The sequence below is a fragment of the Coleofasciculus sp. E1-EBD-02 genome, assembly GCF_040218245.1.
GTDB lineage: Bacteria > Cyanobacteriota > Cyanobacteriia > Cyanobacteriales > Coleofasciculaceae > Coleofasciculus.
Genome location: NZ_JAVJQN010000008.1, coordinates 57672 through 115342 on the forward strand (window position 1 = coordinate 57672; position 57671 = coordinate 115342).

Annotated in this window: 54 protein-coding genes, 1 tRNA gene and 1 pseudogene (2 of these 56 cut by a window edge); 24 read left to right on the forward strand and 32 right to left on the reverse strand. The window is 46.7% G+C overall.

Features of this window, described 5'->3' with window-relative positions; genetic code table 11:
- From RIC07_RS01225 to RIC07_RS01255, 7 genes are all read right to left on the reverse strand, one after another.
- On the reverse strand, positions 1-766 hold the 5' portion of the coding sequence (locus tag RIC07_RS01225) for an NB-ARC domain-containing protein (protein WP_446392918.1). It extends 554 nt beyond the left edge of the window; the window shows 766 of its 1320 coding nt (coding positions 1-766); it begins with the start codon at positions 764-766; its stop codon lies off the left edge, out of view.
- A 237-nt stretch (positions 767-1003) separates the two neighbouring features.
- A complete protein-coding gene (locus tag RIC07_RS01230) occupies positions 1004-2347 on the reverse strand; it encodes a TIGR03279 family radical SAM protein (protein ID WP_446392919.1) in 1344 nt (447 codons plus the stop codon).
- A 33-nt stretch (positions 2348-2380) separates the two neighbouring features.
- Positions 2381-2929: a hypothetical protein gene (locus tag RIC07_RS01235; RefSeq protein ID WP_446392920.1), complete on the reverse strand. Its 549-nt coding sequence runs from the start codon at positions 2927-2929 to the stop codon at positions 2381-2383.
- Positions 2930-3030: 101 nt separating this feature from the next.
- A complete protein-coding gene (locus RIC07_RS01240; RefSeq protein WP_446392921.1) occupies positions 3031-4125 on the reverse strand; it encodes an ABC transporter ATP-binding protein in 1095 nt (364 codons plus the stop codon).
- A gap of 146 nt (positions 4126-4271) precedes the next feature.
- Positions 4272-5147: a carbohydrate ABC transporter permease gene (locus RIC07_RS01245; protein WP_446392922.1), complete on the reverse strand. Its 876-nt coding sequence runs from the start codon at positions 5145-5147 to the stop codon at positions 4272-4274.
- 7 nt (positions 5148-5154) lie between these two features.
- Complete coding sequence (locus RIC07_RS01250; RefSeq protein ID WP_446392923.1) at positions 5155-6060, reverse strand: carbohydrate ABC transporter permease; 906 nt, start codon at positions 6058-6060, stop codon at positions 5155-5157.
- A gap of 47 nt (positions 6061-6107) precedes the next feature.
- Entirely contained in the window at positions 6108-7412 is a 1305-nt protein-coding gene (locus tag RIC07_RS01255) for an ABC transporter substrate-binding protein (RefSeq protein ID WP_446392924.1), read from the reverse strand.
- A 958-nt stretch (positions 7413-8370) separates the two neighbouring features.
- Between RIC07_RS01255 and RIC07_RS01260 the strand changes: the two genes are divergently transcribed.
- Complete coding sequence (locus RIC07_RS01260; RefSeq protein WP_446392925.1) at positions 8371-8784, forward strand: tetratricopeptide repeat protein; 414 nt, start codon at positions 8371-8373, stop codon at positions 8782-8784.
- Here RIC07_RS01260 and nadE read toward each other — a convergent pair.
- The 8 genes from nadE to RIC07_RS01300 form a co-directional block, all read right to left on the reverse strand.
- The gene (gene nadE, locus RIC07_RS01265) at positions 8781-9830 is read right to left on the reverse strand and encodes an NAD(+) synthase (protein ID WP_446392926.1); all 1050 of its coding nucleotides are present in this window, start codon (positions 9828-9830) and stop codon (positions 8781-8783) included. The two genes, RIC07_RS01260 and nadE, sit on opposite strands and share 4 nt — an antisense overlap.
- Before the next feature lie 40 nt (positions 9831-9870).
- Complete coding sequence (locus RIC07_RS01270; RefSeq protein WP_446392927.1) at positions 9871-11496, reverse strand: hypothetical protein; 1626 nt, start codon at positions 11494-11496, stop codon at positions 9871-9873.
- Between the two features lie 265 nt (positions 11497-11761).
- The gene (locus RIC07_RS01275) at positions 11762-11938 is read right to left on the reverse strand and encodes a hypothetical protein (protein ID WP_446392928.1); all 177 of its coding nucleotides are present in this window, start codon (positions 11936-11938) and stop codon (positions 11762-11764) included.
- A 201-nt stretch (positions 11939-12139) separates the two neighbouring features.
- A complete protein-coding gene (gene asnB / locus RIC07_RS01280) occupies positions 12140-14119 on the reverse strand; it encodes an asparagine synthase (glutamine-hydrolyzing) (protein WP_446392929.1) in 1980 nt (659 codons plus the stop codon).
- Between the two features lie 151 nt (positions 14120-14270).
- Positions 14271-15794 (reverse strand): class I adenylate-forming enzyme family protein, encoded by a 1524-nt coding sequence (locus RIC07_RS01285; RefSeq protein ID WP_446392930.1) that lies wholly within the window; start codon positions 15792-15794, stop codon positions 14271-14273.
- Between the two features lie 14 nt (positions 15795-15808).
- Positions 15809-16072 carry an acyl carrier protein gene (locus RIC07_RS01290; protein WP_446392931.1) on the reverse strand — a complete coding sequence of 88 codons (264 nt, stop codon included), beginning with the start codon at positions 16070-16072 and terminating at the stop codon, positions 15809-15811.
- 48 nt (positions 16073-16120) lie between these two features.
- Positions 16121-18805 carry a condensation domain-containing protein gene (locus RIC07_RS01295; protein ID WP_446392932.1) on the reverse strand — a complete coding sequence of 895 codons (2685 nt, stop codon included), beginning with the start codon at positions 18803-18805 and terminating at the stop codon, positions 16121-16123.
- A 564-nt stretch (positions 18806-19369) separates the two neighbouring features.
- On the reverse strand, positions 19370-19588 hold the full coding sequence (locus RIC07_RS01300) for an AbrB/MazE/SpoVT family DNA-binding domain-containing protein (protein WP_446392976.1): 219 nt from the start codon (positions 19586-19588) through the stop codon (positions 19370-19372).
- Positions 19589-19680: 92 nt separating this feature from the next.
- On the opposite strand from RIC07_RS01300, the gene RIC07_RS01305 reads away from it, so the two are divergent.
- The 12 genes from RIC07_RS01305 (at position 19681) to RIC07_RS01360 (ending at position 27871) form a co-directional block, all read left to right on the forward strand.
- Entirely contained in the window at positions 19681-19911 is a 231-nt protein-coding gene (locus RIC07_RS01305) for a hypothetical protein (protein ID WP_446392933.1), read from the forward strand.
- 71 nt (positions 19912-19982) lie between these two features.
- Positions 19983-20411, forward strand: a complete 429-nt coding sequence (locus RIC07_RS01310; protein ID WP_446392934.1) for a CHAT domain-containing protein — start codon at positions 19983-19985, stop codon at positions 20409-20411.
- A 77-nt stretch (positions 20412-20488) separates the two neighbouring features.
- Complete coding sequence (locus RIC07_RS01315; protein WP_446392935.1) at positions 20489-20695, forward strand: hypothetical protein; 207 nt, start codon at positions 20489-20491, stop codon at positions 20693-20695.
- A gap of 8 nt (positions 20696-20703) precedes the next feature.
- Positions 20704-20868 carry a hypothetical protein gene (locus RIC07_RS01320; RefSeq protein ID WP_446392936.1) on the forward strand — a complete coding sequence of 55 codons (165 nt, stop codon included), beginning with the start codon at positions 20704-20706 and terminating at the stop codon, positions 20866-20868.
- A gap of 77 nt (positions 20869-20945) precedes the next feature.
- Complete coding sequence (locus RIC07_RS01325) at positions 20946-21176, forward strand: hypothetical protein (RefSeq protein ID WP_446392937.1); 231 nt, start codon at positions 20946-20948, stop codon at positions 21174-21176.
- Positions 21173-21436 carry a type II toxin-antitoxin system RelE family toxin gene (locus RIC07_RS01330; RefSeq protein ID WP_446392938.1) on the forward strand — a complete coding sequence of 88 codons (264 nt, stop codon included), beginning with the start codon at positions 21173-21175 and terminating at the stop codon, positions 21434-21436. The genes RIC07_RS01325 and RIC07_RS01330 overlap by 4 nt, the downstream gene beginning before the upstream one ends.
- Before the next feature lie 37 nt (positions 21437-21473).
- Positions 21474-21923 carry a hypothetical protein gene (locus RIC07_RS01335; RefSeq protein ID WP_446392939.1) on the forward strand — a complete coding sequence of 150 codons (450 nt, stop codon included), beginning with the start codon at positions 21474-21476 and terminating at the stop codon, positions 21921-21923.
- 796 nt (positions 21924-22719) lie between these two features.
- On the forward strand, positions 22720-22920 hold the full coding sequence (locus tag RIC07_RS01340; protein ID WP_446392940.1) for a hypothetical protein: 201 nt from the start codon (positions 22720-22722) through the stop codon (positions 22918-22920).
- A gap of 164 nt (positions 22921-23084) precedes the next feature.
- Complete coding sequence (locus RIC07_RS01345; RefSeq protein ID WP_446392941.1) at positions 23085-24353, forward strand: acyl-CoA dehydrogenase family protein; 1269 nt, start codon at positions 23085-23087, stop codon at positions 24351-24353.
- A gap of 250 nt (positions 24354-24603) precedes the next feature.
- Positions 24604-24879 carry a hypothetical protein gene (locus RIC07_RS01350; protein WP_446392942.1) on the forward strand — a complete coding sequence of 92 codons (276 nt, stop codon included), beginning with the start codon at positions 24604-24606 and terminating at the stop codon, positions 24877-24879.
- A 39-nt stretch (positions 24880-24918) separates the two neighbouring features.
- Positions 24919-26430, forward strand: coding sequence for an ATP-dependent DNA helicase (locus tag RIC07_RS01355; RefSeq protein WP_446392943.1), 1512 nt, complete (start codon positions 24919-24921; stop codon positions 26428-26430).
- A gap of 127 nt (positions 26431-26557) precedes the next feature.
- Complete coding sequence (locus RIC07_RS01360; protein ID WP_446380972.1) at positions 26558-27871, forward strand: homoserine dehydrogenase; 1314 nt, start codon at positions 26558-26560, stop codon at positions 27869-27871.
- Positions 27872-28265: 394 nt separating this feature from the next.
- Here RIC07_RS01360 and RIC07_RS01365 read toward each other — a convergent pair whose 3' ends face one another.
- The gene (locus RIC07_RS01365; protein ID WP_446392944.1) at positions 28266-28502 is read right to left on the reverse strand and encodes a hypothetical protein; all 237 of its coding nucleotides are present in this window, start codon (positions 28500-28502) and stop codon (positions 28266-28268) included.
- Between the two features lie 32 nt (positions 28503-28534).
- On the opposite strand from RIC07_RS01365, the gene RIC07_RS01370 reads away from it, so the two are divergent.
- Positions 28535-29089: an NUDIX hydrolase gene (locus RIC07_RS01370; protein WP_446392945.1), complete on the forward strand. Its 555-nt coding sequence runs from the start codon at positions 28535-28537 to the stop codon at positions 29087-29089.
- Between the two features lie 46 nt (positions 29090-29135).
- On the forward strand, positions 29136-30437 hold the full coding sequence (gene stpA / locus RIC07_RS01375) for a glucosylglycerol 3-phosphatase (protein WP_446392946.1): 1302 nt from the start codon (positions 29136-29138) through the stop codon (positions 30435-30437).
- A gap of 130 nt (positions 30438-30567) precedes the next feature.
- On the opposite strand, the gene RIC07_RS01380 is transcribed toward stpA, so the two are convergent.
- From RIC07_RS01380 to RIC07_RS01405, 6 genes and pseudogenes are all read right to left on the reverse strand, one after another.
- Positions 30568-30888 carry a M48 metallopeptidase family protein gene (locus RIC07_RS01380; protein ID WP_446380968.1) on the reverse strand — a complete coding sequence of 107 codons (321 nt, stop codon included), beginning with the start codon at positions 30886-30888 and terminating at the stop codon, positions 30568-30570.
- Positions 30878-33808 carry a type I restriction endonuclease subunit R gene (locus tag RIC07_RS01385; RefSeq protein ID WP_446392947.1) on the reverse strand — a complete coding sequence of 977 codons (2931 nt, stop codon included), beginning with the start codon at positions 33806-33808 and terminating at the stop codon, positions 30878-30880. The genes RIC07_RS01380 and RIC07_RS01385 overlap by 11 nt, the downstream gene beginning before the upstream one ends.
- 20 nt (positions 33809-33828) lie before the next feature.
- A complete protein-coding gene (locus RIC07_RS01390) occupies positions 33829-35814 on the reverse strand; it encodes an ATP-binding protein (RefSeq protein ID WP_446392948.1) in 1986 nt (661 codons plus the stop codon).
- Positions 35801-36913 carry a restriction endonuclease subunit S gene (locus RIC07_RS01395; protein ID WP_446392977.1) on the reverse strand — a complete coding sequence of 371 codons (1113 nt, stop codon included), beginning with the start codon at positions 36911-36913 and terminating at the stop codon, positions 35801-35803. The genes RIC07_RS01390 and RIC07_RS01395 overlap by 14 nt, the downstream gene beginning before the upstream one ends.
- Positions 36914-36937: 24 nt before the next feature.
- A pseudogene (locus tag RIC07_RS01400) lies at positions 36938-38260 on the reverse strand (type I restriction-modification system subunit M); the annotation flags it as partial.
- Positions 38261-38469: 209 nt separating this feature from the next.
- Positions 38470-38541 (reverse strand) — tRNA-Thr (locus tag RIC07_RS01405).
- A gap of 186 nt (positions 38542-38727) precedes the next feature.
- Between RIC07_RS01405 and RIC07_RS01410 the strand changes: the two genes are divergently transcribed.
- Complete coding sequence (locus RIC07_RS01410; RefSeq protein WP_446381518.1) at positions 38728-39027, forward strand: DUF3493 domain-containing protein; 300 nt, start codon at positions 38728-38730, stop codon at positions 39025-39027.
- A 176-nt stretch (positions 39028-39203) separates the two neighbouring features.
- Complete coding sequence (locus RIC07_RS01415) at positions 39204-39956, forward strand: FHA domain-containing protein (RefSeq protein ID WP_006099158.1); 753 nt, start codon at positions 39204-39206, stop codon at positions 39954-39956.
- Positions 39957-40136: 180 nt separating this feature from the next.
- Here the strand turns inward: RIC07_RS01415 and recA are convergent, their stop codons facing one another.
- Positions 40137-41222, reverse strand: coding sequence for a recombinase RecA (gene recA / locus RIC07_RS01420; RefSeq protein WP_446392949.1), 1086 nt, complete (start codon positions 41220-41222; stop codon positions 40137-40139).
- A gap of 320 nt (positions 41223-41542) precedes the next feature.
- Between recA and RIC07_RS01425 the strand changes: the two genes are divergently transcribed.
- Together RIC07_RS01425 and xseA are read left to right on the forward strand one after the other, a co-directional pair.
- Entirely contained in the window at positions 41543-41758 is a 216-nt protein-coding gene (locus RIC07_RS01425; protein WP_446392950.1) for a hypothetical protein, read from the forward strand.
- A gap of 117 nt (positions 41759-41875) precedes the next feature.
- Positions 41876-43102 (forward strand): exodeoxyribonuclease VII large subunit, encoded by a 1227-nt coding sequence (xseA, locus tag RIC07_RS01430; RefSeq protein ID WP_446392951.1) that lies wholly within the window; start codon positions 41876-41878, stop codon positions 43100-43102.
- A gap of 245 nt (positions 43103-43347) precedes the next feature.
- Here xseA and RIC07_RS01435 read toward each other — a convergent pair whose 3' ends face one another.
- From RIC07_RS01435 to murC, 4 genes are all read right to left on the reverse strand, one after another.
- Positions 43348-43626, reverse strand: a complete 279-nt coding sequence (locus RIC07_RS01435; protein WP_446392952.1) for a hypothetical protein — start codon at positions 43624-43626, stop codon at positions 43348-43350.
- A gap of 29 nt (positions 43627-43655) precedes the next feature.
- The gene (locus tag RIC07_RS01440; RefSeq protein ID WP_006099386.1) at positions 43656-44000 is read right to left on the reverse strand and encodes a YbaB/EbfC family nucleoid-associated protein; all 345 of its coding nucleotides are present in this window, start codon (positions 43998-44000) and stop codon (positions 43656-43658) included.
- Between the two features lie 83 nt (positions 44001-44083).
- Positions 44084-45058, reverse strand: coding sequence for a UDP-N-acetylmuramate dehydrogenase (murB, locus tag RIC07_RS01445; protein WP_446392953.1), 975 nt, complete (start codon positions 45056-45058; stop codon positions 44084-44086).
- A gap of 85 nt (positions 45059-45143) precedes the next feature.
- Positions 45144-46685 (reverse strand): UDP-N-acetylmuramate--L-alanine ligase, encoded by a 1542-nt coding sequence (gene murC, locus RIC07_RS01450; protein WP_446392954.1) that lies wholly within the window; start codon positions 46683-46685, stop codon positions 45144-45146.
- A 563-nt stretch (positions 46686-47248) separates the two neighbouring features.
- Here murC and RIC07_RS01455 point away from each other — a divergent pair.
- The gene (locus tag RIC07_RS01455; protein WP_446392955.1) at positions 47249-48265 is read left to right on the forward strand and encodes a type I glyceraldehyde-3-phosphate dehydrogenase; all 1017 of its coding nucleotides are present in this window, start codon (positions 47249-47251) and stop codon (positions 48263-48265) included.
- 437 nt (positions 48266-48702) lie between these two features.
- On the forward strand, positions 48703-49011 hold the full coding sequence (locus RIC07_RS01460; protein WP_446344327.1) for a hypothetical protein: 309 nt from the start codon (positions 48703-48705) through the stop codon (positions 49009-49011).
- An 80-nt stretch (positions 49012-49091) separates the two neighbouring features.
- Here RIC07_RS01460 and RIC07_RS01465 read toward each other — a convergent pair whose 3' ends face one another.
- Entirely contained in the window at positions 49092-49778 is a 687-nt protein-coding gene (locus RIC07_RS01465; protein ID WP_446392956.1) for a hypothetical protein, read from the reverse strand.
- 182 nt (positions 49779-49960) lie between these two features.
- Complete coding sequence (locus RIC07_RS01470; RefSeq protein WP_446392957.1) at positions 49961-51181, reverse strand: RNA-guided endonuclease InsQ/TnpB family protein; 1221 nt, start codon at positions 51179-51181, stop codon at positions 49961-49963.
- Positions 51182-51618: 437 nt separating this feature from the next.
- Here RIC07_RS01470 and RIC07_RS01475 point away from each other — a divergent pair, with 437 nt between their 5' ends.
- The 3 genes from RIC07_RS01475 (at position 51619) to RIC07_RS01485 (ending at position 54505) form a co-directional block, all read left to right on the forward strand.
- Complete coding sequence (locus RIC07_RS01475) at positions 51619-52533, forward strand: metallophosphoesterase (protein ID WP_446392978.1); 915 nt, start codon at positions 51619-51621, stop codon at positions 52531-52533.
- A 62-nt stretch (positions 52534-52595) separates the two neighbouring features.
- Complete coding sequence (locus RIC07_RS01480; protein WP_446392958.1) at positions 52596-53114, forward strand: hypothetical protein; 519 nt, start codon at positions 52596-52598, stop codon at positions 53112-53114.
- 233 nt (positions 53115-53347) lie between these two features.
- Positions 53348-54505, forward strand: a complete 1158-nt coding sequence (locus RIC07_RS01485; RefSeq protein WP_446392959.1) for an AAA family ATPase — start codon at positions 53348-53350, stop codon at positions 54503-54505.
- 161 nt (positions 54506-54666) lie between these two features.
- Here the strand turns inward: RIC07_RS01485 and RIC07_RS01490 are convergent, their stop codons facing one another.
- The 3 genes from RIC07_RS01490 to RIC07_RS01500 form a co-directional block, all read right to left on the reverse strand.
- Positions 54667-55374, reverse strand: a complete 708-nt coding sequence (locus tag RIC07_RS01490; protein ID WP_446392960.1) for an MIP/aquaporin family protein — start codon at positions 55372-55374, stop codon at positions 54667-54669.
- A 136-nt stretch (positions 55375-55510) separates the two neighbouring features.
- On the reverse strand, positions 55511-56779 hold the full coding sequence (locus RIC07_RS01495) for a sensor histidine kinase (RefSeq protein ID WP_446392961.1): 1269 nt from the start codon (positions 56777-56779) through the stop codon (positions 55511-55513).
- 267 nt (positions 56780-57046) lie between these two features.
- Positions 57047-57671, reverse strand: partial view of a response regulator transcription factor gene (locus RIC07_RS01500; RefSeq protein WP_446392962.1) — the 3' portion only. 50 nt of this gene lie beyond the right edge of the window; the window shows 625 of its 675 coding nt (coding positions 51-675); the start codon falls outside the window, past its right edge; its stop codon occupies positions 57047-57049.

Below are 57671 nucleotides of genomic sequence, written 5' to 3' on the forward strand. Positions count from 1 at the left end.
CTAAACGTCGGAAAAAATCACCATATTCTTCATAGCCTTCTCGGTAAATCCCAGCTAGTTTCCCACTTTGTAAAATCGACTCCACACCATCCAAAATGACCAAACAACGGTGCTGTCGGAAATAGTCAATCAACCAGGAAATGCGCTGATCAGGGGTTGTGGGTATTACCGTTTCCGGTTGCTGAGACAAGTCTGGAATTAAAGCGGCGAGAAGATCAGACACAGAAGGGGCTTGACGCAGCGATCGCCACAGGACAACCTCAAATTTATCCTGTACCTGTTTCGCCAACTTCACCGATAACGCCGTTTTACCAATACCACTCATCCCCAACAGCGCCACTAAGCGACAGTGTTCCTGAATAATCCACTGTTCCAGGGTTTTCAGTTCATCGCCACGCCCGTAGAATACAGAAACATCGGGTGCTTCACCCCAATCCCGGCGATTTTGCGGCTGGGGTGAGGTAGAGGGGGGACTCGACGAAACAGGGGAACGGTTTGGGGTATCCTTTTGCTGTTGGAGATACTCTTGATAGCGGTTAACCAAGATTTGTTGCAATTTGGTCAGCTTAACCGGACCTCGACCCGGAATTTTAAACTTTTGGTAGACTTCGCTAAGCCGCTTACGCACAGCATCTCCACTAATCTGAAGGCGAGACGCGATCGCAGCCGTTCCCTGACCCTCCATCGCCAAGGACAACACCTCTAATTCCGATTTGGACAGATTGCGTTCAGTCGCAATGGTTTTGAGAAAATCCTGAGAAATCACCGTCTGATGCTCACACTTATAACCTATTTCCGTCTTTAGCTTAACTCATATTCATGAGGAAAAATAGATTTTGCTCACATCAGTCACTTGAGTACGCACCAACCGGGGTAGTGGCGTGACACAGCTAAAAGGGTTGTATAGATTGTAGGTTGGGTTGACGCCAGGAAACCCAACGGAGTCTAGGGCTGAAGCCCTTACTACAAGCCAAAGATGACAAAATTTAGGTCAGTCCTGAAATTAACTTAATTTTTTTGTCACACAACGTTCAAGCAATTCCTCAATACCACGAACCACCCAAATTTTAGTTCCTAACTGATGACTCACCTCTGCCACCGTCATATCATCTAAAAATCGCGTATCATCATGTTTAAGCATGACTGAAGGCAGTAAAATCCCATCGCCGAAATCTTTTCCTGACAATGACCCAAGCAAATCTTGTCCAGTTAATAACCCCGTAACCGTAATCTCTTGTCCCCAATACTCACTCCGTAGCGCTGCTAGTTTAACTTGCAATCCCTCAACTTTATTTAACTGCTGCACGAGTGGAACAAACGCTGTTTCCACTGCATTACCGACCACCCAGGTTAATTCTCGCGCAGGTTCTACACGAGTGGGTAATATCCGCGTAGCCGTGTCTTGAAATTGTTTAATAAACTGGCGAATTGAACCCACACCATTACCAATTTGCGGATAATCTTCGTAATGAGATTCTGGCGGTAATTCTTGTTGGGCAATTAAAAACCATTCATCGGCTAACCAAGCAAAGGTAGACCTGAATTGTTGGCGAAATTTTGTTTGTAGCGATTGAACTTGCGAGATAACCTCTGCGGCTTTTCCTCGACTAACAGGGATTAATTCATCCTCTGCGGGACGAAAGCGAGTTAATCCCACAGGAACGACAGCAACTGACGCAACAGCCGGGACTTCATGCTGTTGAAATTGGGCTAAATCGTTGAGGGTTTGTTCTAAGTGGACGCCATCATTAATACCGGGACAAACCACAACTTGAGCATGGATTTGTAATCGTCGTTCCTGAAACCATTGCAACTGATCTAAAATCTGTCCAGCACGCGGATTTTTGAGGAGTCGGCTGCGAACCTCCGGTTCCGTGGCGTGGATGGATACATACAACGGAGATAGACGTAGGCGTTCGATGCGATTCCATTCGCTTTGAGTGAGGTTGGTCAGAGTTAAGTATGAGCCATAGAGGAAACTGAGGCGATAGTCATCATCTTTGAGATATAAACTCTGTCGTTTTCCGGGAGGTTGTTGGTCAATGAAGCAAAAAGGACAGCGATTATTACACTGAATTAAGCCATCAAATAAGGCGGTGGCAAATTCTAAGCCTAAATCCTCGTCGTAGTCTTTCTCAATTTCTACAGAATGGATGTTTCCCGCCGCATCTCGAACTTCTAATTCTAGGAGTTCATCGGCACAGAGAAATTGATAGTCAATTAAGTCACGAGGAGGTGTACCATTAATCGAGATAATGGCGTCACCGGGTTCAAACCCCACCTCAGCCGCGATGGATTTGGGGATGACGTTGTTAATTAAAGCTGGACGAATAGAAGTTTCACTCATTGGAAAGGGAACAGGGAACAGGGAACAGGGAATTCAAAATTCTAGTTCTTTAACGCCATTGGGTGTAATTTCATACCCCCACTCTGGATGCTGGGAAATTGCCCGTTCTATTTCGGGTCTGAGAATCGGATCTGCCATGAATTGGGCAATGGTTGTGAGATCGGGGCGTTGATCATAGAGACGCAGACGACGCAAGGGTTTAAATCGCGGTGATGGTTTAGAGGGATGACAAGAACGTTTCACCAAATCACACAATCGGCGGTAATTCTCTTGTCGTTCTTCTAGAGTCTGTCCCGTATCAAAATCAGCCGCCGTGAATACAGGTAAGTCGGGGGGATTGGCAATGTTTCGCGGTTTCCAATTGTAGCGTAGGGCTTTGATGAGAAACTCATTCGGCTGTTCTAGTTGTCCCTTGGCGCAATATTCCATAAAGGCTTGAATCGACGGTTCTAAATTGTGGGCATAGTTGTAGATCGTTTCTTTTAGATGTTCATCATCGAATTTAACACCTAACTTTTCTAACTTGATTTTGTATTGCAGAATGATATTGATGTGACCGGGATCAAGTTCCAGAAAGTCCATCTGATGATTTTTCGCCTAGACACCCACTTCTGATCATAAAGGTAATTAAGCCTAGATCCCCGATTTCTTCAAGAAGTCGGGGATCTGCTAGATTGGATCGGTTAGGAATGATGAGTTAAGCGATCGCCTGATTCGACATCAAACCAGTGCATCGTTTTCTCCGGTAGGGTGAGAGTCACCGTATCTTCTTCACCATCCCAGTAGTTATCAGCGGCTAACAATGCCCGAATCGTCTTGCCTTCTGACCCGTCTGATCCCTGCACCCGCACGCTAATCAGCTTTTCTTTGCCCATATCTTCGACCAAAAACACGTTACCCTTGATCGTCTGTTCGTCTCCTTGCTTGGCAATCCGCACATTTTCGGGACGAACACCCATGACAATTTGGCGTGGTTTTTGCCGCAGGTCGGGCAGTTTCAGTTTAAAGTTACCCAGGAGGGCATAGTTCTCCTGACAGCTAAGGGTTAGCAGGTTCATTTGGGGACTGCCCATAAAACTGGCGACAAAACTATTCGCTGGGTAGGTATAAATCTGATAGGGGGTGTCAAGCTGTTGCAAGACGCCTTCATAAAGCAAAGCAATGCGAGTCGAGAGAGTCATTGCCTCGGTTTGGTCGTGGGTAACATAGACGACGGGCTTGTTTTGGGATTTAAATAGTTGCTTGAGTTCTGCCCGAACTTGTTCTCGCAGTAAGGCATCTAAGTTACTCAAGGGTTCATCTAATAAAAAGACTTCCGGTTCCCGAACTAAAGCGCGGGCAACCGCCACCCGTTGCCGTTGTCCACCGGAGAGTTGACCGGGTTTGCGTTCGAGTAAGGCGCGGTCTAAATCCAGCTTGATAATCACATCATCAATGCGTTTGCGGATTTCATCGCTAGGAGTGTTCCGGATTCTCAGCGAGGCGCTGATATTTTCCTCAACGGTCATGTGAGGATAGAGGGCGTAACTCTGGAAGACCATGGCAATATTGCGATCGCCTGGGGGAACACCATTAACCGTTTGTCCACTGATCACCACTCTACCCTTGGTTGGTGTCTCCAATCCAGCAATTAATCGCAGCAATGTGGATTTACCACAGCCAGAGGGTCCAATAAATGTCATGAACTCGCCATCTTCGACATCTAAGCTAATGTCTTTAATCGGTACCGTTTTGGGATTGTATTCTTTGCGTAGATTCTGGAGTTCGAGTTTTGCCATGATTTTTACCTGTTGAATTTTGAATGTTCTCGACGCGAGATGTCATACTAAATCCGGGTTTACTACCCCCTTTATAGTCCAGTCCGCGCAGGCGGACTTTGTTTGTGTAGCCGTGACTTCTAGTCGCCAGGGCAAAAAGGGGTTACTCATCCTTTAACTGCCCCAGCCGTAATTCCCTGCACAATACGACGCTGGAAGAACAGCACTAACACAATTAGGGGGATTGTTCCCGCGACTGTCGCTGCGGCGATCGGCCCGTAAGGAATTTCAAAGACAGAGGTTCCGCCGATTTGAGCCACTGCCACTGGAATAGTTTTCATTTCATCTCGCGTAATAAAGGTTAAGGCAAAGATAAATTCATTCCAAGCAAAGATAAACGTAAGAATTCCCGTCGTTACCAGGGCAGGAATTGTCATCGGTAGAACAATTCGCAGCAGCATTTGCACGATATTGTATCCATCAACCTGGGCGGAATCTTCTAAATCTTTGGGAAGCTGTTGAAAGAAACTCCGCAGTACCAAGATAGTCAGCGGTAAGTTGATCCCGGTATAGGGAACAATTAGCGCAATATAGTTATTCCCCAAGCCTAAAAGTTTCACCACCTCTAGCAGTCCCAGAAACAGTAGCACGTAGGGAAAGAGACTGACAATAAGAACGCAGCCTAAAACAATCCGCTCTCCCGGAATTCTTAACCGTGCTAAGGCATAAGCAGCGGGCGCTCCAGCGATTAAACACAAGAAGGTGGAGGTTAATGAAACAATGGCACTATTCAGGATATAACGTAAAAAGGGATACCGCTCGAATAGCTGTGTGTAGTGTGTCCAAGTCAGTTGATCAGGCGAAGGAAAATAGACATTCGGAATTGTCGAAATCGCCTCATTGATCTTGAACGAGGTCAGCACTTGCCAAAGGGCTGGTGCGAGACAAAAGATTAGTGTTAATACCACACCAACCCAGAGCAGAATTTGCTTGGTATTGATTTTTGATTTGTTTTTGGATGATGATTGTTGAGCGATTGCCATGATTAATCTATTGGTCTCCTAAAACATTAACCCGGGTTTTTGAGAGCAAAAAGCCAACAATCGCCACGGCGATAATTAGCAAGAGAAAGGTGACGACAACCAACGCTGCACCGTAACCAAAGTCCAGATAGCGTCTCACGGTGTCGTAAATGTAGAGTGAAATCATTTCCGTCGCATTCGCTGGACCGCCCCCTGTCATCACCAGCACGAGGTCAAAAATCCCGAACGCTTGAGCAAAGCGGAACAGAAGAGCAATTAAGATTTGGGGGGTCAGTAGGGGTAATGTAATTTGTACAAAACTCTGTACTGGAGACGCCCCATCAATTGCATGGGCTTCATAAAGATCCTTGGAAATTGATTGCAATCCTGCCAACAAAATAATCGCAAAAAAGGGCGTTGTTTTCCAAACATCAGCCGCAATTAATGCGATCATTGCCGGAATCGGTTCACCTAACCAGGTTATGGGATCAACGACGGGCAACAATCGCAAAATATCATTAGCAACACCAAACTGGTCATTAAAAATCCACGCCCAGGCTAACCCCATGACAGCGGTGGGTAATGCCCAGGGAATTAGGGCGGCAGTGCGAACTAAACCTCGCCCAAAAAAGGCTTGATTTAGCACCAAAGCAATTGCCATTCCCAACACTAATTCCAGGGCAATCGAGGACACAGTAAACACCGTTGTGTGCCACATACTTTGCCAAAAGCGTCCATCACCTACTAGCCGTGCATAATTGTCTAAGCCAGTAAACTCTGCCTGTAACTCAGTCCCTAGATTTTGACTGAATAAACTTAACCAAAATGCTCGTCCAATGGGATAGGCAAACACCATGAGCAAGATCAGGATGGCAAGTAGGGTGAGTAACCAACCCGTTCGTATCTCTCGTTGCCGAATTGAAGCTTGTTTCATCGTAATTTTATCGACTTACAACGTGCCGTTCAACTAACGGCTGAACCTTAATCTCCTAAAAGTCTTCGCGTTTCCTGGGCGGCTCGATTCATCGCTTGTTCTGGCGTCATTGTTTGTGTAATCGCCGCACTGAGATAACGCTGTAAAATATCTGAGGCTTGAGCGTATTGGGCGATAGGAGGGCGTAGAACCGCTTTTTCCAGGACTTCTAACATTTGGGGAAAGTAACTATATTTAGCCACCAGTTCAGAATCGGTATAGAGTGATTTGAGAGCCGGAGCATAGCCTGTTGCCAGACTAAATCGTTTTTGGACATCCGGACGGTTAAAGAATTCAATTACTTTCCAGGCTTCATCGGGGTGTTGCGTGGATTGAGAAATACCTAATCCCCATCCGCCTTGGCAAGCACCACTACTATCCGCTGGTTGGTGTACCATCGGCTTAATCGCAAATTGACCCGCAATTTCTGAGTCTGCTGCTAACGGGTAAACGTAGGGCCAATTCCGTAAGAAAATAGCTTCACCTTCTTGGAATAGGCGGCGGGTTTCTTCTTCAGCGTAAGTGGTAACACCGGGAGGAGAAACCTCTTTTTCAATGGTATTCAGTAAAAATTCGACCGCTTGGATAGCTTCTGGCTGATCAAGTCCAACTTCTAGTGTGTCTGGATTTACCCAAAAGGCACCAAATCCTTCCAGGATTTCCACAAACATGGCAGATAAACCTTCGTATTGCTTTCCTTGCCATAAATATCCCCATTCAACTCCTGTTTGTTGTTGCAACGCTTGAGAAATTTGCATGAGTTCGGCAAAGGTTTCGGGGGGTTCGTATCCACCCTGCTTTAATAAATCAGTACGGTAATAGAGCATACCCCCATCGGAACGCAAGGGCATCCGATACAGTTCACCGTTATAGCGTCCTCCCTCTACATCCCCTTGCAGAAACTTCGATAATTGGTCTTGGGAAACTCGGTCAGATAGAGGCATTAACCATCCGGCGGCGGCAAATTTTGGCACCCAAACAATGTCTAGATAAACGAGATCGTAAGGTGAATCACCGAGTAAGAACGCCGAGGTATAAAGGTCTTCTACCAGGTTAGTTTCGTTGGGTCCTTCCAGGATTTCTAGATTGATATTGGGATTTTTTTCTTCAAATTCATCGACAAATTCTTGCCACTGAGAGGCTTCTAGGGCGCTCATCAATACTTGAACCGTGACGGGTTGTTGCGTCAAGGCGGGGAGAATGAGAAATTGAATCGTGGCAATTGTGGCAATCAGTAAGATGAAAAAACGAGGAACTTTTTTGATTCTGAAGATGCCTCGTTTTAGTTTGCCCAATTGCTGACTAATGTTCATTGGATGCTCTGACAATTCAATAAAGTTCAATTCACTACTGTGCGATGAGGATGCTAAACTGTCTCTGACAGGATTGCTCTTGGCGCTGGTATTGGAGTCAACACACCATAGTGTATAAGCTTCAGCCTAATTGTAACCAACGCTTATGAAATACTTTACCTCATCGCTCGATTTGACGAGATCTCAATTAAGGTCAGGGCTGAATGTAAAGAAATGAAACTTAAGTTTATTAAAGTTAACATTTCTGAGACAACAACGCAGCAGAATCGGCTAGGTTAGTCGATTCGCGGGTGCAAAAGAATACTTGTAGCATGTTGAGCTAACATAATTCATACCTCCATAGTTAGTTGACATTTTACAGGAAAGGCAATATCGCTCAAGTCAACGTGAGGCGAACACATTCTGGCAACTCTCTGGCACCGCTTTTTCATTTGTATGCCACTTGCCCACCCCACATCAAATAGGTTACGTGAAAACAGTGCAAATTTTGTGTCTAGAGTTACGAGTAATACAAATTGAATTAACTCGACTATTTTACCCTAAATAACGGAGTTTTTGGGATTGATTCCTATGCACCATTTTATTGTGCAGATGCACCATGCGATGGTGCATAAAACTGATGGTTGTAAATCAGCCTTAAGTATATGTGTCATTTCTAAATAAAACCCATAAATTGCTGTACTTTTTTAGGATTGTAGCAAATTTATTAATATCGGCAATAGCTTTGCTTAAATGACTGATTTTTTCCTATTTTTTTCTAAGCTGACCTTAATTAATCCGATTTCTGGCATTAACGGTCTAGCCGTCCTAAATCATCGTGTAAGTATTCAACTGGATATGATATCAATTCCCAACCGGCGATCGCATCAGACAGGATTGACTCAACTCTGATGATCCAACGCTATACACTGGGACAATAACCCCTTTCCGACAAGCAGATGATCAAGCGGTTTTGGCAATGGCTAGTGCGGCTGATTCAGAGAATCCTACCGCCTTTCCTCAAACCCAAACAACACAGGCGACGGCGAAACCGCCAGGGAAAGGGGAAGCCTATGGGGAAGAAACGGGAGACGCCGATCACGGTGAAACTGCGGAGAGTAATGCCGCCGAAACCTGGTTAAATCAAGGGAAACAGCAACTCGCCGACCAAGATTTTCTCGGTGCGATCGCGTCTTTTGATGCAGCGATTCAACACCAACCCTCCTTAGCCGAAGCCTGGAATAATCGAGGGTTAGCCTGGGGGAAGTTAGGAGATTATCAACGTGCGATCGCCTCTTATGAGAAAGCGATTCAATTTAAACCCGATTATCAATTAGCCTGGTACAACTGGGGTGTGGCGATGGATAAATTAGGAGACTATGAAAGTTTTTAATCAACCTTTCCCATACTAATAACAGGCATTCTTAGATAGGACGTTGTACGCTGTTTTCGGACAATATCGGCAACAACTCGCTCGACTTGTTCTACTGTCAAATCAAGTACCTGGGCGATTTCATCGTTCTTAACACCCTGTTCATACCCGAACCAGATGGTATCCAGAATATCAAAGGGTAGGCGGAAGAAAAACTCTTCCTGTGAACTTCCACCTGGATACGTATCTGAAGTCGGCGTGCGTTGTTGAATGTCTTCTGGCACATCTAAGTAACGAGCAAGCTGGTAAACTTGTGTCTTGAACAAATGGGCAATCGGACTAACATCAATTCCGCCATCTCCGTACTTGACAAAAAAGCCTAATAAATGCTCATTCTTATTTGCTGTACCGATAACCGCATAATTATTTAATTCAGCGTGATAGTAGAGCATAGCCATGCGCGATCGCTGCTTAAAATTAGACGCGGCGACAATCTGATAATATTCCCGGGGCGGTAAGCGTTTGGTAAACTCCTCACCCTCTGGATTGGTTACAGTTAGGGAAAAGATATTCAGCATTTCTTTTTCCAGTAAGTTTCCCGGTAAGGCGATTTTAGCTTGCCAACCCTCTCCGAATTCCGGAAACAACCGTTTTATTGCGTCGTTGCGGCGGCGGTAACAGCTAAACCCATCTAATACCCCGGAAATGTCTTCGGTAATGGTTTGAACGCCGTAGTGATCAGCGACTAACTGTGCCAGTGTAGCGCTTTCTGGGCTGGATTCACCCTCCGGTAACAACAAGGCGACGATATGTTCTGCACCAAAAGCTTTAGCACATAAACCCAGCACCACCGATGAGTCAATCCCCCCACTGATACCCAAAACCGCCCCGCGACGGCGTAGCGTTTGATGGACACTCTGGCGTAACTGTTCGACAATGCGTTCCGTCTCTTTGGCTGCATCTAGGTTAAGGGAGTGCTTATTAAAGCCAATTGCATCCGTTTTGACTGAATTGTTCATGATAGAATCTCCTGAATAAGTCGGTGGGTGAGGGTGGTCATTTGTCATTTGTCATTTGTCAGTTACAACTTGCATCTTGCACCATTATTTAATCAGTTTGCTCGTCGAAATCCTCTTTCTTTACCTCCTCTATCGCCGCCCAAAGCGCCTCAGCTACCTGATCCTGATTGTTCTTAGCCACTCGGCGGATATCGTCGCGAGTAATATAGCCTTGACGTTGCTTGTGGCGATGTTTTAGATCTTGCATGCGATGCTGTAGTTCGATCACATCTTGATAGGTGTAGAAATAAACAGGTTGTTTTTGGCCTGTCAAGCGATCAAGTGCCTTCTTATGTGCCGCAATTAAATTATCGACAGTTGTATGATGCGAATATTGCTGATGTTGGATTCCTGGTATATCGTCGCTTACATTTAAGTCTTTCAAGTTACTGGTTACCAAAAATGTACCGTCATCAAATTCTGATTCGAGTTCGATCGCGTTGTCGCCTTTAGAAATTAAATTGATTGCCTGAAATACTTTGACGAAAAAGGGTCGCGGCATAGCATAAATACCAGCCAAAGTGTTCCGATTTCGATGGAGCATCACCCGAATAAATGTGCGAGTTTTCCCGCCACTCGCTTGGGTCACTGTCACATCTTCAATATCATCTAATTTATGAAATCCTCGTTTTTCCAATAAAGTTTGAGTGCGATCGTAGAAGCGGATATCGACCAGGGGAAAATCACCCGGATCGACTCGGATAAATTCGTGGCGTTGAGAGTAACTTGCCTTGCAAAGGTCTAGTAATTGTCGAGCGCTATCGCGTGCTTTTGGATTGCTTACTCCACTGGCAGAAGGTGAACTTGGTGACGCGCGATCGCTGATATCTTCCAACTTGACACCGACAAACGTGGCGATTTGGTTGGCTTTCGCTAATACGTCTGATTTAGATGATGAATAGCCCAAATCGAAACCAGGTTCTCCTGACTTCAAAAGGATTTCTGCCCGATAGACTCTCAAGTCTCCATCTCCATGGGTTTCTGCCTTCAGTCGCACAGATGAAATAGCGGAAAATGGATAGGAACGAGTGTTAATTGTACACAGTTTTGTCCGTCCCCAAAATAGCTGGCGCGTCGATTTATCGAGATGTAATGAAATTGGCAGTAGCGAGGAGATTACACGTCCCAATCCAATGACAATAAAAACGCCCAAAAACAGGATTATGCCAATACTGGAAGGCGCAAATCTATTATCGCGCACGATCTCGATTGTCCCGGTTTCCTCCGCGATAAACTGATTGATTTTTGCGACTTGAGTTTGAATCCAAGCTGGATTCCCCTTACGGCAATTGACTCGTACTAAATTTTCAAAAATTGTTTGCTGACTTCCATCACTAAAAATTAGGTTAAAATCGTGGTTATGCCAGACATTGCAATCCTCATTTCCCAGCATTTCCGTATAGTTGTATTCGGCTTTAGCCACTAAGGGGAGGGGTTGAGGTGTAAGCTGCTTCATGCCGAAAAAGATACTTTTTTCTTGAGTGCAGTCTACGCGATCGCTATCGCTGGTGACTCGCTGACATTTGAGGGATTCAACACCCCAATCTGCGGCAAAAAGAAACAGCATGCTCAGTGGTATTCCCCAAAATAGCAACCCCCACACCAACACAATCGGGAAACAGCCGATGCTTTGTTGCAGAATCAGCCGATTTTCCGTTTTCTTAACAATTTCCATCCCGACCTCCACAGATGAATTGATAAATTTTAGAACTGGCTTAACTTAAACTGAAAGACTACTGATGATCAGGATTATTTTAACAATTTTATCCTGGACTTGAATAATTTTAATCACACTGGCTGCAAATCTAAAAAAATACTTAATGATTTCTGCTCTTGATTTCACGAGATTCCGTGGTTTCAGAAGTTGAACAAACGGTCAAAAAATGATAGAAAGTAATAAATTGGGGATTTAATGACGAATTTTTCCCTAATCCGGCGATTCAATGGCTAAAACCCAGATGATGGCGTGGGATAAGTGGGGGAATGTTTATCCAGGAAACCTGGCTCGATGACCCAAAAATTGGCAGGGTTGATCCGGTGGGGTTGACATTGACTCGACTATCTGATCCGAAACCCGAATAGGGGATGCGATCGCACCAGAGTCCTAGTCCAGTCATTACACTTAGCGGTCACAAGAGGTCATGAAAAATAATCCTGATTTGAGCTATTGACAGTTCAGGAGTTTCATTTTAAACTTACTTCATAATGGTAAAATGTACCCGCATGTAGGGTCGGATTAGCTCCTTATAAAACAGAAACCCCCGGTTAAATCTCTAGTCTGTGCTTATCCCTCCAGTAACAGCCGACCTAATTGTTTGTCATTGAATCGGCTCTAATGTGCGATCAATAACCTTAACTCGGTCTAAAGGGGTCAAAGTCGATAACCGAGAATTGAAGTCTTTAACGAACTGTTGATCAACTAACTGCGTGGATAAAACGCCGGCGATCGCCATATCGTCCACTTCACCCAAGGGTGATCCACTTTGGGCTTTGCGAACCAGTTGATTAACCGCTAAGGGATTAAATAAACCACTAGCGCGTACAGCATCTTCCGACAACAACTCCCAGACGTAATCTGGTGTATCCTGGTGAAAGAAACTGCGGTGAATCGGGGCGCGGTAGGGACGCTTACGGCGCTGCCAAATATCGGGGGGTAGTAATTTGCGGCTCAATTGTCGCAGCAGCCATTTTTCGGTTAAGCCGCGCAGCTTCACATTGGATGGCAGGCGATCGCAAAATTCCACAACTCGATAATCTAGAAAGGGGAAACGCCCTTCGACGGAATTCGCCATCGCCATGCGATCGCCTTGAGAGGAGAGCAAATAGGGTGACATAAAGCTAACAATTTCCAGATATTGCGCTTGGGCTAAAGGGGACCAACTGGAAAAATTGCTCTGCAGGGGAACCAATTGTTCTGCCCACTCTAGTAGTCCAACCTCTGGTTTAGACACCAGCAACCGCTGGAGACGAGCCGTATTTGACCAACGGATGATATGGGAATAAAATGGCGATTCGGTATCGGTGAGATTCTTTTTAAAGAACGCCTGGACAAAGGCTTCGCTAGTACGACTCAAACGGGAAATTTCCGGGTACAGTCGTTTCAATAATAACGGTCGCCATTGGGAATCCGGCTGTTTTGCCCAAAATCGACGTATCGCCATTTCTTTGAAAATGTCATAGCCACCGAGGAATTCATCTGCCCCTTCCCCTGTCAGCACCACCTTTAATTTAGAATCCCGTACCAACCGAGACAGCATAAACATGGGTGCAGGTGCGGTGCGTAATGTGGGAGTTTCCGTGTGCCAGATTACCTCTGGAAACAGGCGGCTAATATCGGTATGGGTACAATAAACAACCCGATGATTAGTCCCCAAAATATCTGCCATGCGCCGTTGGAACTCACTCTCATCAAACTCTGGATCTGAGAAGGCGATAGAGAAGGTTTCTAAGGCGTTCTGGGCATATTGACGGATAATCGCCGTTGTTGTCGAAGAATCCAACCCCCCACTCAGGTAAGCGCCAACAGGGACATCAGCCCGTAGGCGGATTAAGGTGGAGTCAATCAGCAGTTGCTCAAACTCATCCAGATAATCTTGGGGAGTACGCGGGGATGCTTCTGGGGTAAAGTCTAGTTCCCAGTATGCTTGAATGTTTAACTGTCCATCCTGAACCTGTAGATAATGACCAGGGGAGAGGCTATAAATGTCCTGGAAAATGGTGTGCGGTGTCAAGACACTCCAAAACGTAAACACCTGCGTCAGTGCGGCGGGATCAATTGTCGCAGAAACCGTAGGATGCGCCAGAATAGTCTTGATTTCAGAACCAAAGATGAACTGACCCTGGCACAGAGTATAAAACAACGGGCGAATCCCCAAGCGATCGCGTGCCAAAAATAGGCGACGCTGACGAGTATCCCAGATCGCGATCGCAAACTGACCATTGAGATAATTCAGGCAATCGGCACCATATTCTTCATACAGATGCAGGATCACCTCCGTGTCACAATTGGTCGTAAAGCGATGACCAAGCGCTTCTAATTGGGGGCGCAGTTCCACATAGTTAAAGATTTCACCGTTGAAGACAATCCACAATGTTTCATCTTCGTTACAAATCGGTTGCTGTCCACCACTTAAATCAATAATACTGAGACGGGCATTCCCCAAATTAACCCATTCATCCCGATAAATCCCAAACTCATCAGGACCCCGATGACGAATCATGGCTAACATCTGCGGCACAACCATCTCCGGAATCGGCTGAGGTTCCTGCAAATTGAGAACACCGACAATACCACACATAACTTACTCCTTTTGTTTGAAAAGGTTTGTAGTCAGCGCTTTAGCGCTGTTGGCAAGCTTCGTACCAACTACGAACCCAATGTAAGTTCTGTAAATAGTCCTCAAACCCTGACAAAGGACAAAGGACAAATGACCAATGACAAAGGACTTATCACTTCAAATCAGTCTTTTTAATTTTGCCAGACGAAGTTTTAGGCAATTGAACACAAAACTCGACCAACTTCGGCACCATGAAATCTTCCAAATGGACGCGGCAATGCCGTAAGATATGGGCTGGGGTCAGTTCATCGCCCTCCTGTACGACAAACGCCTTAACCACCTGCCCCAATACCGGGTCAGTCACGCCAATCACCGCCGCTTCCCGAACGCCTGAAAGCCCATACAGCACATTCTCCACCTCTTTCGGTGCCACCTTCTCACCCCGGCTTTTAATCATGTCATCTTGCCGCGAGACAAAATACAGAAACCCCTCTTCATCCATGCGAAACAGGTCTCCCGTATAGCACAGCCGCTCCCCTGGAATCAATCCTGGGCGGAAACGGGCAGCACTTGCCTCGGGATTACCCCAATAACCGCGCATGACATGGCGTCCCCGCACCACCAACTCACCCACTTGACCTGAACCCAGCCGCTGACCCTGTTCATCTTCAATCCACACTTCGGTGCCAGGAATGGCGATACCCACGGAATCGGGACGTTTATCCAGTTGATCTGCGGGCAGATAGAGGGTGCGCTTAGTTTCGGTTAAACCGTACATCGAGAACAGCGTCGCCCAGGGAAACTTAGCCCGAATTTGGAGAATGTGGGAGGGAGGTAAGGTAGCGGCGGTGTTGGTCAAATAACGTAAACTGGATAAATTGTAGGCACTCAGATCCATTTTCAGTAGCATGGCGTAGATTGTCGGGACGCCAGGGAAGCCAGTAACCCGCTCTTGTTCCATGCGCTTGAGAATGGCGGCTGGATAGGTGAATCCTTTTTCCAGTACCAGAGTGCCGCCGAACTTAAACACCATCAAAAGTTGGTACAGTCCGTAATCGAAGGACAAGGGCAACAAGCCGATGACACTATCACTCTCGACATTGCCCAGATATTCGATAATCGAACTGGCAGCAAAGACAACATTGCTGTGGTCTGACATGACGCCTTTGGGGTCGCCTGTGCTACCGGAGGTATAAATTAGGCAGGCTAGGTCGAGATCAATATTGACTTTTTCGGGTCTTTGTGCTATGCATTCGGACTGGATGGCGGTAAAGCTCAGAACCTTGCCTGTACTCGTCTCCGGGGTTGGCGAAGTGAGGATGATGGTGGTGAGGGAGGGTACTTCTTGGGTGAGTTGTTGAGCTAAATCAGCTTGTCGCCCGCTGGTGACTAAAACTCTGGCTTGACAATTGTTTAAGATATAGGCGCACTTATCAGACTTCGTGCTGGGGTTAAGTGGGACAAAAACGCCACCCGCTTTGAGAACGGCAAAAATCGCGATCGCCAACTCTAGGCAGTTCGGTAGAAATAATACGACGCGATCGCCCCGTTGTAAACCCTGTGCCAAGAGCGCATTTGCCAAAAGGTTTGCCTGTGCCTCGACTTCGGTATAGGTTAGGCGTTGCCCATCGCCAATCAACGCCACCTTATCCGGCAATCGGTCAGCGCTAGACTCCAGAAATTCCTGTACCAACATGACAATTACTTCCCTCAATTGTTAACAAACCGGGACTGTTTTTGTCGGGCAAATTCAGCTAGATTCCTAACGGAATCAAAGTTTTCCGGGACAATCTCGACATCTTCCACCTCAATGCCCAAGTTTTCTTCCAGAAACAGCACTAATTCCATCACGTTCATCGAATCAATGATACCGTTTTCCAGTAAGGAAGCGTCATCGGGATAAGGATAGCCGTTGCTACTGAACAGGATATTTTCGGAAATATGTTGGCGTAGCATTTCTTCAATAGGTTGCATAATTAAACCTCACTTTTTGGGTCTAGTCAATAAAAAAGTTGTGCAGAATTAACGGGAGTCTGTTGAACCAACCATCCTTTCCACTTCCGCCTGTGCTTCATCCAAACAAGCCCGCAATTTTTCTGCCAAAACCTGTACGTTAGGTTCTGACTTCAATGTGCCATGATTACCAGGAACACCGTGGAGCCTCAATCCTCCTCCAGCCACTCTGTCCCAACCTGAACGGTTATGGTAAGTTTGTTGCGGATGTCCATTTCCCATAGCCCAGAATACAGTCACCTGACCAGGATAGAGTGGCAGTTGATACGCTTTTCTTGCTTTTATCTTCTCCTCTAACAAATGAAATCCTCGGAGAGGGTAAGGCAATTCCCGTCCATTCCTCAAGTAAAAATCACAGGTCATTTTCTTGATTTTATGCTCAAGGTCTTTCCGGAATTTAGTCAGTTCTTTCTGTTTCTTCCAAACTTCGCGTCCACAACGCTCTTGGGCATAGGCATAGATGTAAGTTAGCTTCTCGCTAAATCCGAGTTGTGAAATTTGCTCCAGATGTTGAGAAGCATGGGAACGCGATGGTGAAGGCGATGGTGAAGGCGATGGCTGACTATTAATCGGCGACCCATTATAGATGGTATCTAATAGGGCTAGCAGAGCGACCTTCTTCCCTTGCGCCTGTAGCTGTTGAGCCATTTCAAAGGCAACTACACCACCAAAGGAGTGACCGCCTAAAAAATAAGGACCATCAGGCTGAACCGTACAAATTTCTTCGATATAATGAGCGGCTAAGTCCTCAATCCGCAATTTGGGAGCCTGTTTTCCATCCATTTTTTCTTCCAAACCATAAAAAGGTTGGTCGGGTCCGAGATGACGCGCCAGAGTGGTCAAACCCAGAGCGGTGCAGCCAGCTGCAGCAACACAAAATAATGGTGGTTTAGAACCCTGTGGTTGAACCGCCACCAATGAAGACCAAGGTGCTGACCATCCTGACTGGCGCAGAAGGTTGGCGAGTTGCTCGACGGTTGGTGCTTGGAAAAGGGTAGCTACGGGCAGATTCCGGTTCCATTTCTTCTCGATTTGTCCGAACAGTTGTACTGCTAACAGGGAATGTCCCCCGAGTTCAAAGAAGTTATCCCTCACGCCGATGGGTTGAATACCTAGAACGTTTTCCCAAATTTGGGTGAGTTGGTGTTCCAGCTTATCTCGCGGAGCGATATAGGTTGTCTGTTGCTGTCGGGTTAAGCGAGCTGCATCCAGATTGTCGTCAGACCGTTGATGGAGTTTTCCATCAGCAAAACGTGGCAAGTCTTCTAGGCACAGTTCGGGATTGGCAACTAAGCGTTCTAGCCAGGTCTGGAAATGATCCAACATCTGAGCGATGCTAGTCGCCTGGAATAGGTCTGTTTTGTATTGCAATCCTCCTGTTAATTTCCCTAATTTTTCTTGCAGGGAAACAGAGAAATCAAAGTTGGCGATTTCCCGCTCTACATACAAGGAGTTCACGGTTAATCCATCAAGGTTTAATGACGGATTTGGGGTATTTTGCAAGACAAACATCCCTCGCGTCAGCGGTGTGTGAACTAAATTGGGGAGTTCTGCCACCTTTTGTAGGGGTATATCTTGGTGGGCAAATGCTTGTGAGGAAACGTGACTGACTTGATGCAACAGTTCTCGAAAACTGGGGTTTCCTGATAAGTCAGTACGGAGCGCTACTATATTATTGAAGTAGCCAATTAACCCTTTTGATTTAACTTGATGGCGACCAACAACAGGCGAACAAACTGTCATGTCTTCTTGCTCTGTATATAAGTAGAGCAAGGTTTTAAATGTGGTTAACAAGGTGACGAACAGAGAAACACCTTCCTGATAACTCAATTTCTTGATCGCCTGGGTTAAGTTTTGTGATAACTCAAAGGGTTGATAAGCACCTTGGTAACTTGGTACGGGTGGAGGTGAATAATCCGTGGGCAATTCCAGAGCTGAAATGCCACTGAGCTGATTCTGCCAGTAGTCCAGTTGAGTAGAGAATACCTCGCCTTGCAGCCATTTCCGTTGGGTTTGGGCATAGTCGGCATATTGAACTGGAAGTTCCGAAAGTGGCGATGATTTTCCCTGGGAAAAGGCATCGTAAAGCACACCGAGTTCCCGCAGGAATACTCGGTCAGACCAACCATCGAAGATGATATGGTGTATGGTTCGTACCAGTATGTGTTCTTGTTCAGTTAGGCGCAAAAGTTTGATACGCCATAAGGGGCTTTTTGTCAAGTAAAACGGTTGCTTGGCATCTTCGACAGCCAGTTTTTGGGCTTCAGCTTTCCTTTGCTCTAGAGGAAGTTCTTGCAAGTCTATAATTGGCAGAGTCCAATCAATGTCTGGACTGATCACTTGGATGGGTGATCCATTGACGATTGGAAAGGTGGTTCGCAGGATTTCATGGCGTCGAATAAGTTCTCCTAAACTCATCTGTAGGGCGACTACATTGAGTTCACCTTGGAAATGCAAACAATGCAAAAGGTTATGTACAGAAGTATCGGGCTGTAACTGTTCCAGATACCAGAGTCGTTCTTGGTTGAAGGAAAGAGGTAAGTTTTGGTTGCGTGAAACAGGCTGAATGGCAGGCGTCTGATGTTTTAACCTAACGTTGCTTCTCAGGGAAAGCCAAAAATCAGACGGAGTTTTTTCGGCTTGGGGCTGGCTTGAAGAGTTAAGACGGGATTTTTCGGCAACGGCGTATTTCATGGTTTCACCCTGATTAAACTCTGATAAAAATCTTTGTTTTATACCTTACTCTGGCTGAATTAAAAATGCTAGTGCCTTTACAATATCTTGTTGAAAATAAATTTTTAAGCTCATCAGAAAGAATTATGTATATGGGGCATTATTTAACCTAAAATTAACAACAATTAACACCAATTGTCCATAACACATGGAAATAAACACAACTGTATAGAAATACTAAAAATAATGAATCAATGTGTACAATTAATACTTACAGCTACTGAAAGGATGCCCCAATAAACACAAAAGCATAAAAAAATATAATCGGATTTGCCCAAATCAGTCTCAGGTTGTTCTTCATTAACCCTTCATAAACAGTTCAGCTTTAACGGATGAGCTACGACCCAGTGCAGCAGTGGGAGGAGGCAGTTAAGAGCTACAGTCCTTGTGTGGCAAGCTTCCTGATTCATTAAAACTGATAGTTTAGCACACTAAGTCCGGAAGACCCGTATTGATCCGCTTGCAGCCATTGTGACTCATTGTCTCGGACTAGAAAACGGACGATTACATTGGTATCCAAACCTTTCACATTGATTCTCCTGCACCCTCGGCGATCGCCTGTTCCATTTCAGCTAGAGAAACGAGTTTTCTGTCAGGGTTGTAGAGGCAACCGGATAATGTACGGACATCAATGTGAGCGGCTTTTGGGGCGGGTTCTAAATAGACTTTGCCATCAGGGGAAATGGCGATATTAATGGGGTCGCCCGGTTTTAAGTGCAGCCAGTCGATAATTTCTGGGGGAATGGTGGCGGTTCCGGCGGCGGCAGTTAGGGTTAGACAAAGACCTCTCGGATACCCTGCATAACCTAAGTCTTATCCGCCATACCCAAGTCGAGATGGGCATCAACCCAGCCGCAAATCTAGAGGCAGCCATCATTACCTCCGATGAAGCAGCAGCCAATGGCGAGAAATTCTCCCCCAAAACCTCGAAAAACTCCCCAAAATCCTGCATCTGGATGAAATCCTGCAAAATCTACGGCAACAATTCCCCAACTGCCAAAAACTCATCCTCATCCCTCACCGCTACCTGCACCTGTTCCCCCTCCATGCCTTATATCATGTCCTGACGATTACCCATAATTGCAATGCTGTAATAACAAGGGTTTCAGGCGTTTTTATTCGGGGTGTTTGACCGGACATGATATTACCCATTACCACAGAAGACGGTGAAACCTACCTACAAGACCTGTTTCCCAAAGGAGTCGCCTACGCCCCCAACTGCCAAGTCCTGCAACAAGCCCAAAACCGACAACGCCCCAACTTTAACTGCCTCTTCGCTATCCAAAACCCCACCCAAGACCTCCAATTCACCGATATGGAAGTCGAAGCCATCCAATCCCTATTTAACCCCCACCAAGTCCTCAAACATGACCAAGCCGAAAAAGCCGCCATTGATGCCGAAACCCTGAAAAACGCCCACTGTACCCACTTCTCCTGTCATGGCTACTTCAACTTTGAAGATGCCCTCAAATCTGCCCTCATCCTGGCTAAAAGCGAATTTACACCCCCGCCGCCAACCGATGACCTTTCTGGGAAATTTGGGAAACTAACCCTGACAATATTTTAGAAACATCGGGAGCTTCTCAAGATTTACAGACCCTGAATGATAGTTTACTGGCTTGTCAAGATAAGTCAGATTCCGAGGTGGCGACTGTCATCAAAGAATGGTGTCGCTCTTATCCTAAGTTGACTCAGAAACTTATGGATAAAGTGGGGGAAAGAAACCTAAGAGGGGAGCATAATGATTCCCCCAATACCAGCGATACGGCTTATGTAAATCTCTATCCGAAAATTACCGAAATTCTGCGAACCCGGTCTCCGAAGATGGGCAAGAAAGAGGGTCAATCTTGAGGTAGACCATGATTACCTTAAACAATCATTCCGTTTGGCAAAATTTATCGGCAGTGGTTAGTGGTCTTGATGCTAATTCTCTGGTTTTGGAGCATTTAGAATTAAACCTAGAATTTATTGATGAAAATTGGCAAATTGACCTCAACTCAGAATTGATCACAGTTCAATCTTAAATCAATCTTAAAGGACTAACCCGGTTGGTTGATGATAAAATGAACGAAATCACCACCCTAACTCAGGAGTTTAACCCATGTCATCCCCAGCGATTCAAGACTTAGTGACTTTGGTTGAATCTTTACCCGATACGGTTCAAAGCAAAGTGATTGCACATTTACGGGAATATATCGCCGATTTGCAAGATGAACAACAGTGGGATACGGCGTTTAATCGGACTCAATCCGCGTTAGTCGCCGCCGCACGTCAAGCCAAACAACAACGCGCCGCCGGACAAGCTACTCCCATGGATTATAATCAGTTATGAATTCTGAGGTGTTACCCTCCTTTTGGGATGAATACCGCAAACTGAGGAGAGAAATCCGACAAAAAGCCCGCAAAGCCTATCAACTCTGGGCGGAAAATCCGTTTCATCCCTCTCTCCATTTCAAGTGTATTAACAATCAAGAGAATATTTGGTCTGTCCGAGTCACGCGAGGATATCGGGCTTTGGGCTTTAAAGATGCAGATACTATAACTTGGTTTTGGATTGGTAGTCATGATGATTATGAGCGTTTCTTTGGCTAAGATTTCTGAAACAACAACCCCAGCATCTTGAGGATAAATGATGACCGATCGCATTTTCGCCCCCAATCTCTACTTATGCGCTTACCATCTCCGGGAAGATGACACCCAGGGAGAGACTCATCCTCTGTGGTTAAATTGCGATCGCCTCCTTTCTCACTTCACCGACAGCCGACTTATCCCCCATCTCCACCTCAGCGAACATCGCATCCTCCTCCCCCCAAACCAAACCGAAATTCCCTTCACCCTCCCCAACAATTCAGAGTTCGAAGGCTTCATCCAACCCCTGCAACTTCAAGACAGTTATGGGGTATTTTTCAACATCGGTTATGACGAGGAAAACCAAAGCCTCGAAGATGTCGAGATTCCCGTTTTACAACAGTTTAACCCTGACCATCAACTCCAGTTTCCCCTCACCCCGTTTTTCCTGGGAGAAACCCTCATCCTCACCCTGTGGTTAAACCGAAAAACGCAACAACATCAACCATGACTATCTCAGCCAACTCGCCAATCAATGCTACCAAGCCTTATTTCCCACAACTTCCCCCCCGTTATCCCGTCGTGGGGAATTATTCGGAAGTTCCATTTTTGAATATGGGAATCCTCGCGAACCGGATAAATCCCCCCATGTTCTCATCTGGCTATTTCGCGATGAACTCGCCGACCAAACTCTGCAAAAATGCTTTTCTTCCACCTTTGACCTGTTTTTCTATCGCCATAAAGTCAGCCAAGCATTTCAAGATAGTTGGGACATTTACAAGCAACTCAGACGGTATTATCGCAGCCTAGACCCCATCTTAGACGAAATTCAAGTCCAAATTGATACCGCCAACCCTGACCCCCAAGATACCACCTATCTGCAAAATTTAAAAACTCAGTTAAAACAACTTTCTGCTGATTCTCTGATTTACGATCGCCTGCTACGGAAAATGAAAGATTTGTTGACGACAATTAACATCAATATTAACAATTATAATGAAACAATTGAGCGGATTTGTGCTAGACTAGGACTCGATAAGGAAGAACTATCATTTTGGCGGCATTTCGGGGTCTTCCGGACTTAGTGTGCTAAACTATCAGTTTTAATAGCCAAAGAGTAAGCTAAATAAGGACTGTAGCCTCTAAGCTACTCAAAACGACTTGAAATCCGGGTCTAAATGATTGAAGCTCTTGCTGTCCAAGATTTTGGACTTTCCAACTAACAATTTAGCACACCAACTACGGAAGACCCAGAAAAACAAGAACAAGCCAACCAGAAACTACAAGACCAAATCCAAGCCGTGGGGGTGGGCATTGCCGCGGGGGCGATTGTTGCCTCCACCTCCGGTTTAGCCACCGAACCCTGGCAATGGCCTAGTCGCGATCGCCCCTGGCTTCCTCCCCATCCCTTTGTGATTGCCTTCTTCGCCAGTGTGATCTGTTCTGCAGGAGCCTGGTGGATCGCCAAACAACTGATTCAAAAAGGGCGATCGCCGCGTAACAGTTGACACCAACAAAGTTATTTCAAATCAGTCTTTTTGATTTTGCCGGAGGAGGTTTTGGGCAATTGAACACAAAACTCTACTAACTTTGGTATCATGAAATCTTCCAAATGGGCGCGGCAATGAGTCGGATATCCTGAGAAAGGAATTGTTGAACTGTTTGTTACCTAATGTCACCAACTACAGCGAACCAGGGTGTTCCTGACGCGCGAAGCGAAGCTATCCCGAAGGGAATCGCGAATCCGTCTAACCTTTTAAAGGTAGCGGAGGCTTACTTGCGCGAAATTGTTGCCCCTCGCGCCTCAGAGATCGATCAGGATACGGAAGCATTACGCACCGCACTGAAAGGATTAGGCGATCGCCATCTGCTAGCGCTGAAGGTTCCCCAAGATTGGGGAGGTGCTGAGGTGAATCCTGTCACCTTCTTTCACTTCCAACAACACGTCTCTCGCTATTCCGGTGCGTTGGCTTTTCTGCAAACTCAACATCAGAGTGCAGGTGGATTTTTGGCAAAGAGTGACAATGAAGCCTTAAAGCAGCGCTATCTTCCCCGCATGGGGAGGGGTGAGGCGTTAGTGGGGGTAGGTTTCTCCCAACTGCGACGCACCGGGAATCCCCTAGTCAAGGCAACTCCTCTAGATGGGGGCTATCAGATTACTGGAAATGTCCCCTGGGTTACGGGTTTTGGCTTATTTGAGGATTTTGTGATTGGGGCGACATTACCCGATGGTCGGGAACTCTATGGTATTGTACCCTTTACGTCTACGGAACAAGGGGTTGGGAGTGCGATCGCGTTTAGTCAACCCATGGCGTTAGCAGCGATGAATTCAACCAATACAGTGTCTGCTAGTCTAACGGATTGGTTTTTACCTCACGAGTCAGTTTTATTCGTCAGAAAAGCCGGGGCGATTCACGAAACAGATCGAAAAAATGTATTAAATCATGGGTTCTTTGCCTTAGGCTGTGCTAAAGCCGGATTAGATATTGTGGCTGCCGTTTATCAACGCAAGCAATTAGGATTTATTCAAAACGCTTTTAATGCTCTCACCGCTGAAGTCTGCGACTGTGAAGCCGCAATGATCGCCGCATTATCAGCCAATTCTGCTGACACCGAGGATGGGGGAGATAGGGAAGATAGGCGAGATGAGGGCGGGTTTAGAAACATCCGGGTGACAACAAATGATAATAGTGAAACCCGCCCCTACATGGGGGAAAAACGTCCCCAATCCCTACAGCTAAGGGCGTGGGCAATTAACCTAGCAGGACGCTGTACCAATGCGGCGGTAACAGTCTCCAGTGGTGCAGCCAATCTCCAATCCCACGCCGCCCAACGTGTCTATCGCGAAGCGGTGGTATTTACTGTTTCTGGGCAAACCACGGCGGTAATGGAAGCAACCTTGGCGCAGTTAGTTCACTCGCCTCTAAATAGGGGCTGCTGAATAAGTGTTGTGGTGAGGGGGAGCGGGGGAAGCTGGGGAAGCTGGGGGAGCTGGGGGAGCAAGGGTACATTTTTCCTGAACAAGGTGATGCCATACATTTAAAGAATACTACCCGATTTCCTTGAACCAAACCCTCTGTCAATAAAGCTCAAAGTATTGATGGGCTTTGCGGTTTTGGCTTTGTGCAGCAAGCCCTAAATAGGGGGGATGGGGTAATGGGGAGCAGGGGAAGATAGGAAATATAGGGAAGATGAGGGATTCATGTAGAGACGTGCCATGGCGTCTGTATGTAGGGGCGGGTTTAGGGACTAATATTGATTGTTATCCCCAGCTTGGCTACAAAACCCGCCCTGCTCAACTTGTAGAGACTCCTCCGGTGGAACGCTTGGGAACTCCAATGGTAAGGGTTGGGGGGGTTAACGCACTGGTACTGGTAGACCTAATCCTCGATTCTTATGTCAAACTAGATAAGTTCCAAAATCCAGTCCAAGGGACTCATCCTCAGGTTGAGGCAAGATCAGAATAGCTGTCTATAGTTCTGGGAACATTCAGACACGAGATTAACGTGATTGAAGTCGAAGTCCATTCCTCTCTACGTGCCTTTCTGCGAGAGCAAGGTCAACCCAACTGGCCCCACCATTTAACCATGGCGCGGCTGGTAGCGCGGGCTTTGCGCTTGGGGCGTTCTGCATTAATTCAAACGGGAAGTCCCCAAGAACCCTATCGTCTGAGTTACTTGGCACCTGCTTTAATCTGGCAGGAACCCGTGATTATTGTTGCGCCTGTGTCAGTCCAAACGTGGCTGCTACAGGTTGAAATTCCCAGCTTGCAAGAATGGATGGGTACAAATAAGGCGATTCACGTTGGTGACAGGTTCCCAGATGAGCATTTTCAAGGACTGCTGATTACCACTCCCGAAGCATGGTTGGCAGATCGTTTGGGAGACAAAAGGGCGTTTCCTCAAGGTATTCCCACCCTCATTGACCAAGCGGACGATTTAGACGACTGGGTACGCGATCAACTCAAGAGTACGATTCAGCCTCAACATTGGCATGACCTGATGTTAGCCCATCCGCAAAAGGCAGATTGGATTCGGGATAGGCGGGTGCGGCTAACCAAACGCTTATTTGAGCGTCCAGCCAATCCTTATGATTGCTATCTGATAGAATCGGGCGCACAAGCTGTCATCCAGGAGTTGTTTGAGGTCTTACAATCGGCAAATGGTGGGGAGTCTGCCTATATACCACCAGCCTGGAAACAGTTTTGGCAATGCTGGCAATCATCAAATCAGTTTACCTGGGCAGCGATTGAGCGATCGCAGGGTCAATTTTCCCTGTATTGTGAACCCACAGAAGTAGCAACATCCCTCAGCCGCATCTGGTCAGAACAACCGATAGTCTTAATTGGCGGGGCGCTAGATTTGGAGGCGTCGGCGGACGTTTACCGTCAACAACTGGGTTTAGGAGAGTTAACCTGCTTAAAATTCTCGCCTGACCGCCACAGCAAACTGATTCAGCTTTATTTACCCGATAGGCTACCGATGCCGAATACGCCCCGCTTCCGAAATGCCTTGTTTCAACAAGTGCGAACGCTTTTAGGGGCAAGTCATCAGGTGAAAACACCGATCGTCATCTTAGTCGGAGATGTCCCTCTGAAAAGTCAGTTAGGGGCAGTTTTAGCCGCTGAATTTGGGTCGCGAGTCCAGGTGGAAAAGACCCAGCTAGAGGAAAATGGTATTCTAGTTTGCGGTTGGGAATTCTGGCGCTCTCAGCAACAGTTTTTACCCTCTCCCCAACTGTTAATTATTGCCACGTTACCCCTACCCTCCCTAGAATACCCTTGGGTTGCAGGTCAAGTGGCGTACTACAAACAGCGACGGTTAGACTGGTTTCGCTTATATCTATTACCTGCGGCGTTGCGAGAATTACAACGGGCAGTTGCGCCAGTGCGAGACTCTCAAGGGATTGTTGCCTTATTAGACAATCGGGTTAACCATCGCAGTTACGGCACTCAAGTGTTGTCGGCGTTGAGTCCCTTTGCCCAAATTAATTATGTGGATGAAGGGTGGTTTGAATGACATCCTTCTCAACTAACCCTCAACGGTTAGAGTTGGGATATTCACGCCGAATTCGATCAAGGATTCACATTATGTCTTGAAAAAATGACCCTTTTTCTGTAATGCTTAAAATTTTAGGATAATAGCTGTGGCTTTTAAAATCGGTTTATTAGGACTGGGAACAGTTGGTACGGGAACAGCAAAAATTTTACAAGACCCCACGGGTCGAAATCCCCTGCTGCAAGCGATTGACATTCATCGAGTCGGCGTGCGATCGCTCGATAAACCGCGATCAGTGAAAGTGCCGCCTGAAGTGATGACGACGGACTTGGAGTCAATTGTCACTGACCCAGAGATTGATATTATCGTGGAATTACTAGGGGGATTAGAACCCGCGCGATCGCTAATCCTCAAAGCCATTTCCTACGGGAAGCATATCGTCACCGCCAATAAAGCCGTTATCGCCCGCTATGGGGCAGAAATCTTTACCGCCGCCGAAGAAAAAGGCGTCTATGTTCTCCTAGAAGCGGCGGTGGGCGGCGGTATCCCAGTGATTCAACCCCTGAAACAGTCCTTAGGGGTCAATCAAATTCACAGCATTACCGGGATTGTCAACGGCACCACCAATTACATTCTCACCCGCATGGAAAGCGAGGGCGGAGAATTTGCCGATATTCTGGCAGATGCCCAAAAATTAGGCTATGCCGAAGCTGATCCCACCGCCGATGTGGAAGGGTTAGACGCCGCTGATAAAATTGCCATCCTCGCCTCCTTAGCCTTTGCTGGACGGATTAAGTTAGAAGACGTTCACTGTGAAGGCATTCGCCAAGTCAGCGCCGCCGATATCGCCTACGCCCAGAACTTAGGCTTTGTGATTAAACTCCTGGCGGTAGCCAAGCGAGAGGCGAGGGTTGCCACCAGTGAACCCGAATCCGAAATGCTACAGATTCGGGTTCACCCGACTCTCGTCCCCCAAGCCCATCCCCTGGCGAGTATTCATGGGGTTTACAACGCGATTCTGGTGGAAGGAGAACCCTTGGGACAAGTGATGTTCTTCGGTCCCGGTGCTGGTTCAGGTCCAACGGCGAGTGCGGTGGTATCGGATATTCTGAATATTGCGGCGGTGTTGAAAACGGCGGGAGAAACTCACCACCTGCATCCCTTATTAAGTTGTGTACATCAACACTATTGCAGCATCGCCCCAATTTCAGAATTAGTCACTCGATTTTATGCCCGGATTATGACCAAAGACCGACCCAGTGTGATTGGTCATCTGGGGATTAGCTTTGGTAATCATGGGGTGAGTTTAGAGTCAGTCGTACAAATTGGCTTCCAGAACGAGTTAGCTGAAATTGTGGTTGTCACCCATGATGTCCGGGAAGGAAACTTCCGCAAAGCCTTAGCCGAAATTCAGGCGTTAGAAGCGGTTGATAGTATTCCCAGTATTTTGAGAGTGCTGTAGTGCAGCGGGCGTGGAAATACTGGGGAAGCTGGGAAAGCTGGGGAAGACTTCGGCGTGAGCGCTCAGTCGAACGCTGGGGAAGCTGGGGGAGTAATGACACATTTTCTCTGATAGCGGTGCAAGGGTTTGAAGTTTCAGAAAATATGATATCGGGAGATCAAACCCAATGTAGGGGCGGGTTTAGAGACAAAATTAATGGAGTCACCAATCACCTTTATACAAAACCCGCCCTGCCCCAATCTTTCACCTAACCAATTCCCTTGTAGGGGCGGGTTTAGGGACAAAATTAATGGAGTCACCAATCACCTTTATACAAAACCCGCCCTGCCCCAATCTTTCACCTAACCAATTCCCTAAAGTCCCAATTTCGACATTTTTTTAGTGCGATCGCGGTTTAGAATAAGGTGGGTTTGGTTGTCCAGTTTGGGATTAATCGATTATCTTTCGGTGGGGAAATGGGCGGGTTTTGTTGTTCCGTTATCGGTGAGGAGGGCGGGTTTTGTTGTTCCGTTATCGGTGGGGAGGGCGGGTTTTGTTGTTCCGTTATCGGTGAATAGCGGAATTTAGTCCCTAAACCCGCCCCTACATCTAATTTTTCTGCCCCAAATGCCTTGGTAAATAGATTACGCAAATTTGTTGTTTTTGTCCAAAGTCCAATGTTTTATGAATAAACCCCGCCCGTGGCAAACCCTAGACCGCTTCGTGGAAATCCGTTCCCCATGGCTTACTCTAATCGGTGAACGCCTACAAGATGACCAAGGGCAAATTCTTGACTATTGGCGAGTCGAAAAAGCCGATTCAGTTGTCATCGTCACGATTCAGGCGGGGAAATTTCTACTTCCTATACCAACCTATCGCCCTGGTGTCGGAGAAGCGACGCTGGATTTTCCCGGTGGACGAGTCAATCCTGAACAAACCCCCATCGCTGCTGTCCCCGGAATCGTAAGCCGGGAATTAGGAGTCTCTGAAGACGCGATCGCAAACCTAACTCCCCTCAATTCTACAGGCTGGACAATCAATAGCTCCTTCTCGAACCAATCTCTCTATGGTTTCGTTGCTGAACTTGACCCCACAGTCGCCGTAAACCCTAACCGAATCGGCATCACCTACCCCACCACATCCGCAGGCATTCACTCCCTCCTGCAAGAGTTAACCTGTCTCCAGTGTCGCGCTGTATTGCTAGAGTGGCAGAGTCAGAGAATTATCGCTGAAGGATGAACCATGAACGATAGAATATGAACTGTTTGTCATCAGCGATTTATCAATGAGTGCTTCTCCTCAACTTCTCCCCCATGAGCATACTTTATCGTTAAAGACGGAAGTCCTTGCCGATGTTTTAATCAATGTAGAAAATATTCTAATTATCCAAGATTTAGATGGCGTCTGTATGGGACTGGTGAAAGACCCATTAACACGAGTGATTGACCGAAACTATGTCAAAGCAACCCAGGCATTTGAGGGTCATTTTTATGTCCTGACCAATGGAGAACATATTGGAGAACGAGGAGTAAACGGTATTATTGAACGCGCCTTTGGTAATCCGGCTGAGGTTAAGGCAAAGGGGTTGTATCTCCCTGGTCTAGCAGGTGGCGGTGTGCAATGGCAAGACCGCCAAGGGAATGTCTCTCACCCTGGTGTTAGTGAAGCCGAATTAGAATTTTTAGCCGAAGTTCCGCCGACGATTAAACGACGGTTACGCCGCTTTTTTGAGCAAAGGAGTACAGCCGCAGAAATTGACAACTTGGAGGAATGTATCCAGGCTTCGGTTTTGGAAAATAAGGCTTCCCCTAGTGCCAATCTGAATACCTTTTATGAACAACTGCGCCAATACCCGCAAATTTATATGGACTTGCAAAAAGATATGCAAAATCTGATGCAAGAACTGTTACAAGAGGCACAAATTAAAGGGTTAGGCGATTCGTTTTTTGTTCATTATGCTCCCAACTTAGGCAGAGATTTAAACGGACAAGAACTCTTACGCCCAGCTCAAGCGCAGGATTCGGGAACCACTGATTTTCAGTTTATGCTGCAAGGGGCGATTAAAGAGGCGGGTGTGTTAGCGATTTTAAATCGTTATTACTTTCAACGGACGGGTTCTTATCCCTTAGGGGAAGACTTTAATGTGCGACAAGCGCCCAAAACCCTAGAGGAATTACTGGAGTTAGTTAAAGCGAATTTCGACCCCAAAGAAATGCCGCTGATGATTGGCGTAGGAGATACGGTGAATAGCTCTGTGGAAGAGGTACAGGGGAAACTGACGGTTCGACGAGGCGGGAGCGATCGCAACTTTTTACAACTGATTCAAACGATTGGTCGTGAGTTGGATACAGGCAATATTATTGTCTATATCGATAGTAGCCAAGGTGAAGTCAAAAATCGCAAATCGGTGAAAATTGGTCAGCATGAAACCTCTGGCGATGAAATTGTTGTACTCGAAGGTCCCGGTGATATTCGTGATGTCGATGAGCCTTTAAGCTTAAACTTTATCTTTCACAAAGGTCATCAACAATACAGTCAATTTTTTCAAAAGGCGGCGCGAGAAAGAAAAGCCAGTGATCACCGATAGGATGACGCCACCAACCCAAACATTAAGACAGTAGGGGCGCACGTCTATGCGCCCCTTCAGGGGTGACTACGCATACAACGGAATGAGCGATCGCATCTCTTCGTTTAGGCAAATGCGATAGTGCTCCTATTCAACCCAACTGCTCACGCCCAATTTGTTTTAACTCTTGCTCGTAAGATTGGTAATCTCCCAGGTATGCCTGCATCAGACACTTCCACAGCCTGCCGTGATTGGGGATTTGTAGGTGTAGGAGTTCGTGGACAATGGCGTAATCTTGCAGGTGAGGGGGTAACTCCAATAAGGAGGTATCGAAAGTTAAGCGTCCAGCAGAGGAACAGGATGCCCATTTATTTCGCATTGAGCGAAACATAATCGACTGGACTTGAACATCAAGCTTTTCTGCCCACTGCCAGACTTTGGTTTTAAATGTAGCTTTGTCTTTAGAGGTCATAGGCTTGGCTCAGGAGCCTAAAAAGTTGATCGACAACGGCTGTTACTTGATCTAAGTCATCCATTTCAGCATAAATGGCAAAAGTGACTTCTTGTCTTAATTCGCGTAATTCTGCCTCGCTGGTGCGCCAGTTAGGATGCTCGATGAAGGCTTGTTTTATCTGATGACTAACAGAGTCAGGGTCGCTAATTCCGGCATCTTCAAGGGTTTGATAGACAAAGTAAGTGAGGCTATCGAACCCTCGTTCAGCCTGTTCTTTTTTACGCTGTTCGTTATACTTGATTTCTTGCAGCAGAAGGTCTAACGTGTCTTGGGTGTTAGTTTGGCGGTTCTCAAAGTTATCTTGAATAGATTTCGCCCGTTCTGCCATTGCCACGAGAAAAGGATCATCGCTGTTGTCTTCAGCAGTCTTTTCGATGCTCTTGATCAGGTTAATAACTTTAGTGGTGGCTCCTGTGGGTTTATTTTGAATTGCTTCCAGGGTTTGGGTGTTGATTTCAACAAAATCAGTGATGGCTGCGATCGCGGTTGTGCCAATATGTTTTTGTACCAGTTCGTCGGTTTTGCGTTGTACGGCTTTATCGACGTAAACCCGCTTGGTATAAGCTTGGCGAACCAGGTTATAGATAGAGGACAGGGTGGTGTAGGGGTCGATATAGGGACGCAAGAAGGCATCGGGTGAGATAATTTCATAGAGCATCTCTAGCTCTTTGTAGGCTTTAAAAAAGGCTTTCCGGCGCTCTGGGTCACGGAAATTTTTTATGATATTATCTACGTCTTTATCGTTAAAGTTGTGTTGGATTAAATCTAAGTAAGTCGGGGCTTGCTCCTCCATTTTATTTTTAAATAGAGTTTTGAGCAGTTTTAGGTCTTTGACAATCGCGTTAATTTCTTTACTATCAAAGGCAAGCGCTCTTTCTAATTTATCGAAGATACCGACGAAATCCAAGACAAAGCCGTGGGGTTTGAGCATATCGTGATCTTCGTTTTCATAGGGACGGTTAACACGGGCGATCGCCTGGAGTAAGGTATGATCTCGCATGGGCTTATCGAGATACATGGCATAGAGCAGAGGTGCATCAAACCCTGTGAGGAGTTTCTCTGTAACGATCAGGATTTTGGGATATTCCCCAAATTTAGCGAAATTTTCACGGAGTTGTTTTTCGGTTTTGCCGTCGATGTGGTGGGCTTTAAGTTCTGGCGTGTCGTTGTTGTTTCCGGTGTAGACAACGGCGGAATAGTCGGGGGGTAAGTAGCGATCTAGGGCTTGTTTATATTTAGCGCAAGCCGGACGATCTACAGCTACCAGAAAGGCTTTATAGCCCAACGGTTCAACGTTTTGAGTATAATGTCCAGCGACATATTTGGCAACAGAATCAACTCGTTGATCCCCTTTGAGGAAGTTCTTCAGGTTGACGGCGCGATCGAGGATTTTATTGAGTTCGGCAATATCATTAATGCCTTCGGTTTCGGCTAGGTTGAGAAATTCCTCGTCCATAACTTGAGCCGGGACAAGCATCTCATTGGGAGCAATGTTGTAGTAGAGGGGGAGGGTAGTTTTGTCCTCGATACTTTCAGCAATCGAATATTTATGAAGATATCCATCATCGTCTTCGATACCAAAGGTTTTAAACGTACCTGTACCGTAGCTGGTTTGGTCGATGGGTGTACCCGTGAAGCCCACAAAGGTAGCGTTAGGTAGTCCCGCCATGAGGTAGTTCCCTAAGTCCCCGCCAGTGGTGCGGTGTGCCTCGTCAATGAGGATGTAGATATTAGAACGGGTGTTGATGTTTTTTGGCATCCCTCGAAATTTTTGGATCGTAGAGACAATGATGCCCCGATAGTCATTTTCGAGGAGTTCAATTATAGTAGAAATGCGGTTGGCATGGCGAACGTTATTAAGTCCTAAACTCTTGAGGTTACGAAGCAGTTGATCTTCGAGTTCGTTACGATCAATCATTAGCAGAATCGTCGGCTTGTTGCTCTCTGGGGCTTTAAAAAGCATTTCTGCTGTTTTGATCATCGTGAAGGTTTTACCGCTTCCTTGAGTGTGCCAGACGAGTCCCCTACGGCGTTGGGAGTCGTGACACCGTTGAATCACTTGCTCGACGGCTATGGTTTGGTGTTGGCGGAGGATGTACTTGTTGAGGGCTTCGTCTTTTTCGGCAAAGAGAATGTAATTTTGCAGGAGTTTGAGCAGATAGAGGGGTTGACAGAAACTCTTGATTTTCGCTTCCAGGTTGCCGATTTCTTCGTCTTTCCAGTTGAAGAGATTTCGCCGTACCAGATTCCAGGTGACTCCGTAGGAAAAGCCGATGGATTCGGTGGCGGTAAAAATCATCTGGGGAACGAATAACTCTGGGGTTTCGTTGTGGTAACGGCGGATTTGGTCAATACCTAAAGCGATCGCTTCGTCTTTGGTGGCGTTTTTACATTCGATTACGAGGATAGGGATACCGTTGATGAGAAAGACAATATCTTCCCTTATGCCATGTTTACCGTTATGGATATAATACTCTTCCGTGACTTCGTACACGTTTTTGGTCAGACTCAGATCACTGTAGTCGATGAGTGTTAGGTCAAGTTCCCGATTTTCGGGTGCATAGAAGTATTTGCCTGTGTTGCGGAGATAGTCGAGAAAGTCCCGATTACCATAAATGCTGGTTGGGAAGTTGCTCAGTTGGGAAATGAGTACCCCTTGGGGTTCGGTATAGTGGGGGTTAAATTCTCTAACTTTTTGATAGAGGAGATCGTCAAAGTAGAGGGAGGCTTGTTGGGCTTTCTCCTGAATGTTGCCACTGGAGCGATTAAAACCTCGCCTAGTTTCGGCTTCGGGGCGAGGAACAAATGTCCAACCGATTTCTTGGGCATAGGTGAGAATGCGATCTTGGACGGTTTTATGTTCTCCAGGTTTAGGCATGATTGGAATATGAAGATAGTTTACTTTTGAGTAGTGCGGTAAGTCTGATCAGGGGCATTCGGTTTTTCAGGAATGGTGTATTCCAGCAACCCCTCATCAACTAAGGGCTTTATATAATTTTCTAACAAATATTTCCGTTGCCGTTTTACCAAAGATGCAAGTTCAGAAGAGGAGCGATTTTGGTGTTTGCATAACTCAAGAATTAACGCTTTGATTTCTTCCGGTGCAGTTCGTTTACCTATCTTTGCCAATCGGTTTTCAAGAGATTCTTCTTTTACAGGAGGAAACAACTCAAGAGCAAGCTGCTCAGGTGGGAGTGTACTACTATCCTGATTAGAGGTTGAGGGGTGTCCTGATAAGCTGTCCTGATAAGCTGTACTACTGTCCTGACTAGGCTGTGGAGACTGTCCTGACAAGCTGTCCTGACTAGGTTGTGGAGACTGTCCTGATAAGCTGTCCTGATAAGCTGTACTACTGTCCTGATTGGGTTGTTCTGACTCGGATTGCTCTGTAGATTGGAACTTAGGGCTAAGGGTGTAATATGTAGCTGAACTCTTGCCATGAGATCTAAGCAAACCACTATCCCTCAGTCGCTTTAGGCTTTGACTTGCTGTAAGCGTGTCAACATCATTGATGAGGCGACAGATAGCATTGTTGATTGCTCCCTTCTCTCTAAGAACAACGAGCATTTTCGCTTCTTCATCTGTTAGATTATATTCCTTAAACTGTTTTAGCCATTGCAAGGCTTCGTCATCAAAGAGGTTATGGGAGAAGAGGGTAACTTGGAATCTGTCGCGATTACGATCAGGGTCAAATTCTGGGAGGCTTAGATTGGCTTCTAGCATGGCTTCTAGCATTACACGAATCCCTGAGCCTTTGGTTTCAGCGAATCCTGTTTCATGAAGCACTGCTGCGATCGCTTCATTCCGAATCACCGAACCAGGCTCCCCTAATGTTTCTCGGTTAAGGGGTTTCAGGGAATAACCAGGATTACGAATTTCGAGACGGTTGGAATATTTGATGATCTGAATTGGGCTACGCTGGCTATAATCTCGGTGCATTACAGCATTAACAATTGCCTCTCGAATCACTTTCCGAGGAATCAAAGGAATATCACTACGTTGATCGCTGTCCTCAGCTAATCCAAAGCGTGTCGGTAAGTCGTTGAGAACATTCGTCACCAGTCGCGGAATTGCCAGCAGTAATGGCTCACGAATCTCAATCGTTTGATATCTGTCCTCATAATTGGTAATCCACTCGTTTCCTTCAATGAGAATGTAATCCACACGATGCAGAGGACAGTAACGCCGAAGCGCGATCGCGTTTCCAAAAAGAATTAATCCAGCAATGGTAGGACAATAGCTATCTTGCTGTTTAGTGATGACATTAAGGGCATAAAGTAGGTCTATATCCGAAAAGGCTAATTCTGGTGCATTGGGTTTAATTTTGGCTCTGGCTTGTCTGTAAGCGTTGATGGCTTGGGGGTCTAGGTCATCTAATGTGGCTTCTGGGATGGGGGTTGTATCGTAGCTAGAGGAAGCATTTTCTCGATAAAGTTTTTGCAGGTCACTATCGGTGCAACGTTGGTCTGTGGAGGAAATACGCCGATATGCGCCTTTGGGTAGTCCTGTACTCTCGATATAAACAGGTTTTTCTGTCGGTTGAGCTTCAGGAATATAAACGACTAAAACTGTTTTGTTGTCTTTGGTAGCGGGTTTAATCTCAGGACGAATGGTGATGTTGAATTTTTGGTAACAATGGCTTGTCAAGTCTCTCTGGATTTTATCGATATCTTCTATTCCTTCGATTTCATATTGGGTACTGTCACTATCCTCTGAGGCTTTAATCCCCAAGATTAAATATCCGCCTCCTAATCCTGGCTCATTGGAAAATGCGCTAATTGTTTGCCAGCAACTTTTACCCACATCTGAGCCTTTTTTAACTTCAATCTGAACACTTTCATCTTGAGTGGTGAGGAGTTCCCAGAGTTCATCAAACGAGTGCATCTTGTTTTCCTCCCTGAAGTTCGAGGTTAAGGGAGGAAAGGTCAAGGTCATCGACTCGGATTTGGGCTGTCATGAGTTGATGGAGGAGGGTGCGAAATAAGTCTTGTAACAAAGCCATTTTTCTAAGGGTATTATCTAATTTTTGATCATATAAGTTCAAACAGTTGGTAATCTCGATTTGTTCCGATAAAAAAGGTTTAGCAACGGTTATATATTTTAATTGCGCTCTATTAATTTTAGGAATTCCAGTTCTATCTTGAAACGAAATAGCTTGAGTCAAAAATAAATTAGAAAGAAATAACTGAAAGAGAAAACCTCGCTCAAAATAATTATTCTTAGGTCGTATCGGATACATATCAGCACTACAAGTCCCTTCAAAACTTGGTAATGCTACCTTGTTTAGATAAGGTCGAATTTTTGAATACAAGATATCATGTTTTGTAAAGTAGTAATTTCCACTTGAAATACGAAGTTGCCTATTTGTTCTTAAGCTTAATAAACGTCCTGTATTAGCTTCTATATTTTCAGAGCCAACATGAAGCATTTCAGAGTAAGGATACTCTTTAGGATCAACTTGACCACTTTTGATCTTAATACAGTCACCTAGTTTAACAACCTCCCAACTTTCAGGAATAAGACCAATTTCGGTCATCTTCTGCGGTTCGCCACGAGTGCCTTCTGTAAAGAGCTTTTGCATCGTGGCTTTTTTGAGTTCGGTGGTGGTGGTGATGAGTTGCTCTTGTTGGCAAATTGCCTCCTGCACCAGCGATAACACTCCTGCAATTTTTCGCTGTTCTTCTGGATGTGGCACAGAAATTGATAGTGTTTTAAAAGAATTTCTATCTAATGTCGGTACAGAAGCACCAGTTTTAAAGCGTGATAAATCCAAAAAATCCAGATAGTATGCGACAAATAATGGATGATTACCATGAAAGTTTTTAACATATAAACAAGTATTATGCGCCCAAAAATCAGTTATATAATAATTGACCTTACCCACAGAGCCACTGCGTCCTACGGTAACACCTGGAGCTTTAACATTACCGATGTCATTAAATCCAATAATTCCACTTGAACCAGCTACCGGAATATTGCCTATTTTGAATTGTGCTTTTGTTAAATCTTTACCTCTTTGAAGATTTGGATCGCCCTTCGCGAACACCAAACTCGCATTAATCAAAAACAGCTTATCCTTCTTCTCCTCTGGTTTAGCCTGATTCAGAAACAACAAAATACCAGGAGCAGTCGTGTTGTAAAACAGGTTTTCTGGGAGATAAATCACCCCTTCAATCAAATCCTGCTCCACAAACCACTTGCGAACATCCTTCTCCTTATTTGTATTCGCATTCCCCGAACCCCGTGACGCTGCCCCCGTATCAAGGACAATAGCAGCCTTCCCTTGCTCATGGGTTGATGCCCAAATATGCTGCACCCAACCCCAATCCGCCTTAGACCCAGGAAACCCTGCCCCTTGGGGAAATCGTCCCCATTCGTCCCCGTCATAGTCTTTTTCCTTAAACCAGTCTTGATTCCACATGGGATTAGCTACCACCCGATCAAACTGCGCCAGTTTCCCCCCTTGGCTAAATTTCGGATGGCGGAATGTATCCCCAATCTCGATCTTCCCCTCCATGTCATGAATAATCATATTCATATTTGCCATCGCCCAGGTGTTTCCGGTGTACTCCTGCCCATACAACTGCAACGGCGCAGATTTTTCCTCACCTTGGGACTCCTTTAGCACCAACTGACACTTCACCAGCAAACCCGCCGAACCACAACAGGGATCATAAATCACCATTCCTGGCTCTGGCTGCATAATCTTCGCCATGATCATGCCCACTTCCTTCGGCGTATAAAACTCCCCTGCGGATCTGCCCGATCCCTCCGCAAACTTACGAATCAAATACTCATAACTGCGTCCGATTAAATCCGGTTCGACATCCTTTAACCCCAGACGCTTCTCCGAGATTTTTTCAATCAGGTTCGAGAGACGGTCATCATCCAAGTCACGCTGTCCGTGAGTTGTGGCATTAAAATCAACCCGATTAATAATTCCATCCAGTAACGGATTAGCTTTGGCAATGTCTCGCAGATAGCCCGTTAACGTCTCTCCAATCTTATCCGACAGCTTACGAATCACCGACCACACCGGATCATCAGGATTTTCCGGTTGTAGAGGCAAGTAAAACCGCACCAGCTTCTGATCCATCGCCACCAACTTAAATGCCTTGGCGCGAGAACCCACTTTCTGGGCAATCCGGTCTAACTCATCATCAAAGACATCACAGAGTCTTTTGGTGAAAATCAACGGCAAAATAAAATCCTTGTATTTCGCGGCTTCCTGCGCCCCGCGAATACTACAAGCTGCATCCCAGATCCAATTTTCTAGGGACTTACCCCCATTCCCATTCCTCTGTGCTTTCTTGCCGTTTTTTTCTGCCATAAATGCTTCTGTTACTGATGAACTTGTAGCTTCTGATTGAGTCGTTGATGAATTTAGTCTAACCACACCGGAACTACAGGCTGACCTGCCTTTAACGATGCGATCGCTTCCTCTAAGTCAAATTCTACTAACTGGAGCGATCACCATGCCCGCTTACCGCTCGCGCTCCTCTGCCTAATGTCCTTCCTATTTTCCGTACCTTGACATTAAGCCGATGAGCGGATTTGAACCGCTGACCGTTCGATTACGAATCGAATGCTCTACCACTGAGCTACACCGGCATCACTTGACTACTATAGCAAGCTTTAGCGCAAGTAACTGCATCTTTTTTCTTCTCTGGCATGAATCCTGTGAGCAGGTTACTCCAAAGATACATTTTTTTATATTACAGCAAGGTTTGGCATAATTCACTGTCCAAGCTGGGGATAGTCATGTCACCATTAAAAGAGGTATGATCAACGAAACTCATGACCCATTCAACCCCAAACAATCGCCAGCCCCAGTCAAAAGCCAAATCGCGACAGATGAGTCCGGAAAAATACGCTCGACTGAAAGCTGAGGCAAAAGCGCCCTACCGAGGACTGAGAAAATTCATCTATGTGGCATTTGCTGCCTCTGGCTTTATTGGCGGACTTGTTTTCCTGGCACAGTTAATTGCAGGTCGAGAAGTGGGGACAGCATTTCCCAATCTGGCGCTACAAGTTGGCATCGTCGCCCTAATGATTTGGCTATTTCGCCTAGAACAACGGGCAGAGCGTAAGCCATAGGTTAAGATTGGCTTGAACTCGACAGATATCTGAATTAGGTAACAGCCAACCTGCCCCTTTTAATCTCCAGGTAAAATTTCTAACGCTGTAGAGTTCATGCGAAACGATAGACCAATCCGAATGTTAAAGTTCCCATCAATGGGTATTAGGTTGTTTAGGAATTGTCGGCTCGTTTTATGGAAATCGAACAACGATTGGGTCTATACCAGGTTTTCCTGAAGCTCTACGAGTATCATCGGGGTCTACTCGATGAAATCCTCCAGCTTGAAAAAACGGGGCATAAAACGTTCTCGAGTCGAACAGTTCGCTTTGTCACAGGTATTGTTCAAAGTCAGCGACCTTGTCTGATGACCAATCTGGTAGAGGGAAAAACCCAAACCCTGTTTCAGCCTCAGGGAATTTGGACTATCGGTCGCGATCGCCAATTGGCGATATCGATTCCAGATCCCCACTTATCCCGTCATCATGCGGCGATTTACTATCTGCCAAACAAAGGATATTACCTAGTCGATTTTAAAAGCACGAATGGTACTTATGTCAACGGTGAACCTGTCCACGGGCATATATCGCTTAAGGATGGCGATTGCATTCGACTCAGCACCCTGGCGTTTTACTTTTTCCTCTGCAACGACACCCAAAAGCTCAACCCTACCTCTCCAGAAATTATCGCGAAACTGAAAGCCTCCAAAGCGTCTTCCTCTGTAGAAGCCTCCTCATCCTCAAAGCGAAAAGCCCCAGATGAAGATTTGGAGTTACCCGCAAAAGCCAAAGGCTCTGAAGGGGACTATCACAAAGGGACATCACGATTTTTACAAGAACTATCAAAGTTAGAAGAATTATCTGGAGAACCTGCCTTACCTAAATTAAATTCCCATCAACGCGCAGAAATTTTAGATCGATTTTTCAGTCGGCAAATTCCCAATCCGTAAACTAATGGACTGACACAGCTAAAATTGTGGATTAGATTTTACCATTGAATTGGGCGCAAGTCTTTGCGCCCCTACGGTTTCGGGTCTCCCATTCTAATTCATCAAATAAGCTGTGCCACACCAGTAGGGAGCGTTACCCTTCGCTAACGCACCCTTGATCAAGGTTTTGAGGGATTCAGCTTAATCTTCCTCAACATTTTCTTGTTCTTCCTCTTGCTCCTCATTTTCATCTGGGTTGATGGAATTCGCTGACACCATAGCTCCCATATCAAGCTGTTCGCGCACTTGTTGTTCAATAGTCGCGGCAATTTCAGGATTCTCTTCAATATACCTGACACTATTGTCACGACCTTGGGCAATATTATCGCCGTTGTAGCTATACCAAGCTCCCTTACGGTTAATCACTCCTGTTTGTTCAGCCAGGTCAACCAGACATCCTAACCGAGAAATCCCTTGTCCAAAGATAATGTCAAACTCAGCAATTCGGAAGGGTGGCGCAACTTTATTTTTTGCTACCTTGACCTTAGCGCGAATTCCATATTCTCCTTCGCTGGCTTTCTTAAGCGTTTGAATCCGGCGAATGTCTAAGCGGACTGAACAATAGAACTTAAGCGCATTACCGCCTGTTGTGACTTCTGGAGAGCCGTAGGTGATACCAATTTTTTGTCGCAACTGATTGAGGAAAATGACGGTGCAGCCTGATTTGCCAATATTCCCAGCAATTTTGCGTAGCGCCTTACTCATCAGACGCGCCTGCAATCCCACTTGGGTATCGCCCATTTCGCCTTCAATTTCTGCACGAGGCACCAAGGCGGCTACTGAGTCAATCACGACAATATCCACAGCCGCCGATCGCACGAGTTGATCGACGATTTCCAGAGCCGATTCACCACTATCCGGTTGAGAGACTAAAAGGTTCGCAATGTCAACCCCTAACGCCGATGAGTAGGTAGGGTCGAGGGCATGTTCCGCATCGACAAATGCGGCTACTCCACCGGACTTCTGCACTTCTGCGACGGCGTGCAAGGCGAGGGTTGTCTTTCCAGAACTTTCTGGTCCGTAAATCTCGATAACCCGTCCTCTGGGCAAGCCACCACCCAAGGCTAAATCTAGAGTAATTGCACCACTGGAGATGGTTTCCACCTTCATGCGGGTGGCATCTCCCAAGCGCATAATCGAACCTTTGCCAAAGGTACGCTCAATCTGGTTGAGTACCAAGTTCAGGGCTTTTTCCTTTTCGGGACTGTTGGTGATTTGGGTAGCCATGGATGCCTCAAGAACTGTTATTGAAATGGACTGAGAATTAGTGCAGAAAGTTGGCTCTATTTTAACGCCGACTGCCTGCGAGATTAAGAGTATCTGATTTTTGGGACTAAATCACGGAAATGCTAATTTGTCAATGCTAAGACATCGTTCATCAACGCCATAATCTTGCCGAACTATTACTGTGTTTTGATCCCAAGTCTTGGGCTGGAGAGAAACATTTGACCGCATTTTCCCTCCCCAAATATAGAACACAGGTACTACTATAGCATTGTTGGGTCAATCGACAAGTTCGAGGATTTGGTGGGGGTAGGGGTACGGAGGTGCTGGGGAAGATGGGGGAGATGGGGGAGCAGGAGGAGATGGGGGAGCAGGAGGAGATGGGGGAGCTGGGGGAGCTGGGGGAGCTGGGGGAGCTGGGGGAGCTGGGGGAGCAGGGGAAGCAGGGGGAGCAGGGGAAGCAGGGGGAGCTGGGGGAGCTGGGGGAGCAGGGGAAGCAGGGGGAGCTGGGGGAGATGTGCCATGGCGTCTGTGTGTAGGGGCGGGTTTAGGGACTAATATTGATTGTTATCCCCAACTTGGCTGCAAAACCCGCCCCGACTAAATGACAAATGACGTAGCTTGCGTCTAGCGATAGCGAGTATGACAAAGAACAAATGACCAATACCAATTCATTACTTCCAGAGGCAACCCTTTCAGTTGCGGGGTTAACCGATTATATTCAAGATCTGTTAGAGCAGGATACCCAACTCCAGAAGGTTTGGGTAATTGGAGAAGTTTCTAGTGCGAACCGCCATCGGAGTGGTATGTTTTTTACCCTGCGAGATTTAGAGGGTAAGGCATCCATTCAATGCGTGGTGTGGAACTCTGTGCTAAGTAAGCTGGTGCAACTTCCTCAATCCGGAGAACAGTTGATTGCATTAGGCAGTATCCGGATTTATCCGCAACGGGGACAATATCAGCTTATGGTGTGGCAGGCATTGCCCGGAGGAGAAGGGTTACAGGCACTGCGCTACAATCAACTGCGCCAACGATTGCAGGCTGAAGGATTATTCGATGCTCAACATAAACGCCCCCTACCGACGCATCCGCAAACGATCGCAGTCGTGACTTCACCGCAAGCCGCCGCTTGGGGAGATATTCGCCGCACCCTGCGACAACGGTATCCGGGGTTATCTGTGTTGTTTTCTCCGGCACAAGTTCAAGGGGATTTAGCACCCGAATCGATTGTGGCAGCGATTGAGCGAGTTGAGCGAGACGGGAGGGCTGAGTTGGTGATTCTGTCGCGAGGGGGTGGCGCATCGGAAGATTTGGTGGGTTTTGATGATGAGCGAGTGGTGAGAGCGATCGCGAACTGTTCGATTCCCGTCTTAACGGGGATTGGTCATCAACGGGATGAATCCTTAGCCGATTTAGTGGCTGATTTTTGCGCTCATACACCCACCGCCGCCGCTGAACGAGCCGTGCCAGAGTTGGCAACCCTAATTCGCGAACATCAGCAGCGTCACGAGGCGTTACATGAGGCAGTAACTCAGCATCTGCATACCTCCCGCAACCAATTACACCAACTCAGAAACCGTCTAACCCGCTTACCCCTTGACCGACAGCTACAGCAGGAACACCATGCGATCGCGCAGCAGCGACAGCGATTAATTCACTGCACATCTTGGCGTATAAGTCAAGCCACTCAACATTGCCAATTCCTGGGGCAAAAGTTAGCCACCCTTGACCCGACCAATGTTTTAAAACGAGGATATGCGGTGGTGCGGACTGAACAAGGAAAAATTGTTCGCAACGCGGCGAGTCTCGTTCCTGGAGAAGAATTACAGATTCAATTGGCTGAGGGGCAAGTTAACGTTAAAGTCACAGAAATCATTGATTAGGGGCTGCTGCAGGGAGTCTTGTGGTGGAGTTAGAGAGCAGGGGGAGCAGGGGAAGCAGAGGGAGCAGGGGGAGCAGGGGAAGCAGGGGAAGCAGGGGGAGCAGGGGAAGCAGGGGAAGCAGGGGGAGCAGGGGGAGCTGGGGGAGCAGGGGGAGCTGGGGAAGCAGGGGGAGCTGGGGAAGCAGGGGGAGCAGGGGAAGCAGGGGGAGCAATGGTACATTTTCGGTGATTCTATCGCCATAGTTTTCAACACCGAGCGAAGTCGAGGTGTTGATAGATAGTCTCACATTTCCTTGAAGATGAACAACTTTCTCTACGGCTCCAAGTGTTGATAGCTAAGGGTTTCGGCTTTGTGCAGCAAGCCCTAATTAAATTGGCTTGGATAACGGTTTTGTGAACTCTGACGAATGACGAATGACGAATGACGAATGACCAATGACCAATGACCAATGACCAATAACCAATGACCAATGACCAATGACCATCAGAGCAGAACTGGGAAGTGCTGTCTCCGATGGATGACATGACTCTCATTCCCAGTTCTCCAGATAAGGTTACATCCCTGGCAGATTTAGCCCACTGGTGAGTTCTTCCATACGTTCTCTCATCGTCGTGGTTGATTTATCATAAGCATCTTTCATGGCGGCTGTCACCGTTTCTGATAGGGTTTCGGCTCCCTGAGCGATCGCGTCTGGAGCAATTTCGACGCGCAGGGGTTCCTGATTCCCACTCATAAACACCTTAACCATACCATCGCTAGAGGAGCCTTCAATTTCCATTTGCTCCAATTCTTCTTGAAGCTGTTTTGCTCCTTGTTGTACCTCTTGGGCTTTTTTGAATGCTTCGGCAAGTTCTTTCATCTTGCCTAAACCGAAGCCGAATCCTTGTCCTTTGGTCATAACGTATTGACTGTCTCTCAAGTTGGACGGGTTTATCGTTGCTAAGTCTTAATCTTAGTACCGCTTCGGTCAATGCGACATCTTTAGACAGGCTGAAACCGTCCTAAGATTTTCACTTCTGGTTCTAAGGAGAGCGACCAATGCTGCTCGACTTGCTGCTGCACATAACGAATCAGTTGAAAGATATCGCTGGCTTTAGCACCGCCACAGTTCAAGATAAAGTTAGCATGGCGTTCTGCCACTTGAGCGCCGCCAATTTGATAGCCTTTCAAACCCAATTGCTCGATCAGCCAACCCGCAGCGTGGGGTTCGGGATTGCGGAAAACACTGCCACAACTGGGTAAATGATAGGGTTGAGCATCACGCCGTTGCTTTAAATGGTGAGTTGTTGTCGCTCGAACCTGTTTGGGATCAGCGCCCGGTTGCAACTGAAACGTTGCCTGAGTCACGAAGCGATTCCCCCCTTGCAGGATGGAGGTGCGATAGCGAAAGCCCAACTCTTCAGGCGTGAGCCGCTCCACAATTCCGGTGGGTGAAATAGTTTCCACACTCACCAGCAGATCCGCCGCACAACTTTGATGGGCACCGGCATTCATCACCACAGCGCCCCCCACCGTTCCCGGAATACCTACCGCCCATTCCAACCCTTGCCAACCGTGATTAGCGGCTTGCCATGCTAAACGGGCGATTGGTTCTCCAGCTCCCACGGTGACTTGACCCGTATCCGGGTCAAAGTAGGTAGAACGGAGATGACGAGTGCAGACGACTAAGCCGGACAACCCACAATCGCTAACCAGTAGATTAGAACCCGCCCCTAACAAGGTTATGGGTAATCCCTGCAAATCTGCCCATTCAAAACTGGCGAGTAGATCCTCGACCCGTCGGGGTGCCACATACCACTCGGCGGGACCTCCCACGCGAAAGGATGTCAAACTCGCTAAAGACACCTGAGAACGGAGGATACAGTCAGTTCCAGGCAAGTAAAGCTGAGGCTTTTCAGAGGTTTTCTGACACAGTGGCGCGTTAGCAACGCCGGGAGAATAGGATGACAAGGTCATATCAATACAGGTCAAAAGAATGCCGATGGATTTTAGCCAGTGGAAGTGGACACACCCAATCGGGTGCGGCTGGGGTTAACCAACCTTAGACGGTTTGACTCAATTCAGTGGAATTATCAGGTGTCGCCGTCTGGTAGGACTCTATAACCTGGGGAATAATCTGATTCAAATTTCCCGCACCGAGAAAGATAGCCAGATCTCCGGGTTGCAGGATTTGGGCGAGGAGTTGGGAGACTTCATCTAACGTTGGTTGGTAGTAGACCCGCTCATGGTGATCCGCGATCGCGGCTCGCACTTGTTCACCTGTAATTTGTCCAACACCGGCTTCGCCTGCGCTATAAATGTCTGTGACCACGACGAGATCAGCATCGCCAAATGATTTAGCAAAGTCTGACAAAAATGTCAAGGTTCGACTATAGCGATGGGGCTGAAAAATGGCAACAATACGGCGTGATAATTCAACCTGTAAGCGAGCCGCCGCTAGGGTTGCCTGAATTTCACTGGGATGGTGAGCGTAGTCATCGACAAAGGTAATCCCTTTACACTCACCCCGAACCTCAAAGCGGCGCTTGGCACCTTCAAAGGTAGCTAGGGCGGAGGCGATCGCGTCAAACTCTAGTCCCAGGTGTCGTCCGACTGCCACAACCGCTAAGGCGTTGCTGAGATTATGTTGACCTAACAGACTCAGTTGCAGCGTACCCAACACCTGATCGCCTTCCCAAATTCTCGCCGTGATGCCTTCTGCCTGATAAACAACGCGATCCACGCTGTAGTCAGCCCCGGCTGTGCGTTGTAGGCTATAGCTGATAGTGGGGGTGAAATGCGATCGCAATGTCTGGCAATCAATACAGCCCACGATGGTTTGACAGCGATCGGCAAAAATCTTGAAGGTTTCAATAACCTGGTCGAGATTCTGGTAATGGTCGGGGTGATCGAGTTCAATATTGGTAATCACGCCGATTTCCGGAGCCAGCTTGGCTAACGACCCATCTGATTCATCTGCTTCAGCCACCAGAAAGGGACTTTGACCCAGACGCGCATTTCCTTGCCAAGCATCCACTTCTCCCCCAACCACGATAGTCGGGTCTAGACCCGTTTTCAGCAGCAAGTATCCCATTAAACTGCTGGTTGTGGTTTTGCCGTGAGTTCCAGCAACGGCAATGCTGCGGTAGTCTTGCATCAACGCTGCCAGTAAGTCGGAGCGATGAAAAATTGGGTAGCCGCCTTCTACAGCCGCTTTGTACTCAGAATTGATTGGATTAATCGCACTCGAACATATTACTTGGGGTAAGCAGGAGGCAAGATGGTCTTCCCGAACCGAGTGGTTAACGTTTGAGGGGGCGGCAATTGTTTTTCGAGGGGGTTCCGGTTCAATCGCCGTTGCTGATACGCCCTGATAAATGGGGACATTCGTTTCTCTAAAAAATTCCAAATTGGTTGCCTTCTGGTCTCTAAACAGATGAGCGCCGACAGCCTGCAACCGCTGAGTAATCGGCGTCGAACGAATATCAGACCCAGATACAGGGAGGTTGCGTTTGGCTAGAACGTAAGCCAGCGCTGACATACCAATTCCACCAATTCCGATGAAATGGAATGGCTTGCCACTAAGATCGACAATATTAGGCATCTTAACTCCTTACACACCACACCACACAAGCCTACTGTGCCAATAACACGCGCTATCATATCAAGAATTGATTTTTCAAGATACAGCCAAGGGTGCATTTATCAGATTTTCTTGGCAACAGACCCACTTCGCTATTAATTGTGTTATTGCTCCAGTGGAGTTGACCACCGTATTTGTACTGAAGTAACTTTTTCTATCTCCAGACGGTTTTTTATACTAAACAGCCTTCATTCTTGGGTTTCCGGAAAATTCAGCAGAACCATAGAACTCCGACACTCGACCTGGGGAAGCCTTTTCCAGAGGTGCGAGGGCGCATCTGGAAGAGAAAGAACTCGCTGCGAGCCATATTGACATCTAACCACACCCTACACCCCGAATCCAAAAACTCTTATTCTCAATTCAGATTCACCCAAACCCTTGGGGGGAAAGACTTAGAGCAAGTTATATGTCCGACGCTTCCCGATCCGTCGCTGAATCGGCATTTAGAATTTGTCCGCCTTTGCGATATGATTGGGTTCATAAAAAGTATATTTACTGAGCTTGAATACAGAGGGCAAGACGCAGTGATTAGAGTAGCGATCAACGGGTTCGGACGCATCGGACGTAATTTCGCCAGATGTTTACTGACTAGAGAAAATAGTCAGTTGGAGTTAGTGGGCATCAATGATACATCTGATCCCAAGACAAATGCTCATTTGCTTAAATATGACTCCATGCTAGGGACGCTCAAAGCCGACATTGGCTATGACGAAAACTCCCTAATCGTCAATGGCAAAACCATTAAGTGTGTATCGGATCGCAACCCCCTGAACTTGCCTTGGGGTGATTGGGGTATTGACCTAGTCATCGAATCGACCGGGGTGTTTGTCACCAGAGATGGTGCATCTAAGCATATAGCCGCCGGCGCCAAGAAAGTGCTGATTACGGCTCCAGGGAAAGGTGGTGACATCGGCACTTTTGTCGTTGGAGTTAATCATCACGACTACGAACACAGCAAGAATGACATTGTTAGTAATGCGAGTTGTACAACAAACTGTCTGGCTCCTGTGGTCAAAGTGATACATGAACACTTTGGCATCATTAAAGGAACCATGACCACGACCCACAGTTACACCGGTGACCAACGGATTCTGGATGCGAGTCACCGTGATGTCCGTCGAGCCAGAGCCGCTGCGATCAATATCGTGCCAACCTCGACGGGAGCGGCTAAAGCTGTGGCTTTAGTTATTCCAGATATGCAGGGGAAATTGAATGGGATCGCGATGCGCGTACCTACCCCGAATGTATCGGTTGTGGATTTGGTGGCTCAAGTTGAGAAAAGCACCATTGCTGAGCAGTTGAACAAAGTCTTCAAAGAAGAGTCAGAAAACTCGCTTAAGGGCATTTTGGAATACAGCGACTTACCGTTGGTGTCCTCAGACTACAAGGGACATGATGCTTCATCCATTGTCGATGCGAGTCTGACGATGGTGATGGGTGGCGATATGGTTAAAGTTGTTGCTTGGTATGACAATGAGTGGGGCTATTCTCAGCGAGTTGTCGATTTGGCTGAGCATGTAGCGGCGCAGTGGGAAGGTTAAAGCAAAAAAACTTTACCGCTTGGATGCAGCAACCTCTCCACGAGTTTATTGGCTGAAAATTCGGAAATAAAAGTGATGGAATTCCTCTGATTCTGGCTTCAGCAAAGCCTCAATAGAGTCATTGCTTGTTTATTAATACTCAGAGTCTGAACTCTGAGTATTTTTTTATTACGATCTGGCAACAATAAGTAGGTGGACCCAATAAAAGCTAACGGTGGAGATCGTCATTCGTCATTTGTCATTCGTCCTTTGTAAGGGAGCATTGTCATGAAAAGCTAACAAAAAAACGGTTTCTCTGCCATTAGAAATAATCTGTACGATTAACTACATTTATGGTTAAAATAAAATAAATAATTAATTAAGCTGCCCGCTTCAGCCAAATCTAAACAGGATTCCAGCTATCCCAAAACTGCATATATATTTGGAGAACACCGTCCATGCCCATTAAAATTCAAGTTGAGAGTAATCACTTCGAGGAAAAATGCCGTTGCAATTTGTGCGGTAACATTTTTTTCCCGCTAGAGGTGGTGGCAAGAGCGTATCGGGAATCTGGCGAATACGTTAGTGATGTTTGCCCGGAGTGCCTTGCCACTGGTACAGAGGGAATCAGTACCCGAATGCGCCAACGAGCAGACTACCTGCGATCGCTCGCGGTTGAGTTAGAACAACTGGCGAGAAGTGAGATTGAATCCCCCAGTCTATCTCAATTCAATATTGCTAACCAGCTTGAGAAAGCCATGCGCTAATCGGCTCTTGATGCAAAGTAGCATTTATGTGATATGGAGACGTAGCCTGCTACGTCTCTATAATAATAGGCAGTTAAATTCTAACGCTGCCAAATGACTATCCCAGAACCGACTACCGGACTTCGCGCCAATAGAGTTCCATCAGAAGTAGTGATTTCCAGTTTGCTCAACTCCAAGTCTTGAGAGCGACGCCAAATTTCACTCGCTAATTGCTCTTGATCCTGTTCATCCAATTCATACCAGCCATCACTCACGGTGACAATCAGACGGTTCCCCGGAAAGTTGGCTTGAATGGATTGAATCAGTCCATTAGCATACTGATCTGTAATTTCAGCCACTTGATCTTGAATCGCCGTAATCAGACGTTGTTCTGGGGTAAGTTCTAGGGGAGAGGAATTAGGTTCTGAAGTGTCTGCACGTTCAGGTGCGGCTAATTCGGCAGGTGCAGGGATGGGTTCGGGTTTTACTTCTTTGGCTAACTGTGTGGGTGTCTCTGGCGTTAGTGCAACTGTCGTCACCATTATGACCACAATAAACGCCGCGATCGCGCCCGTCAATCCCCAATCTGATAACTTTTGATTCCAAGCTTCGGGTAACAAAGAGCGGATTGCTGCCAAAATACTATCCCACACCTTCTCAACGGTTTCAAAGCGGGGATAGAGCCAATCCACCAGCTTAGACTGGCGAGTGGGTTCAGCCCTATTCGTTTCTTGAGTGGATTCATCTACCTTTACGGGTTCCTGAGGCTTATGCTGCTCGTTTGACATTTTTATTTCCCTACCCAGCAACGCCAATTGGCATAAAATGCGCTAAATTCTTCTTACGAACGCTGTTCCTACAGCACAAATTTAACATTTTTGCCCGTCTTGCTTCAGTCTGCATGACTGCTCTAGATCTATGAGTCTCAAACGCCGTCAATTTCTGATTTTGAATAAACTACCCAGACCTGCTATCGCTCTCGGTCTGGGTTTTCAGTAGCCCTGAAGTCATCAAACAAGCTAAGCTGAACATATTCAATAGTTCGATTTAACTTGCACGACAACTTCGTGCCTCTAGGCTGGTTTATAGACAGCCCCACAAGTGCAATATTATTGGCTCCGTTGAAGTCGGCATCCCCATGCCAACCACAATGCCCACACTTAAAAGTCTTGCCACTACGGTAAGACTTTCCCTTTACTGGGTGAATGTGCAGACACTTGTGACACATTTGGGAAGTATAGGCAGGGGGAATTGGGATAACTTGAACACCAGCACCAAGGGCTTTATACTCGATAAACGTTCGCAGTTGATAGAACGCCCACGAGTTTGAACGTCGTCGTTCAGTTTTGCTTCTGGGTTGCTCGTTAGTTCTTTCCCTGATGCCTGTCAAGTCTTCTATAGCAATTGAGGCACTTAACTCAACTGCCCGTTTGACCACTGACTTAGAAATATTATGGTTGAGCCATTGTTGGTAGCGTCTCTCCCTCCCCGACAGCCGTTTCAAAACTTCTCGACACCTACGTCGAGTTGTTCTCGTACCTTTCTTCGCTTTTTTCTGGAGAGATGCTCGGGTTTGAGCAAATTTATCTCGCACCGACTGGATATGTTTGCCGTCCCACTTTTTATCCTCTGATGTGACGGCAATGTCACGACGCCCCAAGTCAATTCCAATCATTTGATCAGCATCCTGGGGGGAGGGAGGGGTGTCCTTAATCTGAATATGCAGATAGAACTGACTATCGCGGTGCTTGCAGAGTTGAGCTGAGGTTGGTTTTCTTCCTTTGAGTTTTCCTTTCTGGTAGTTACCTGGCTTTAACTCAACCCGCTCTCTACCTTGAACAGTAGCGATACTTACCGTCCAGTCGTGTTCACGAAGTCGAAACAAGTCCTTGTCACAATCCATGCTGCTTGGCACAAAACCCTTGACAGGTTTGCCTTTTTGCTTAGCTGTTTTCCGGTTAGCTGCTACCCTGGCGCAAACCCTGATCGCCATATTCGCTACCAGGTTAAATTGACTTTTAATGGTTTGATAAGTCAGCGATTGGATAGCAATCTTATTGGTCAGCTTTGGATTGGTATGTTCGTTCACGTAGTTGCAAGCATCCGCAAACGCCTGAAGGGTCGCCTCTAGTTTGGACACCTGTTCAGGAGAGGGTTGAAGCTTTACGACTATCGTGAGAACTTGTTTCATGATTACTATCATGCCACTGGGCGGGAATATTGGAAATCTGAGGGGGTGACAAGGAACTTGAAGGTACTACTGGGTGTAGGGTGTAGGGTGTAGGGAAAAATTGACGCTTCGACTCCGCTCACTTCGACTCCGCGAGGGCGTCAAACTTTACTCAGGGAGTCACCAAAAACTCTATTGCTTATTCATTTTGACCCTGAAGTCCTTCCAGTTGACGTCGTTGCCTCGCCAGAAAGAGCGCTTGCTCCTTACCCTATCTCCTCTTATGGGCTTTTGTGTTCCTTACCGATTTACCCCACACCCCACACCCCATACCCCATACCCTGCCTACCTTTGACTTAGTTTGTCACCCCTTCAGATTGGAAATACTTCGGGCATCTAACCCTCGTATTTCCCGCTCTCCCCCTACGGCTTACCTCCACTTCGTTCCGGTTGAAGCCATAGCCCCTCGCGATTCGGGTGGTATTAGTTGTTTCGGGGTTATTGCTGTTGGCAGTAATCTCTTTGCCAGTCAAACGACTCAGACGAGTGATACCCATTCCCAGACTCCTAAACCAACACCCTCAACTGACACGCGGAATGAATTGGCTGATACACCTCTGCTACGCTTTGTTTCCATTGCCGATACAGGCACAGGTGCAGCCGGACAATATGCAGTGGCAGAGGCGATGACGGCTTATTATCAACAGAATCCCTACGAGTTGGTGATTATGGCAGGTGACAATATTTATAACGATGGGGAAATTGAAAAAGTTGAGGCAGTCTTTGAAAAACCCTATCAAGCCTTACTAGAAAATGGAGTGAAATTTCATGCTTGTCTGGGGAACCATGACATCCGCACCGCCAATGGTGATCCCCAAGTCCGATATCCAGGTTTCAATATGCAGGGACGATACTATACTTTTCGCCGGGGATCAGTGCAATTTTGGGCGCTGGATACGAATGCCAATGCGGATTGGCAACGTCAGTTACCGTGGTTAGAACAGGAACTCAGCCGTAGCGATGCGCCCTGGAAGATTGTGTTTGGACATAATCCGATTTATTCATCGGGTCATTACGGATTGAATCAAGCGTTTATTGAAACCCTGACTCCTCTGTTTCAAAAATACGGCGTGCAACTCTATATTAATGGTCATGACCACAACTACGAGCGCACTGTGCCGATTAATGGGACAACCTATTTAACTTGTGGTGGAGGTGCTGGAGTTCGCCCAGTTGGGCGTTCGTCATGGACAGTCCATTCCGCCTCAACGCTAAGTTTTGCCGCTTATGAAGTGTATAGCGATCGCATCCTAGTTCGTGGTATTGATACAAAGGGTCAAATCTTTGATCAAGGGATGATTCCATCGGGTTAAACATCAGCCCATGGGATGATGTAGTATTGATGCCTATTGGCGTGGGTGAACTATCAATACGAATGAAAAGCAAACTGATTCAGAAAATTATTGCCAGTGGACTTCTATTTGCGGCGTTAACTGCCCCAAGTCAGCAAATTGTGCAAGCGCAAGAACGCTCAACCTTCCTGCTAAGGCTAAATTGTGTGGATACGGGGATCGGTAACTGGAGACGTCGAAGTGAAAACGTGGTGGTCAATAAAGCGGTTTACTCATCGCGATTTTATATGGGTTCGGGCGATACTCTGGCATCATTGACCTGTAGACTGCAACCCAATGAAGAGGATGTTAGATTTCAGACATTGCAATTAGGGTTTGGCATGCGCGATAACGACCAAGGTAGTCCCAGGGTTCTTGTTAATGTGTATATAGATGGGGTAAAGGCTGAATCTCGAACCGTTGCACCCGGAGGAGAACCCGCTTTCGTATCGCTGGATGTGACCAACACGCAAAATGTTTCCCTGGAAGCTATCTGTACGAGCAGATTTCAATATTGCGATCGCGTTTATTTCTGGGAAGCTTCCCTAGGGATTGCTCCCTAAAGCGTCGGCGTCGGCTGGCGTAACCCCAGTTAATAGTTCCTCAAAGGTTACGCATTTAAGTTCTAAACGTGTCAGGGTACGTTTATACAACCCCAAACTAGGAGTTCTTTAATCAATTGTATGAGGCTTTTGCCGGACAAGCTCAACTGATCAGAGTATCATCAGCAGTATCAACAACAATTGCTGCTTTTTCATCCCGGTGTCATTTTATTGCCATCAGCCTACTATAAGCCATGAAAGTCAAGCGCCTGAAAATAAACTCGTTCCGTGGCATCGGCGATCTGACGCTGGAGTTCCATGAGACTGAACCGACAGTCTTGGTGGGGATCAACGGAACGGGAAAATCCAGTATTCTCGACTGTATCGCACTCCTACTTTCCCATTTTGTGGCGGAACTTCAAGATCCGATTGGAACGGGACATTTTATTAACGAACAGGACATTACGGAAGAACGGAAAATTCCGCGACATTTTTTTAGTCAGGAAGATATCGCCAATGGCGCCCATCAAACCAAAAATGAGATCACGATTTCTTTGAGGGAACGGCAGATCAGTTGGTTTCTCTCGTTATCCAATACCAAGGGACGACCCAGAGGCGGGAACATTCGAGAATTAGAAGGAATTTGTTTGCGAATTAAGAATCAGTTGCAAAACAATCTGAATGTGAATTTACCCGTCGTGGTTTACTATCCCGTCAACCGCCAGTTTTGCGACAAGGTTACCCAAGAAACAACAAAATACTATTGGTCGAACCAACTGGCGATTTATGACCACGCCTTAACGGGTGTGTCGATTAACTTTAGCAGCTTCTTCGAGTGGTTTAAGGATCTTGAGGATCTAGAAAATGAATGGCGTCGAGATAATCCCGAACACCGCGATCGCCTCCTAGAAGCCATCCGACAAGCGATATCCTCTTTGTTACCCGGTTTTGCTAACTTGCGGGTGCGACGTGCCCCTTTACGGATGACAGTGACGAAACAAGGTCGAGAATTAGTCGTTAATCAACTATCAGAAGGTGAAAGAGGCTTGCTTGCACTCGCCGCCGATTTAGCCAAACGATTAGCGATCGCGAATCCGGGGTTAGGGAATCCCCTAGAAGGGAGTGGTGTGGTTCTGATTGATGAGATTGAACTCCACCTGCATCCGAAATGGCAACATGAGATTGTGCCAGCACTGACTCGAACTTTCCCCAACTGTCAGTTCATTGTGGCGACTCATTCACCCCAGGTGATTGCCAATGTTAATCCGGAACAGGTTTATCTTCTCCAAGCTATCCCCGATAGTGATATGGGAGACACTCCGATGATTATCGCCAAACATCCAGAACCGTCAATGACTCAAGACAGCAATTCCTTGATCGAAGAACTGATGGAGGTTTCAGTAACGTTGTAGTCAAGAAAGGTAATGCTTGTGTCCAAATAACTACGGGTATGTATAGATACACTATACAACCGGAGATGATCTCAATGGGCGAGTTACTAACAGTAATTAGCTGTCCTATTACTGTTAGTCCAGCGACTCGCCCCGACCAAGAATTTGTATAGAGTTATTACCTAGTTTTCACGCTCCTGAGACTCGATCGCACGTTGACTGCGGTCTTCGAGCAGGTAATGGTACAGTAAACCCGCCGCCGCACCACCAGCTAAGGGACCCAGCCAATAGAGCCAAACGTACTGGAGTCCCCCTCCCAACAAAGCTGGACCGAGATAACGAGCGGGGTTCATGGCGGCACCACTAATCGGTCCACCCGCCAGGATATCGAGGGTAACGGTTAACCCAATAAACAAACCGCCGACTTGGGGGGCACGTTTATCAATCGCTGTGCCAAAAACCACGAAGACGAGAAAGAAGGTGAGGATAAATTCCAGCACTAAGCCCATCATTGGAGTTTCTCCATTACCTAGTGCGGGTGTACCCATTTTAATTGCTCCCAGTGGCTCTAGGGGTATCGCTAACTTAATCAGACTGGCAGCAAAGATGGCTCCTAAACACTGAACAATAATATATCCTAAACCATCTTTGAGATTAATTTTGCCCGCCAACCAAGCGCCGAAGGTGACGGCTGGATTAAGATGACCCCCACTAATGGCGGCGGTAGCGCTAACCATGACAGCAATGGTCAAGCCGTGGGCTAGAGCAATGGCGACTAAATCGACATCTGTGTCACCTTTAATGATATAGTTTGTCGCGATCGCACCAACGCCAATAAAGATTAAGGCAAACGTGCCGATAAACTCAGCAATTAAAGCTTTTGAATTCATTATCTTTAGTATCTTAATCCTCTGTACAAACAGCCTTGCCACTCCCTGAGAAGGGCTTGGTAAAAAAAATAGACTGCAAATGTAAGGATTCGGTAAAGAAATTGCCGTTTTCTTTGATCTGACTACTTAGCTACCCCTAAGAAACTATAGGTAAATACACTTGAAAACAACTGCCAATTCCTAACTCACTCCTCACCGTAATGTCTCCACCATGACGTTGGGCAATAGCTTGGGCGATCGCTAAACCTAAACCAGAACCTTCCTGGCGCTGAGTTCGGGCTTTATCTGCTCGCCACAGGCGATCAAAAATAAACGGCAAATGGTCTGGAGCGATACCAATCCCTGTATCCTCCACACTGACAACCACCCAGGTTTCATCTGTACTCATCGACAGGGTAACTCTACGCCCGGATGGAGTGTATTGCAGAGCGTTTTCGAGTAGATTACAAAATACACGAAAAAGTTGAGAGGCATCCCCCTTGACAAAAATGTCCGTTTGTAGTTTACATTTCAGAGTAATGTCTTGGGCTTCAGCGTTGGGTTCGAGACGCTCCTCAACATCCTCCAAAAGTTCGTCAAGGGGAATCACTGTCCATTCGCGGTTTGGTGCGGCGGTTGTCGCATCCGTTCGGGCGAGTAACAGCAGATCCTGCACCAAACGACTCATCTGGCTAGTCGCCGACGCGATCGCATCCAATTTTTCCACATCCGCCGGATGAATCCGTTCTGGATGAGTTTGCATCACCTCTACTGACGCCTTAATCGCCGTCAGGGGGCTGCGTAACTCGTGAGACGCATCGGCTGTAAACTGTTTAAGTTGCTGAAAACTCTGCTCAATGGGCTTCATCGACTGCCGAGTTAGCCACATACCGCCCACCCCAATCAGTCCTAAAGTGAGAATACCTGCTACACCTGATCCCCAACGTAACTGGGTGAGGACAGCTTCCACAGACTCCGTAGATTCACTGGCACGGACATAACCTTCAAGTTGTCGTTCTCCTTGGCTGTAACTGTACGCGGGAATCGCTAGGGTACGAATCTGCCCTTGTTCCCCTGTCTGGAACCCTTCTTGCAGGGGAAAAGTGGGCGAAAGGGTGCCAGAGCTCGCTAATCGTTGCTGATCCGCGCCAAACCACTCCACACCTTGATCCGGTTTACTCAGATTTTGCCAGGGAATGTCGAGATCACCATCTCCATCTAAAGGGCGATAAGCTGGTTGATCAACGGCATCTTTATCCTGCTTAATCGCCACTAAACTATGAGCCGCCGCTTGGGCTAAATTGAGCAGACGGTTATCTAATTGCTGATAGAGACTATGAGAAAAAAATTCATAGACCACACCATTAGATATGACCCGAATTGCCACCATAACCATCAGATAGGAACCCAACAGACGCCAGCGCAAGGATTTAAACTGGGGGCTGACAGAGTTTTGACGCTTTACTTTGGAAAGAGGGCAGGGTTTTGAGTGTGTAGGAGCAGGTTTAGGGATTTTCTTTTGGCTATTGAGGGTAACGTTTGTGCGAAACCCACCCCGACTAAGTTTTGGACTTTGATTCTTCGCTTTGCTTATAGGGAACCTGGTTTTGATACCCAATTTTGGTAAAAATTTATACGGTTTTTTATATCCCTGATTTCCCTGATCTTCTCTGACCATAAGTCTTTCCCCTGGCTAATGTTGCTTCAGCCGATACCCGATACCATAAACCGTTTGAATCAAATCCGGTGGAGCGCCTGCTGCTCTCAGTTTCTTGCGTAAATCTTTAATATGAACCTTAACCGCGTCTTCTCCGGGTGGATCATCCCATGACCAAAGCTGTTCTAAAATAGTGCTACGACTCTGCACACGACCATGACTTCGTAACAGTAATTCCAGTAAACTGTATTCCTTGGGCGTTAAATGTAGGGGGTGTTCAGCATAAGTGACTTGACAGGTATTCGGATCGAAGCTGAGACGTTCCCACTCCAGCACGGGGGGTAGGCTAGAATTGCCTCGACGCAGTAATGCCCGAATGCGAGCAGTTAATTCGGGTAAGTCAAAGGGTTTCACTACATAATCATCCGCACCCGCATCTAATCCGATCACCTTATCATTGCTGGTGTCTTTAGCCGTCAACATGAGTACAGGGGTCATTTTACCGGAACGTCGCAAGCGTTGACAAAAGCTAATTCCATCGAGTTTAGGTAGCATCACATCCAGCAGGATGAGTTTATAGCTGAATGCTTCGACAAAATCCCACCCCGCTTCGCCATCGGTAGCCATATCAACAATATAATGTTGGTCTTGCAGAGTTTCC

Coding starts and splice junctions, on each gene's coding strand:
- RIC07_RS01230 (WP_446392919.1), bottom strand. CDS start 2,347: ATGAGTGAAACTTCTATTCGTCCAGCTTTAATTAACAACGTCATCCCC.
- RIC07_RS01235 (WP_446392920.1), bottom strand. CDS start 2,929: ATGGACTTTCTGGAACTTGATCCCGGTCACATCAATATCATTCTGCAA.
- RIC07_RS01240 (WP_446392921.1), bottom strand. CDS start 4,125: ATGGCAAAACTCGAACTCCAGAATCTACGCAAAGAATACAATCCCAAA.
- RIC07_RS01245 (WP_446392922.1), bottom strand. CDS start 5,147: ATGGCAATCGCTCAACAATCATCATCCAAAAACAAATCAAAAATCAAT.
- RIC07_RS01250 (WP_446392923.1), bottom strand. CDS start 6,060: ATGAAACAAGCTTCAATTCGGCAACGAGAGATACGAACGGGTTGGTTA.
- RIC07_RS01255 (WP_446392924.1), bottom strand. CDS start 7,412: ATGAACATTAGTCAGCAATTGGGCAAACTAAAACGAGGCATCTTCAGA.
- RIC07_RS01260 (WP_446392925.1), top strand. CDS start 8,371: ATGGCTAGTGCGGCTGATTCAGAGAATCCTACCGCCTTTCCTCAAACC.
- nadE (WP_446392926.1), bottom strand. CDS start 9,830: ATGACAAATGACCACCCTCACCCACCGACTTATTCAGGAGATTCTATC.
- RIC07_RS01270 (WP_446392927.1), bottom strand. CDS start 11,496: ATGGAAATTGTTAAGAAAACGGAAAATCGGCTGATTCTGCAACAAAGC.
- RIC07_RS01275 (WP_446392928.1), bottom strand. CDS start 11,938: ATGACTGGACTAGGACTCTGGTGCGATCGCATCCCCTATTCGGGTTTC.
- asnB (WP_446392929.1), bottom strand. CDS start 14,119: ATGTGTGGTATTGTCGGTGTTCTCAATTTGCAGGAACCTCAGCCGATT.
- RIC07_RS01285 (WP_446392930.1), bottom strand. CDS start 15,794: ATGTTGGTACAGGAATTTCTGGAGTCTAGCGCTGACCGATTGCCGGAT.
- RIC07_RS01290 (WP_446392931.1), bottom strand. CDS start 16,072: ATGCAACCTATTGAAGAAATGCTACGCCAACATATTTCCGAAAATATC.
- RIC07_RS01295 (WP_446392932.1), bottom strand. CDS start 18,805: ATGAAATACGCCGTTGCCGAAAAATCCCGTCTTAACTCTTCAAGCCAG.
- RIC07_RS01305 (WP_446392933.1), top strand. CDS start 19,681: ATGGGCATCAACCCAGCCGCAAATCTAGAGGCAGCCATCATTACCTCC.
- RIC07_RS01310 (WP_446392934.1), top strand. CDS start 19,983: ATGATATTACCCATTACCACAGAAGACGGTGAAACCTACCTACAAGAC.
- RIC07_RS01320 (WP_446392936.1), top strand. CDS start 20,704: ATGATTACCTTAAACAATCATTCCGTTTGGCAAAATTTATCGGCAGTG.
- RIC07_RS01325 (WP_446392937.1), top strand. CDS start 20,946: ATGTCATCCCCAGCGATTCAAGACTTAGTGACTTTGGTTGAATCTTTA.
- RIC07_RS01330 (WP_446392938.1), top strand. CDS start 21,173: ATGAATTCTGAGGTGTTACCCTCCTTTTGGGATGAATACCGCAAACTG.
- RIC07_RS01335 (WP_446392939.1), top strand. CDS start 21,474: ATGATGACCGATCGCATTTTCGCCCCCAATCTCTACTTATGCGCTTAC.
- RIC07_RS01345 (WP_446392941.1), top strand. CDS start 23,085: ATGTCACCAACTACAGCGAACCAGGGTGTTCCTGACGCGCGAAGCGAA.
- RIC07_RS01350 (WP_446392942.1), top strand. CDS start 24,604: ATGAGGGATTCATGTAGAGACGTGCCATGGCGTCTGTATGTAGGGGCG.
- RIC07_RS01370 (WP_446392945.1), top strand. CDS start 28,535: ATGAATAAACCCCGCCCGTGGCAAACCCTAGACCGCTTCGTGGAAATC.
- stpA (WP_446392946.1), top strand. CDS start 29,136: ATGAGTGCTTCTCCTCAACTTCTCCCCCATGAGCATACTTTATCGTTA.
- RIC07_RS01380 (WP_446380968.1), bottom strand. CDS start 30,888: ATGACCTCTAAAGACAAAGCTACATTTAAAACCAAAGTCTGGCAGTGG.
- RIC07_RS01385 (WP_446392947.1), bottom strand. CDS start 33,808: ATGCCTAAACCTGGAGAACATAAAACCGTCCAAGATCGCATTCTCACC.
- RIC07_RS01390 (WP_446392948.1), bottom strand. CDS start 35,814: ATGCACTCGTTTGATGAACTCTGGGAACTCCTCACCACTCAAGATGAA.
- RIC07_RS01410 (WP_446381518.1), top strand. CDS start 38,728: ATGACCCATTCAACCCCAAACAATCGCCAGCCCCAGTCAAAAGCCAAA.
- RIC07_RS01415 (WP_006099158.1), top strand. CDS start 39,204: ATGGAAATCGAACAACGATTGGGTCTATACCAGGTTTTCCTGAAGCTC.
- recA (WP_446392949.1), bottom strand. CDS start 41,222: ATGGCTACCCAAATCACCAACAGTCCCGAAAAGGAAAAAGCCCTGAAC.
- xseA (WP_446392951.1), top strand. CDS start 41,876: ATGACCAATACCAATTCATTACTTCCAGAGGCAACCCTTTCAGTTGCG.
- RIC07_RS01435 (WP_446392952.1), bottom strand. CDS start 43,626: ATGTCATCCATCGGAGACAGCACTTCCCAGTTCTGCTCTGATGGTCAT.
- RIC07_RS01440 (WP_006099386.1), bottom strand. CDS start 44,000: ATGACCAAAGGACAAGGATTCGGCTTCGGTTTAGGCAAGATGAAAGAA.
- murB (WP_446392953.1), bottom strand. CDS start 45,058: ATGACCTTGTCATCCTATTCTCCCGGCGTTGCTAACGCGCCACTGTGT.
- murC (WP_446392954.1), bottom strand. CDS start 46,685: ATGCCTAATATTGTCGATCTTAGTGGCAAGCCATTCCATTTCATCGGA.
- RIC07_RS01460 (WP_446344327.1), top strand. CDS start 48,703: ATGCCCATTAAAATTCAAGTTGAGAGTAATCACTTCGAGGAAAAATGC.
- RIC07_RS01465 (WP_446392956.1), bottom strand. CDS start 49,778: ATGTCAAACGAGCAGCATAAGCCTCAGGAACCCGTAAAGGTAGATGAA.
- RIC07_RS01470 (WP_446392957.1), bottom strand. CDS start 51,181: ATGAAACAAGTTCTCACGATAGTCGTAAAGCTTCAACCCTCTCCTGAA.
- RIC07_RS01480 (WP_446392958.1), top strand. CDS start 52,596: ATGAAAAGCAAACTGATTCAGAAAATTATTGCCAGTGGACTTCTATTT.
- RIC07_RS01485 (WP_446392959.1), top strand. CDS start 53,348: ATGAAAGTCAAGCGCCTGAAAATAAACTCGTTCCGTGGCATCGGCGAT.
- RIC07_RS01490 (WP_446392960.1), bottom strand. CDS start 55,374: ATGAATTCAAAAGCTTTAATTGCTGAGTTTATCGGCACGTTTGCCTTA.